Origin of the sequence: Kitasatospora sp. NPDC051705, assembly GCF_044453265.1 — a bacterium.
In the GTDB taxonomy this organism is placed as follows: domain Bacteria; phylum Actinomycetota; class Actinomycetes; order Streptomycetales; family Streptomycetaceae; genus Kitasatospora.
On the sequence record NZ_JBITCO010000039.1, the window covers coordinates 5656 to 62920 of the forward strand.

At 73.4% G+C, this 57265-nt stretch carries 46 protein-coding genes; 28 read left to right on the top strand and 18 right to left on the bottom strand.

Going from position 1 to position 57265, the window contains the following annotated elements; all coding sequences use genetic code 11:
• Positions 1-123: 123 nt before the first annotated feature.
• Complete coding sequence (locus ACIA8Q_RS31480; protein ID WP_396318104.1) at positions 124-990, bottom strand: FG-GAP repeat domain-containing protein; 867 nt, start codon at positions 988-990, stop codon at positions 124-126.
• Between the two features lie 272 nt (positions 991-1262).
• Here ACIA8Q_RS31480 and ACIA8Q_RS31485 point away from each other — a divergent pair, with 272 nt between their 5' ends.
• Genes ACIA8Q_RS31485 through ACIA8Q_RS31500 form a run of 4 tightly spaced genes read left to right on the top strand, consistent with a single transcriptional unit; the run spans position 1263 to position 4648 of the window.
• Positions 1263-2147, top strand: coding sequence for a 3-hydroxyacyl-CoA dehydrogenase family protein (locus ACIA8Q_RS31485; protein WP_396318105.1), 885 nt, complete (start codon positions 1263-1265; stop codon positions 2145-2147).
• Between the two features lie 2 nt (positions 2148-2149).
• Positions 2150-2446, top strand: coding sequence for an acyl carrier protein (locus ACIA8Q_RS31490; protein WP_396318129.1), 297 nt, complete (start codon positions 2150-2152; stop codon positions 2444-2446).
• A complete protein-coding gene (locus ACIA8Q_RS31495; protein ID WP_396318130.1) occupies positions 2439-3548 on the top strand; it encodes an acyl-CoA dehydrogenase family protein in 1110 nt (369 codons plus the stop codon). The genes ACIA8Q_RS31490 and ACIA8Q_RS31495 overlap by 8 nt, the downstream gene beginning before the upstream one ends.
• Before the next feature lie 14 nt (positions 3549-3562).
• Positions 3563-4648, top strand: a complete 1086-nt coding sequence (locus ACIA8Q_RS31500) for an HAD-IIIC family phosphatase (protein WP_396318106.1) — start codon at positions 3563-3565, stop codon at positions 4646-4648.
• A gap of 140 nt (positions 4649-4788) precedes the next feature.
• On the opposite strand, the gene ACIA8Q_RS31505 is transcribed toward ACIA8Q_RS31500, so the two are convergent.
• On the bottom strand, positions 4789-5361 hold the full coding sequence (locus ACIA8Q_RS31505; protein ID WP_396318107.1) for a MarR family winged helix-turn-helix transcriptional regulator: 573 nt from the start codon (positions 5359-5361) through the stop codon (positions 4789-4791).
• Between the two features lie 114 nt (positions 5362-5475).
• Between ACIA8Q_RS31505 and ACIA8Q_RS31510 the strand changes: the two genes are divergently transcribed.
• The 3 genes from ACIA8Q_RS31510 (at position 5476) to ACIA8Q_RS31520 (ending at position 11270) form a co-directional block, all read left to right on the top strand.
• A complete protein-coding gene (locus ACIA8Q_RS31510) occupies positions 5476-6936 on the top strand; it encodes an MFS transporter (protein WP_396318108.1) in 1461 nt (486 codons plus the stop codon).
• A gap of 290 nt (positions 6937-7226) precedes the next feature.
• Positions 7227-8048, top strand: a complete 822-nt coding sequence (locus ACIA8Q_RS31515; protein WP_396318109.1) for a collagen binding domain-containing protein — start codon at positions 7227-7229, stop codon at positions 8046-8048.
• A gap of 354 nt (positions 8049-8402) precedes the next feature.
• A complete protein-coding gene (locus ACIA8Q_RS31520) occupies positions 8403-11270 on the top strand; it encodes an AAA family ATPase (RefSeq protein ID WP_396318110.1) in 2868 nt (955 codons plus the stop codon).
• 471 nt (positions 11271-11741) lie between these two features.
• Here ACIA8Q_RS31520 and ACIA8Q_RS31525 read toward each other — a convergent pair whose 3' ends face one another.
• On the bottom strand, positions 11742-12629 hold the full coding sequence (locus ACIA8Q_RS31525; RefSeq protein WP_360209858.1) for an NAD(P)-binding domain-containing protein: 888 nt from the start codon (positions 12627-12629) through the stop codon (positions 11742-11744).
• A 52-nt stretch (positions 12630-12681) separates the two neighbouring features.
• Here ACIA8Q_RS31525 and ACIA8Q_RS31530 point away from each other — a divergent pair, with 52 nt between their 5' ends.
• Positions 12682-13050 (top strand): helix-turn-helix domain-containing protein, encoded by a 369-nt coding sequence (locus ACIA8Q_RS31530; protein WP_360209856.1) that lies wholly within the window; start codon positions 12682-12684, stop codon positions 13048-13050.
• 780 nt (positions 13051-13830) lie between these two features.
• Here the strand turns inward: ACIA8Q_RS31530 and ACIA8Q_RS31535 are convergent.
• On the bottom strand, positions 13831-15072 hold the full coding sequence (locus tag ACIA8Q_RS31535; RefSeq protein ID WP_360209854.1) for an Ig-like domain-containing protein: 1242 nt from the start codon (positions 15070-15072) through the stop codon (positions 13831-13833).
• Positions 15073-15400: 328 nt separating this feature from the next.
• Between ACIA8Q_RS31535 and ACIA8Q_RS31540 the strand changes: the two genes are divergently transcribed.
• The gene (locus ACIA8Q_RS31540; protein WP_396318111.1) at positions 15401-16675 is read left to right on the top strand and encodes a helix-turn-helix domain-containing protein; all 1275 of its coding nucleotides are present in this window, start codon (positions 15401-15403) and stop codon (positions 16673-16675) included.
• 24 nt (positions 16676-16699) lie between these two features.
• Here ACIA8Q_RS31540 and ACIA8Q_RS31545 read toward each other — a convergent pair whose 3' ends face one another.
• On the bottom strand, positions 16700-17191 hold the full coding sequence (locus ACIA8Q_RS31545) for a DUF1269 domain-containing protein (protein WP_360209850.1): 492 nt from the start codon (positions 17189-17191) through the stop codon (positions 16700-16702).
• 233 nt (positions 17192-17424) lie between these two features.
• Here ACIA8Q_RS31545 and ACIA8Q_RS31550 point away from each other — a divergent pair, with 233 nt between their 5' ends.
• The 3 genes from ACIA8Q_RS31550 to ACIA8Q_RS31560 all read left to right on the top strand — a co-directional run bounded on the left by ACIA8Q_RS31550 (position 17425) and on the right by ACIA8Q_RS31560 (position 23138).
• On the top strand, positions 17425-18372 hold the full coding sequence (locus ACIA8Q_RS31550; RefSeq protein WP_360209848.1) for a polyphosphate kinase 2 family protein: 948 nt from the start codon (positions 17425-17427) through the stop codon (positions 18370-18372).
• A gap of 51 nt (positions 18373-18423) precedes the next feature.
• On the top strand, positions 18424-21180 hold the full coding sequence (locus tag ACIA8Q_RS31555; protein ID WP_396318112.1) for a cation-translocating P-type ATPase: 2757 nt from the start codon (positions 18424-18426) through the stop codon (positions 21178-21180).
• Positions 21181-21302: 122 nt separating this feature from the next.
• Positions 21303-23138 carry a SulP family inorganic anion transporter gene (locus ACIA8Q_RS31560; protein ID WP_396318113.1) on the top strand — a complete coding sequence of 612 codons (1836 nt, stop codon included), beginning with the start codon at positions 21303-21305 and terminating at the stop codon, positions 23136-23138.
• Positions 23139-23145: 7 nt separating this feature from the next.
• Here the strand turns inward: ACIA8Q_RS31560 and ACIA8Q_RS31565 are convergent, their stop codons facing one another.
• Positions 23146-24054: an MBL fold metallo-hydrolase gene (locus ACIA8Q_RS31565; protein ID WP_360209842.1), complete on the bottom strand. Its 909-nt coding sequence runs from the start codon at positions 24052-24054 to the stop codon at positions 23146-23148.
• Positions 24055-24124: 70 nt separating this feature from the next.
• Positions 24125-25438, bottom strand: coding sequence for an MFS transporter (locus ACIA8Q_RS31570; RefSeq protein ID WP_396318114.1), 1314 nt, complete (start codon positions 25436-25438; stop codon positions 24125-24127).
• Between the two features lie 201 nt (positions 25439-25639).
• Here ACIA8Q_RS31570 and ACIA8Q_RS31575 point away from each other — a divergent pair, with 201 nt between their 5' ends.
• Complete coding sequence (locus ACIA8Q_RS31575; protein ID WP_396318131.1) at positions 25640-26191, top strand: TetR/AcrR family transcriptional regulator; 552 nt, start codon at positions 25640-25642, stop codon at positions 26189-26191.
• On the opposite strand, the gene ACIA8Q_RS31580 is transcribed toward ACIA8Q_RS31575, so the two are convergent.
• The 3 genes from ACIA8Q_RS31580 to ACIA8Q_RS31590 form a co-directional block, all read right to left on the bottom strand.
• Positions 26188-26940 carry a hypothetical protein gene (locus ACIA8Q_RS31580; protein WP_396318115.1) on the bottom strand — a complete coding sequence of 251 codons (753 nt, stop codon included), beginning with the start codon at positions 26938-26940 and terminating at the stop codon, positions 26188-26190. The two genes, ACIA8Q_RS31575 and ACIA8Q_RS31580, sit on opposite strands and share 4 nt — an antisense overlap.
• Positions 26937-28226, bottom strand: coding sequence for a 2-isopropylmalate synthase (locus ACIA8Q_RS31585; RefSeq protein ID WP_396318116.1), 1290 nt, complete (start codon positions 28224-28226; stop codon positions 26937-26939). Before ACIA8Q_RS31585 ends, ACIA8Q_RS31580 begins: the two co-directional genes overlap by 4 nt.
• 214 nt (positions 28227-28440) lie before the next feature.
• On the bottom strand, positions 28441-29631 hold the full coding sequence (locus ACIA8Q_RS31590; RefSeq protein WP_396318117.1) for an agmatine/peptidylarginine deiminase: 1191 nt from the start codon (positions 29629-29631) through the stop codon (positions 28441-28443).
• A 239-nt stretch (positions 29632-29870) separates the two neighbouring features.
• On the opposite strand from ACIA8Q_RS31590, the gene tatA reads away from it, so the two are divergent.
• Complete coding sequence (tatA, locus tag ACIA8Q_RS31595; protein WP_396318118.1) at positions 29871-30179, top strand: Sec-independent protein translocase subunit TatA; 309 nt, start codon at positions 29871-29873, stop codon at positions 30177-30179.
• A gap of 178 nt (positions 30180-30357) precedes the next feature.
• On the opposite strand, the gene ACIA8Q_RS31600 is transcribed toward tatA, so the two are convergent.
• Positions 30358-32127, bottom strand: a complete 1770-nt coding sequence (locus ACIA8Q_RS31600) for a protein kinase (RefSeq protein WP_396318119.1) — start codon at positions 32125-32127, stop codon at positions 30358-30360.
• Between the two features lie 171 nt (positions 32128-32298).
• On the bottom strand, positions 32299-32871 hold the full coding sequence (locus ACIA8Q_RS31605; protein WP_360209826.1) for a TetR/AcrR family transcriptional regulator: 573 nt from the start codon (positions 32869-32871) through the stop codon (positions 32299-32301).
• A 261-nt stretch (positions 32872-33132) separates the two neighbouring features.
• On the opposite strand from ACIA8Q_RS31605, the gene ACIA8Q_RS31610 reads away from it, so the two are divergent.
• The 8 genes from ACIA8Q_RS31610 (at position 33133) to ACIA8Q_RS31645 (ending at position 42203) form a co-directional block, all read left to right on the top strand.
• A complete protein-coding gene (locus ACIA8Q_RS31610) occupies positions 33133-34350 on the top strand; it encodes an agmatine deiminase family protein (RefSeq protein WP_360209824.1) in 1218 nt (405 codons plus the stop codon).
• 154 nt (positions 34351-34504) lie between these two features.
• Entirely contained in the window at positions 34505-35509 is a 1005-nt protein-coding gene (locus ACIA8Q_RS31615) for an agmatine deiminase family protein (RefSeq protein WP_360209822.1), read from the top strand.
• Between the two features lie 34 nt (positions 35510-35543).
• Positions 35544-37211 carry an ABC transporter substrate-binding protein gene (locus ACIA8Q_RS31620; RefSeq protein ID WP_360209820.1) on the top strand — a complete coding sequence of 556 codons (1668 nt, stop codon included), beginning with the start codon at positions 35544-35546 and terminating at the stop codon, positions 37209-37211.
• A complete protein-coding gene (locus ACIA8Q_RS31625; RefSeq protein WP_360209818.1) occupies positions 37208-38167 on the top strand; it encodes an ABC transporter permease in 960 nt (319 codons plus the stop codon). Before ACIA8Q_RS31620 ends, ACIA8Q_RS31625 begins: the two co-directional genes overlap by 4 nt.
• The gene (locus ACIA8Q_RS31630; protein WP_360209816.1) at positions 38164-39018 is read left to right on the top strand and encodes an ABC transporter permease; all 855 of its coding nucleotides are present in this window, start codon (positions 38164-38166) and stop codon (positions 39016-39018) included. The genes ACIA8Q_RS31625 and ACIA8Q_RS31630 overlap by 4 nt, the downstream gene beginning before the upstream one ends.
• A complete protein-coding gene (locus ACIA8Q_RS31635; protein ID WP_360209814.1) occupies positions 39015-39992 on the top strand; it encodes an ABC transporter ATP-binding protein in 978 nt (325 codons plus the stop codon). The genes ACIA8Q_RS31630 and ACIA8Q_RS31635 overlap by 4 nt, the downstream gene beginning before the upstream one ends.
• Positions 39985-40821, top strand: a complete 837-nt coding sequence (locus ACIA8Q_RS31640) for an ABC transporter ATP-binding protein (protein WP_396318120.1) — start codon at positions 39985-39987, stop codon at positions 40819-40821. The genes ACIA8Q_RS31635 and ACIA8Q_RS31640 overlap by 8 nt, the downstream gene beginning before the upstream one ends.
• Positions 40822-41021: 200 nt before the next feature.
• Complete coding sequence (locus ACIA8Q_RS31645) at positions 41022-42203, top strand: agmatine deiminase family protein (RefSeq protein ID WP_387906498.1); 1182 nt, start codon at positions 41022-41024, stop codon at positions 42201-42203.
• Positions 42204-42241: 38 nt separating this feature from the next.
• Here the strand turns inward: ACIA8Q_RS31645 and ACIA8Q_RS31650 are convergent, their stop codons facing one another.
• Positions 42242-42880, bottom strand: coding sequence for a TetR/AcrR family transcriptional regulator (locus ACIA8Q_RS31650; RefSeq protein WP_396318121.1), 639 nt, complete (start codon positions 42878-42880; stop codon positions 42242-42244).
• A 241-nt stretch (positions 42881-43121) separates the two neighbouring features.
• Between ACIA8Q_RS31650 and ACIA8Q_RS31655 the strand changes: the two genes are divergently transcribed.
• Positions 43122-44303 (top strand): agmatine/peptidylarginine deiminase, encoded by a 1182-nt coding sequence (locus ACIA8Q_RS31655; RefSeq protein ID WP_396318122.1) that lies wholly within the window; start codon positions 43122-43124, stop codon positions 44301-44303.
• A gap of 85 nt (positions 44304-44388) precedes the next feature.
• On the opposite strand, the gene ACIA8Q_RS31660 is transcribed toward ACIA8Q_RS31655, so the two are convergent.
• The 3 genes from ACIA8Q_RS31660 to ACIA8Q_RS31670 all read right to left on the bottom strand — a co-directional run bounded on the left by ACIA8Q_RS31660 (position 44389) and on the right by ACIA8Q_RS31670 (position 47569).
• The gene (locus ACIA8Q_RS31660; protein WP_396318123.1) at positions 44389-45543 is read right to left on the bottom strand and encodes an agmatine/peptidylarginine deiminase; all 1155 of its coding nucleotides are present in this window, start codon (positions 45541-45543) and stop codon (positions 44389-44391) included.
• A 156-nt stretch (positions 45544-45699) separates the two neighbouring features.
• On the bottom strand, positions 45700-46737 hold the full coding sequence (locus ACIA8Q_RS31665) for an agmatine/peptidylarginine deiminase (RefSeq protein WP_396318124.1): 1038 nt from the start codon (positions 46735-46737) through the stop codon (positions 45700-45702).
• Between the two features lie 253 nt (positions 46738-46990).
• On the bottom strand, positions 46991-47569 hold the full coding sequence (locus ACIA8Q_RS31670) for a TetR/AcrR family transcriptional regulator (RefSeq protein WP_396318125.1): 579 nt from the start codon (positions 47567-47569) through the stop codon (positions 46991-46993).
• A gap of 340 nt (positions 47570-47909) precedes the next feature.
• On the opposite strand from ACIA8Q_RS31670, the gene cseB reads away from it, so the two are divergent.
• From cseB to ACIA8Q_RS31690, 4 genes are all read left to right on the top strand, one after another.
• A complete protein-coding gene (cseB, locus tag ACIA8Q_RS31675) occupies positions 47910-48602 on the top strand; it encodes a two-component system response regulator CseB (RefSeq protein WP_396318126.1) in 693 nt (230 codons plus the stop codon).
• A 3-nt stretch (positions 48603-48605) separates the two neighbouring features.
• Positions 48606-50006 (top strand): sensor histidine kinase, encoded by a 1401-nt coding sequence (locus ACIA8Q_RS31680; protein ID WP_396318127.1) that lies wholly within the window; start codon positions 48606-48608, stop codon positions 50004-50006.
• A gap of 217 nt (positions 50007-50223) precedes the next feature.
• Complete coding sequence (locus ACIA8Q_RS31685) at positions 50224-50976, top strand: ABC transporter ATP-binding protein (protein WP_387906610.1); 753 nt, start codon at positions 50224-50226, stop codon at positions 50974-50976.
• A 63-nt stretch (positions 50977-51039) separates the two neighbouring features.
• Positions 51040-53643 (top strand): FtsX-like permease family protein, encoded by a 2604-nt coding sequence (locus tag ACIA8Q_RS31690; RefSeq protein ID WP_396318128.1) that lies wholly within the window; start codon positions 51040-51042, stop codon positions 53641-53643.
• Between the two features lie 227 nt (positions 53644-53870).
• Here ACIA8Q_RS31690 and ACIA8Q_RS31695 read toward each other — a convergent pair whose 3' ends face one another.
• Positions 53871-54074: a hypothetical protein gene (locus ACIA8Q_RS31695; RefSeq protein ID WP_360209792.1), complete on the bottom strand. Its 204-nt coding sequence runs from the start codon at positions 54072-54074 to the stop codon at positions 53871-53873.
• 106 nt (positions 54075-54180) lie between these two features.
• Between ACIA8Q_RS31695 and ACIA8Q_RS31700 the strand changes: the two genes are divergently transcribed.
• Positions 54181-54723, top strand: coding sequence for a helix-turn-helix domain-containing protein (locus tag ACIA8Q_RS31700; RefSeq protein WP_360209790.1), 543 nt, complete (start codon positions 54181-54183; stop codon positions 54721-54723).
• A gap of 31 nt (positions 54724-54754) precedes the next feature.
• On the opposite strand, the gene helR is transcribed toward ACIA8Q_RS31700, so the two are convergent.
• A complete protein-coding gene (gene helR / locus ACIA8Q_RS31705) occupies positions 54755-56920 on the bottom strand; it encodes an RNA polymerase recycling motor ATPase HelR (RefSeq protein ID WP_360209788.1) in 2166 nt (721 codons plus the stop codon).
• Positions 56921-57265: the final 345 nt, after the last annotated feature.

A 57265-nucleotide genomic window follows, 5' to 3' on the forward strand; every position in this document is an offset into this window, starting at 1 on the left:
ACCGGGTGGGGGGGGTCCTCTACACATCCGAGCTCGGCATAATTATCTGATTATATTACTCTACCCGGCCCCGGGGGGGCGGGGGGGGGGCCCCCCCCGCCCCCGCCCCACGAGCGGGACGGGTCAGCTGACGATGTCGAAGTCGACCCATCCGGTGGCGACCGTGACCGGGGGGAGGAAGGTCGCGCCGGGGTTCTCCGGGTCGAAGGTGCCGCTGTGCCGGTGCACCATCAGCGTTCCGTCCTGGTGCAGGGCCAGCAGGTCCGGGCGGCCGTCGCCGGTGATGTCGGTGATGTCGATCACGGACACGTCGTTCCACCCCGCGCCGAGCCGGTGCCAGGCACCGTGGCCGAGCGGCTCGGCGGACGCGCCCTTGCCGCCCGCGTAGACCTCGTAGCAGGAGAGCGTGCCGTCGGAGTGCCGCACCAGCAGGTCCGGTTCCCCGCTGCCGGTGATGTCGGCGAGGCCCACCGGCAGGTCGGTCTCCGCGATGACGGCGAAGTCCTGCGGGGGCGCGAAAGTCTCGCCGCCGTCGACCTTGCCGCTGTGCAGGATCCGGTGGATCTCCCCGGTGCCCTGCACACGTCCGATGATGTCGACCGTCCTGGTGCCGGTGAGGTCGCCCAGGGCGATGGTGTCGTAGGTGCGCTCCGGGGGCTTCCCACCGACGTGGATGGGCTCGCCCAGGGTGTCGAGGCCGTTGAGTCCGCCCTGGTTGAGGAAGATCAGGCAGCGGTCGTCATTGCTGATGCAGACGATGTCGGCGGTTCCGTCTCCGGTCAGGTCACCGGCGCACAGCCACAGGTGTGAGCCGAAGCCGGTGCCGATCAGCACCGGAGCGCCGTACGTCTCCATGCCCTTGAACTCTCCGCCGTGCGGAAAGACGAACAGCTCTCCCGTCCCGGCGTTCCGGACGAGGAGGTCCTGCCGTCCGTCGCCGTTGAAGGAACCGGACCTGAATACGGCCGGAACGAAGCTCAGTGTGCCCATTCTTAATTCCCCGGGGAATGCGGAGCCGACTCGGTGTTTTCGGAATCGAACGTAACCAGCGGCGCTGCCGGGGTGAACCCCAGGAAGTGCCCGCTGCCTGGCCCCTGCCCGACATCTGGGGCTGTCGCCGGCCGATCCCCTAGGACCCCAGGCCGAGTAGGGGTTGCTCCCACGCTGGGCCCCGAACAGGATTGCAGCGCACATTCCCATTCACACTGCGGTGTCTCGCCCGCGCGGTTCCACGGGAATCGCGTGCGACGAAAGGACGGCACATGGAAAGGCCCGGGGATCCGGTGACCGACGACCGAGAGCCGCACCGGCTCGCGGTACTCGGGGCCGGCGTCATGGGGACGAACATCACGACGCTGGCACTCGGCCACGGGGTGCCGGTGACCCTGATCGACGTCGATCAGGCCAGGCTCGGCGAGGCGTCCGAGCTGATCGCCCGACAGCTGCGAATGGCCCGGCTGATGAACGCTCTGCCGGAGGGTGTGGAGACCGGCGAGCTGCGCACCGGGGCCGCCGTCGAGGACGTCGTCGACGCGACCGCCGTGATCGAGGCCGTGACCGAGGACGCCGGCATCAAGGCCGAGGTGCTGGCCAAGGTCTCCGCAGTGGTCCGCCCGGGCACCCTGATCGTCTCCAACACCTCGTCGATCCCGATCGACGAGCTGGCCGCGTCGGTTCCGGACCCGGGACGCCTCGTCGGCGTCCACTTCATGAACCCGACGTACCTGATCCCGACGGTCGAGGTCATCCGCGGCCCGCGTACCGCGGACTCCGCGATGGCGGCGGTCACCGCCTTGCTGACGGCCGTCGAACGGCGGCCGATCGAGGTGAACGACGGGCCGGGCTTCGTCACCAGCCGCATCCTGCACCGGATGATCAACGACGCGGTCCGGGTCGTCGAGGAGGGCCGGGCGAGCGCGGAGTCGGTCGACGCCCTGATGCAGGGCTGTCTGGGGCACCGGACCGGGCCGCTGCGGACGGCCGATCTGATCGGCCTGGACAATCTCGCGGATTCGCTGCGGGTGTTGCACGAACGCACAGGTGATGAGGGGTTCCGCCCCGCGGAGCTGCTGGTGTGCATGGTTTCCGAAGGCAAGCTCGGCCGCAAGAACGGCCGGGGTTTCTACGAGTACGGGGAGGCGTCGTGACGATCGCGGCCGATGGTAAGTCCGAGCTGGGAGCGCAGCCGCAGGGCGGTGTCGAGCACCAGGTGCTGGAGTTCCTGCTGACCCGCACCAAGACCGCGTGGAAGGCGGACCAGGACCTGTTCGCGTCCGGGACGGTGTCCTCGCTCTTTGCGATGGAACTGGTGGTCCTCCTGGAGAAGGAGTTCGGCGTCACCATTGGCGGGGCGGACCTGCGGCTGGACAACTTCCGTACAGTGAACAACATGGTCGCCTTGGTGGCTCGGCTGCACGAGGAGAAGGCCGGGGCGCGTGGTGAGTGACCGTCTCGCTGAGGCCTGCGCCCTGGCGACTGCGGCCGTCGGCGACCAGGCCGACGACTGGGACCGCGCGGGTGTGATCCCGGTCGATCTGGTGCGCGAGCTCGGCACCAAGGGGCTGCTCTGCGCCCAAGTCCCGAACGAGTACGGTGGCCTGGGCTTCAGCAGCCTGGACAACGGCGAGTTCACCGCTCACGTGGGCAGCCTGTGCTCCTCTTTGCGCAGCCTGATGACCTCGCAGGGGATGGCGGCCTGGACGCTGCAGCGCCTCGGCGGACGGGAGCACCGAAAGGCCTTCCTGCCGAGGCTGACCAGCGGTGAGCTGGCGGCGGTGGCGTTCAGCGAGCCGGACGCCGGCAGCGACTTGTCGGCGATGACCACCACCATCACCCCCAGCGGCGACTCCATCGTGATCGACGGGCGGAAGACGTGGATCACCGCTGCGGCCTACGCGGATCTGCTGGTGGTGTTCGGGCAGCACCCCGATGGGGCCGCCGCGGTGGTCGTTCCCGCCGACGCCCCGGGGGTGCGGATCGAACGCGTGCCCGACCCGCTCGGCTGCCGCGCGGCCGGCCACGCCGAGGTGGTGCTGGACTCGGTCCGTGTCCCGGCCGACCACATGCTGCCGAGCGCGGGCCAGCCCGTCGCGCTGCTGGTTACCTCCGCCCTGGCGTACGGCCGGATGTCCGTGGCGTGGGGCTGCACCGGGATTCTGCGGGCATGCCTTGCGGCCACGGCCCGTCACGCGCGCACCCGCCGGCAGTTCGGCCGTCCGATCGCCGAGCACCAGCTGGTGATGCGTCACCTTGCCGAACTGGTCGTCGCCGAGCAGACCGCGGCCCGGGCGTGCGAGCACGCCAGCCGCTGCTGGGACGAGGGCTCGCCGGACGTGGTGATGGCGACCGTGCTGGCGAAGCACGTCGGCGCGACCAATGCGACCAGGGGAGCGGCCGAGGCCGTTCAGGTGCTGGCCTCCGCCGGGGCGCGGGACGGCGGCGTGGTCGCCCGGGCATACCGCGACGCGAAGCTGATGGAGATCATCGAGGGCAGCAGCGAGATCTGCCAACTGATGCTAGCCCAAGGCGCGTTGGCGACCTGGGGATGAGGAAGGACGGGATCGTGTCGGAACAGCACTCCGAGCCTGCGGCTCTGGTGAAGTGCCTGGTCTGGGACCTGGACAACACGCTCTGGCAGGGCACGCTCTCCGAGGACGAGGAGGTCGTCCTGCCGGAGTCCGTGCGGGAGGTCATCCTCGCGCTGGACGCCCGGGGCATCCTCCAGGCAGTGGCCAGCAAGAACGACCACGACCACGCGTGGGGCAGGCTGGAGAAGCTGGGCATCAGCGAGTACTTCGTCCTGCCGCACATCGGCTGGGGTCCGAAGTCCGAGTCGGTGCGGTCGATCGCGGACCAGCTCAACTTCGCTCCCAGGACGATCGCGTTCATCGACGACCAGCCCGCCGAGCGGGCCGAGGTCGCCTACCACCTTCCGGACGTGCGGTGTTACTCCGCCGACCAGGTGGAGGCGCTGCCGACGCTGCCCGAGTTCAGCCCGGTGGTTTCGACGGTGGACTCGCGCCGACGGCGCCAGATGTACCAGGCCGGCTTCCGCCGCGAGGCGGAGCGGGCCGAATTCACCGGCCCGGACGAGGACTTCCTCCGCTCGCTGGACCTGGTCATGACCATCGGGCGAGCCACCGACGAGGAGCTGACGCGGGTGGAGGAACTCACCCTGCGGACCAGCCAGATGAACGCGACCGGGGTGCACTACCCGGACGCGGCGCTGCGGGCCCTGATGTCCGACCCGCAGCACGAGGTCCTGGTCGTCGCGATGGCCGACCGCTTCGGCCCGCACGGCGCGGTCGGGGTGCTGCTGCTGGAGAAGCGGCCGGAGGTGTGGCACCTCAAGCTCCTCGCCACCTCCTGCCGGGTGGTCTCGTTCGGGGCGGGTGCCGCGATCCTGCGCTGGCTGATCGACCAGGCGGCATCGGCCGGGGTCCACCTGGCGGCGGACTTCCGCGCCACCGACCGGAACCGGATGATGGAGGTGGCGTACCGGTTCGCCGGCTTCACCGACCAGGCGTGCGCCTGCACGGCGGGCCTGCCCGCCGCGACCGGCGACGACATCCAGCGCCTGCACCTGGAACCAGCCCCGCAGGAGCCGCCGACCACGCTGCGGTTGTCGGCTCCGGCCCTCGCCGGCTGAGCACCGGCCCCCGGACGGCCGGACGCCGGCCACCACGCGGCCGCCGGGCCGTGGAACACACACCCCCGATGTGTTCCGCGCCCCGGCGGCCATTCCGTCGTCCGGCCCTCCTCCTGGCCAACCCACCCCGGTGCGGTCACTCAGGCCACGCCTGCCCGGTCGGGGCGGTCCACCCCTCCCTGACGGGCCGTACGGCCCGAGGTCTCGGCCGCAGGGGCGGCGGCCGAGGCCTCCGGTCCGTGGGCGCGCTCCTGCTCCAGGAAGGAGAGGAAGTCGTCGACCATGCGGCTGCCCAGGCGGACGAGGTCCCGCTGGTCCTGCTCGGGCCACGACGCGAACGCTTGCGACAGCCAGCTGAACACGACCGCCCGGTACCGGGTGCTGAGTTCGGCGCCCCGGGGCGTGAGCCCGATGAGCCGGGCGCGCCGGTCCTGCGGATCCACGACCCGCTCCACCAGGCCCTTGCGCTCCAGGCGCTGGACGTGGCGGGTGACGTGCGGGCCCTCGACCCGCATCTCGGCGGCGATCTCGCCGATCCGGCGCGGCTCGCCGGCGGACTGGAGGACGCCGAGAACCTGGAGAGCGGGCCGTTCCAGGGACACCTCCGCGAGCTGGGTCGCCCGCTCGTGCAGCCAGCCGCTGTTCAGGGCCGAGCCCAGCTGGGCGAGCTTGGGCGCGAGGGCGAACAGGCCTTCCACATCGTCGTCGCTCATGGCTCTTGCGTCCTTCCAGATAGATACCTAAGGTAGGTAATGAACTCGCAGGGGCCGCGCACTGCTCGCGGACTGCCTACCTCAGTTAGCTACTTTATCGAAAGGAGATCCGACATGTCTCGAACCACTCAACTGTCCACCGTGCCGAACTCGTCCCCGGCCGAAGGCTCGCCACCCCAGCGGCGGCAGGGGCTGGTCGTCCTCGCGCTGTCCATCGCCGCGTCCACTGCGTCGATCCAGCAGAGCGCGGTCATCCCGCTCCTCCCGCGGCTGCAGGAGTCCCTGCATGCGACCGTTACCTCCGTCGCTTGGGCCCTGACGGTGAGTCTGCTCTGCGGCGCAATCGCCACGCCGCTCTTCGGCCGGTTCGGCGACATGTACGGCCGGCGGAAGATGCTTCTGCTGACCCTCGGCTTACTGGTCGCCGGTTCGGCGGTCGGCGCTCTGTCGACCTCAATCGTCACCCTCATGATCGCCCGCGTGCTCCAGGGCATCTCGGCGGCGACCGTACCGCTGTCCATCGGAGCCGTCCGGGACCTGTTGCCACGCGAGAAGATGGCCACCGGGATCGGCATCCTCAGCGCCACCATGGGCATCGGCGTCGGCCTCGGAATGATCATCAGCGGTCTGATCGCCCAGTACACCAGTGGCTACCGACTGGTCTTCTGGATCATCGCGGGCCTCGCGGTCGTGGCTACCCTGCTCGTCGCCCTGGCCGTCCACGACGTCACCCCGCCGCCCGGCGGCCAGCCCGATGTCCCGGGCGCCGTTCTTCTCGGCGGCACCCTGGTGTGCATCCTGCTCGCTGTGAGCCAGGGCCGCTCGTGGGGCTGGACCTCCGGTGGGGTCGTAGGACTCCTGGTCGGTGCGGTGGTGCTCGGCGTGGCCTGGGTCATGGTCGAGCGACGGTCCGCCAGCCCGCTGGTCGACGTCGGCATGCTGACCCACCGCGGCACCATCGGGGCCAGCCTGGCCTCGTTCATGCTCGGCTTTGCGCTCTACGCAGGCTTCACGCTGCTCCCCAGCTTCGTCCAGACGCCGTCGAAGGCGGGCTACGGGTTCGGCGCCTCCGTCCTGATGGCCGGTGTCTACCTCTTGCCGACAACGCTGCTTCTGCTCGTCATCTCCTTGTACGCTGGCCAGCTGGTGCGTCGCACCTCGGCTGCCGCGATGGTCGCGACCGGTTCGGCGGTGGCCATGCTGTCCAATCTCTGGCTGATCATGCGCCATGGCCACCCGTACGACATCTACGTGGCCACCTCCCTGCTCGGTGTCGGCGTCGGCCTGTCCTTCTCCGCCCTCGGGACGATGGCCGTGGAGCACGTGGACCCGAACAAGACTGCCGTAGCCAGCGCAGTGAACAGCCTCGTCCGGCTGGTTGGTGGCGGGGTGGCCGCCGCCCTCACCTCTGCGATCCTGAGCTCGGACACCATTAAGGGCACCAAGGTTCCGAGCGTTCACGCCTACCAGGTCAGCTTCACCATCGCCGCGGTCTCGGTCGGCCTCGCGGCGCTTTGCGCCGGCTACTTCGGCTGGATGAACAAGCGGACGGTGGCACCGATCGCCGAGGAATAGCCACCAGTGCCCGGCTCCGGCCGGCGAACCGCCACCGAAGTCATCCAACGGGCCGTGGGGACACACGGCCCGTTGCCGGATGCGCGGGGCCGGGTGTGCCTGTTCGTGAGGTTGCCGAGGTCGTACAGAAAGGGATCAGGGCCATGTGGGGGCGGATTGCAGATTTTGCAGGTCGGGCCGTTGCCCGCGGGGCCGCGAGGGCGGGAGGCGGCTCATGGCGTGCGTCAGCGATTCCGTTCCTCCTGCGCCTTCGCGGGCTATGCGTTAGCGCACTGGGGTTCGCTGCCGCCTTGCCGTACAGCCGTCGACCGTCGGCCGACGGCCGCAGCTCGATCGACGGGGTCATCACCGGCGTCCACGGTACCCCGCTTGCAGAAGCCATGCTGACGGTGGTGGATCGCACTGGCCGGGAGCTGGCCAGGTCCAGGTCCGGGAGGCACGGCGGCTGTCGGCTCCCGGTGCCCGGCCCCGGGGACTACCTCGTGGTGGCCGCCGCTCCGGGCCACCAGCCGCGCGCACTGTCGGTAACTGTGGTCGAACGGCGCACCGAGCTTTCGCTCTGCCTGACCACGTCGTCGAGCATCGCCGGCATCGTGCAGGACGACACGCTGTGCATGCCATTGGCCGACGCCCTGGTCTTGCTCGTTGACGCCAGTGGTTCGGTGGTCGGCTCCCGGATGACCTCGGCGGATGGCGCGTACAGCTTGCCCAGTGTGCGGCCGGCCTCGTACACGTTGGCGGTGGCGCATCACCAGCACACGCCGGTGGCACGAGAGGTGATGGTCACCGCGGAGTGCCAGCCGACTGCGGTGGATGTGGCCCTGAGCTATCGGTTGTTGCAACTGGACGGTACGGCACGGGACCGGCACGGCGTCCCAGTGGTCGGCGCGCGAGTCACACTCACGGATCGCGGCCTGATCGCGCGCGAGGTGCACACTGACGCCGCCGGGCGTTACCACTTCCAGTCGCTCCCCATCGGACAGTACCGCCTGAGCGCTGTCGGTCCTCTGAGTGAGTGGGTCGAGCTCGAAGTGACGCTCCACAGGGATCGACACCGACTGGACCTGTGGCTCGATGGCCCCCAAGATCAGTTAGGGTATGAACCTTCTTGACAGGTTCGCGGTAGCGGTCTTGGATGGACGGGGCCGATCTGGTGGCCTGCCTCGCGCGAGGGTGATTCAGATTTGAAGATTTCGAAAAGGTTCGGCGAGAGTTGATCAGGGGGGACCTGGTGATGACAGCTACCGCTAGGCCTTCTGGCCGGGGCTACTCCGCGACGACCCTGGAACCAGCCCGAAGACTCGTGAACTTCATTCGACCTTGAATCGCCCATTCCGGAATGTAGACCAGTTTGACAAAGTTTCAGACGATTCATGCGGTGGTGCCTCGCCGGGAATCTCGTCCGGTTCGGGTGATAATCTGATCCAGTAGACACGTGGCGTTGAACCTCGGGGGGAGTTCATACGATGGAGTTACTGGAGCGCAAGACAGAGATTTCCGCCATTGATGGATGTCTTTCGCGCTGCCGACAAGGGAGCGGTCGGATTCTCTTGATCGAGGGGCTCGCCGCCACAGGGAGATCGGAGCTGCTGCGCGCCGCCGTCGCGAAGGCGCGGCAGGCCGAGTTCACGCTGCTGACCGCGTCCGCCTCGCGGCTGGCCCGGGACGTTCCACTCGGAGTTGTTCGGCAGCTGCTGGGAAGCGCGCCGCGTGCTGCGGAGCTGCACGTCCGCAGCCTCAGCCAGCGGATTAAGCAGCTCCAGGCTACTGTAACGAGAGGGCCGGGCGACGACGCCGGGCTGCTGGCGGACTTCATCGATCTGATGATGGAGCTGACCGAACGGGCGCCGCTACTGCTCGTGGTGGACGACCTGCACGAGGCCGACGGACTTTCTCTGCAGTATCTGCTGCACCTGGCCCCGAGAATCCAGTACAAGCCGGCACTGCTCGTGTTGAGTCAGCTTTCAGCCGCCTTGCCGGAGGACCAATTCTTCCAGACCGAACTCAAACGGCAGCCGCACTGCCAATTGGTACGGATTCGGCCGCTTTCCCGGTCCGGGGTGGCCAGGCTGCTGGCAACTCGGCTGCCGGCCGAGGATGCCATGCGATTTGCTCCCGATTTTCACGAGCTCAGCGGCGGAAACCCGCTGTTGGTCCGGGCTCTGCTGGAAGACAGTCACGCGGCGGCCGTCCCGCCGAGAGAGATGTCGGGATGGACCGGGGCATGCGTAGTGGGCGAGGAATACCGTCAGGCCGTGATTGCCTGCCTGCAGCGCGGAGAACCCATGGCGGCAGCTGTCGCCCGCACCCTCGCTGTTCTCCAGGAATCGCAATCTGAGTACTTGGCAGCCGAACTGCTCGGTATAGAAGAGGATTTGCTGGGTCGCTTGAAGTTCGTCCTGGCCCAAAGCGGCCTGCTGAGCGTGAACGGCTTTCGACACCCGGCCACTCAGTCGACCGTGGCGGCGCTTCTGCCTGCAGAGGACGCTGCGGCGCTCCACCACCGGATCGCAGGCCTCCTCTACTCGAACGGGAAGGCGCCGGGCAAGATCGCGCGACACCTGCTCGCGGCCGGCCGTACGGACACCCCTTGGGCCGTTGGTGTCCTTCAGGAGGCGGCCGAGCACGCCTTGCAGGAAGACGACACTGAACTGGCCAAGAAATACCTGGAGTTCGCCAGCCTGTGCAGTGTCGATGAGGAACAGCGCAAGGCCATCGCGCTGGCCCTCGCCCGGGCGGACTGGCGGCGTGACCCGGCCAGTGCGCTGCAGCACCTCACGGAACTCACCGAGGCCCTGCAGGAGGACGCACTAGATCTCGGCCAGGCACTGCACGTCGTCCGAGCGCTCATCCGGCACGGGCTCCTCAACGGAGCGGGCGCGGCGCTGGAGCGGCTCGCCCGGCTGGCCAGCGACGAGTGCGATCCAATTGTCTTGGAGGACTACCTCGCCTTCCGAGCTTGGCTGTCGTGTACCTACCCGACCCTGGCGAGCCGGGTTCCTGCGCCATCGCCCAGTACGGCCCCCGAACTCTGGCGCCCGGCGTTCAGCGCGACGAATCCCTTGGCTACGGCCTCGACGCTGCTCGACGCCGTGCTATCCGGCGCATCCTCGAAGGACGAGATTGACGAGGTCGAACAGGCCCTGCGACCGCTTCAGTTGAATGATGCGACGCTCGAACCACTGGGCACCGCGCTCACCGCACTGCTGTACGTGGACCGGGTCGAGGAAGCGGGCGCCTGGTGCGCGGAACTGCTGGCCAAAGCGGCCAAGCGGGGCATCCCGACGTGGGAAGCGGTGCTGGCCTCTTTGATGGCCGAGGTGTCGCTCCGGCAGGGGGCACTCCCGCCCGCGGAGAAGTTCGCACGATCGGCCCTCGCCCTGGTATCCGCCAGAAGCTGGGGTCTGGCGATCGGATCGCCAATGGCCTCTCTGCTGAGCGCTGTCCTGGGGCGCGGGGACTTCCGAACGGCTAACTCTCTCGTCAACGAAGCAGTGCCGGAGGCCATGCACGATACCCGGGCGGGGCTCCAGTACCGGCAGGCCGTGGGCCAGTTCTTCCTTGAGACTCGGCGCCCGCACGCGGCCCTGCGGGAGTTCACAATCTGCGGTGCACAGATGCGCGAGTGGAACCTGGACCATCCACTGTTCGTCGCCTGGCGCAACGGAGCAGCCCAGGCACTGATCGAACTAGGGCGCCTGGATGAGGCTCGCGAGCTCTTGGAGGAGCAGTTGGAACTGCTCAAGCCTGAGTATCGGCGCGTTCGCGGGCAGACGCTCCGGATTCTCGCGGAGGCGAGCTCCCGTGCTGACCGCGAGGAGTTGCTCTCACTGGCCGTCGAGCATCTGGAAGGGGCGCCGGACAACCTCGAGTTGGCCAAAGCGGTGATCGCGCTGAGCCAGGCTTGTGCGGACGCCGGCAACCGCGACCGTGCAGAAGCGCTGTCCGAGCAGGCGCTGCGGCTGGCGCGCGCCTGCGGCGCCCAGCCGCTCGTGGACCGCCTGGCGCCCGCTCAATCACCGACAGCCGGAGCCAAGCGGGTCGGATCCGCAGGATTCGCGGCCCCCACGCAGGGCGCTGTCGGCGTCGACAGTCTGACCGAGGCGGAACGTCGCGTCGCCGCCCTTGTTGTCGAGGGACAGAGTAACCATGAGGTATCGGAACAGCTGTTCGTCACCGTGAGCACGGTGGAACAGCACTTGACCAACACCTACCGAAAGCTGAAAGTTCGCGGGCGAAGCCAGCTGCGCACCATCTACCGGGATGCTCTGGCATCCGAACGACATGCTGGACGCTCCCTGGAAGCGAGCCTGAATGCGGGCACCATTGTGTGATCGAGCAATGGACATCAGGCCGGCGGGAAGGCAGAGTGCCACGCATCGATGAGGGGGAGGTCATTGCGGGCGTTCGCGTAGCAGGTCGGGGTCGAGCGCAAGTCAGTCGACTGCTTGCGGTGCCAGGGCGGGGAGCGGAAGAGGCACTCTGAGGACGCCGATCGGGGCTACCATAGGGGTGTGAGGCAAATCACTCTAGAACTCCCCCTTGCTGGCCGCCTCTCACGCGCCTCTCACGGACTGAGCGTCATGAGGCGTCATCAGGCGTCATGCGTCGTGGACGAGGTAGGCCCTGACCTGCGGGATTCGGACTGCTGAACACCAGTCGGACAGTCTTTCGACCGCTGGGGGTCAAGGGGTCGCAGGTTCAAATCCTGTCGTCCCGACAGTATGTCGGAAGGCCGTTGGCTGGGAGGAATCCCAGGTCAACGGCCTTTTTGTTGATGGTTCGGCAGGGGGTCGGTGTCGGGTTCAGTGGCGGCTGAGGACCTCGGCGAGGCGGCTTACTCCGTCCTCGCCGTGGCCGAGGGCGATGGTTCGGCGGAGCAGGCCTTCGGCTGCGCGCATCACGCCGGACTCGATGCCGTGCGACTCGGCGGTGTGCACGACGTGGGCCATGGTGGAGACTCCGGAGGTGAGCGGGTTGATCGCGCCCGAGTAGCTGCCGCTGTCGAAGTCCTCGGCGAACTCGGCGAAGAGCGGGGGCAGGATCGCGCCGATCCCCTGGGCGAACGGCGCCAGCTCGCGGCCGCTGATCCCCTCCGCCTTGGCCAGCGCGAGCGCGTGCACGTACCCGGCCATCGCCGTCCAGAAGACGTCAAGCAGCGCGATGTCGAAGCCGGCCGCCCGGCCGATCTCCTCGCCGAGGTGGGTGCGGGTGCCGCCGAGTGCCGCCAGTACCGGCGCGTGCCGCTCGTAGAGGTCGGCCGGCCCGCTGAGGATGATGACCGCCTCCGGAGTGCCGATGCTCGGGGCCGGCGTCATGATGGCGCCGTCCAGGTACTCGACGCCGTGCTCCGCGGCCCAGGCGGCCGTGGACCGGGCCCGGTCCGGCGCGTCGGCGGTCAGGTTGACGAGGGCCCGGCCCTTGAGTGCGGCCTCGACCTCGTCGCGGTGCAGCACGGCGTCCGAGGCGTCGTGGTTCACCACGCAGATGACGGTCAGCTCGCTCGCGGCCACGGCCTCCTCCGCCGTGGCCGCGCTCACCGCGCCCCGGGCGACCAGCGCGGTGTCCCGGCCCGGGGTGCGGTTCCAGACCGTGGTTCGGGCACCGGCGTCCACGAAGGCACCGGCCAGGGCGCGTCCCATCGGCCCGAGGCCGAGCACGGTGACGGTGGGCCGGGTGTGGTTGGTAGGCATGATTCGTCTCCTGTAGACATGGTGGTGGACAACGACCACCCGGGGGTGAGGGATGACGCGCAGTCAGGCCGCGGACCCGAACGTGTGCGGAGTGACCGCCGTGATCGCCGTGATCGACGGCAAGTGGAAGACGTCCCTGCTCTGGCTGCTGGAGGCCGGCCCGTGGCGCCCCGCCGAACTCCGCCGACGGCTGCCGGGTCTCAGCGAGAAGGTCCTGACCCAGGCGCTGCGCGAGATGGAGTCCGACGGCCTGGTGCACCGCGAGGTGTGCGACGTCCTTCCGCTGAAGACGGTCTATTCCCTGACCGACTTCGGCCGCCGCCTCTCCGTCGCCCTCGGTCCAGTCTCCGACCTGGGGCACGAGCGCCTCGACCGCATGGCGGCGGGGCGCGCCGGGCAGGTCGGGTCAGCGATCTCCTGACTCGCTGTCATCTCCCTTCTCGCTTCTGGGCACCAGTCTCGCCGCACCGCGCGTCGGTGCCCAGTACGCACAAAAAGGTGGCTACTCGGTACGGGCCCGCCGACAGGAGAGGCGGGCCCACATCTCTCCCGATCCGGGGGCGTCGCGGCCTTCGCGGCCTTCGCCCGGACTGTGGTGCGCTGCTGTGGCCGGGGCGTCCCGACTGAGCCGCGGGTCCTGACGAACGCGGCCGGCGCCGTCACTCCGACGACCCCGGGTTCCTCCGTGTCGTTCGCCGGGGAGGAGCGCAGGGCGCACCTGGGTGGGCTCGAGCGCCTCCGGCTGCCCTGGGGTGCCGGCAGCGCGTCGACGTTTCCACGGCGCGGTCGATCCCGCCCTTCGTGTCCGCGCGCAGCGGCAGGTGGCGGGTCGTCGGGGCGATTCGCGGCCACCGGCCCGCGCGGTGTACGTCGAGCGGCTTCGACTCCAGGCGGTGGTACCAGCCCCGCTGCCGACTCCGCATTGCTGGGTGGGATGCCGCGGCAAGTCGGCCAGCCGCTCGCCTCCGGCGATCTGGGCCTCGGCGACCCGATCGTCTCGGACACATCGGAGCGCGACGGGAGGCCGGCCGAGGCGGGGCGAAGCAGCGCACCCGGGGGGTGGGGGCGAGGACGTCGACGTCCGAGCCGACGGGCGGCGCGGTGCGGGCCGGCGGCTGAGTGCCGGTCCGGGCCGTGGGTGGGGCCTTCCGGTGGCCCGCCGCCGGGTGGGGCGGCGCGGCGGCGGGGCGGGTGTCGGGGGTTACCAGGTGGTCCAGGGGAGGTTCCAGCCGCCCAGGCCGTTGTCGGGGGCGACGGGCTTCTCCTTGGTGTTCACGATCTTGACGACGTCGCCGATCAGGGAGTCGTTGAAGAGCGCCCCCGCGGGGGAGGTGTCGCTGCCGCCCTCGGTGTCCTTGAGGGCGATGCAGCCGTGGCTGGTGTTGGCCTTGCCGAACGGGTCGCCCTTGTACCAGTAGTTGCCGTGGAGGTAGGTGCCGCTCCTGGTCAGGCGCATCGCGTGCGGGACGGCGGGGATGTCGTACTCGCTGCCGAGGCCGACGGTCTGGGAGTTCATGTGGGTGACCTTCTCCTTCGACATGATCACCATGGTGCCGCCCCAGGACGGGTGCTTGTCGTCGCCGAGGGTGGCGGGCACGGTGGTGGTCCTGCCGTCCCGGACGATCGTCAGCTGGTGCGTGCTGGCGTCGGCGGTGGAGACCTGGGAGCGGCCGATGGTGAACGGCTCGTCCTTGTCCACGTCGCCGTAGACGCCGGGGGAGACCTCGACGCTCTTCAGCCGGTAGTGGATGGTGACCTTGGTGCCGGGCTTCCAGTAGTCGGCCGGGCGGAAGTCCAGCCGGTCGTCGCCGAACCAGTGGCCCTTCACCTCGGTGCCGTTGTCGGTCTCGAAGGTGATGCCGTTGGCGACGGCCTCCTTGTTGACGATCTTCGAGCTGAAGTCGACCTTGACGATCATGCCGACGCCGTAGGTGAAGCCGTCGGCGATGTTGTCGTTGGTGGAGACCTTCTTACCGGGCGTCAGCGTGGTGAAGGCGGTGGTGGTGGCGGCCACCAGGCCGTCGGCGTCCTTGGCCTGGGCGTTCACAGTGTAGGCCGTGCCGGGTGCGAGTGCGGCGGCGGGCTTCCAACCGGTGCCGTCCGGGGCGATCGCGCCCTGGACGGGCTTGCCGTCCTTGTCGGTCACGTCGACGGTGGTGAGCTTGCCGTTCGAGACGGACACCTGGAGCGCGTTCGGGGCGGCGCCCTGGGTGCCGTCCTTCGGCTCGACCGCCAGCACCGCGGCCGACGTCTTCGGCGCGGCTGCGGCCGCGGAGGCGGACGCGGCCGTGGGAGCCGGGTCGGCCGCCGTGCCGCTCTTGCCCTGGTCGTCCCCGCAGGCCGCGGTCATCAGCAGGACCCCGCCCATCGTCAGCGCCACCGCGCCGCGGTGGAGACGGTCGGTGGTGCGTATGGCGGCCCGGGCCGCCCGAACAGTGCTCACAGTTGCTCCCTCTCGGTGTTCGTCGCCAGCTTGTCCGCCGCTCCGTCCCGGCCACAACGGCCGACGGTCGATCAGGGACGCTGGGACGCCCACACCTGCTGTGACCTGGGAAGACGTAAACTTCCGGGGACGCGTCAGCGGGACGGCGGAACCGCGGGACGGCGTCCCGCGTGCTGTCAGCGGAAGCTCACGCCGAGAACTCCCGGCCGTCGGGGGCGGGGCGGGGCAGCCGTGGGACGGCGCCGAGCCCGCCGGCCGACGGCGGCCGGGTGCGGGGCACGGTCACCGCGGGCGTCACCAGCGAACAGGGCCGAAGGGAAGCGGGACGTTGAGGGAGACGGAGGAGGTCGCGCAGCTGCTGCAGGAGCTGAAGAGCCGGTCGGGGCTCAGCTACGGCGGGCTGGCGAAGCGGCTGCACCTGAGCACGTCGGCCCTGCACCGCTACTGCAACGGCGATGTCATGCCGACGGAGTTCGCGCCGCTGGACCACCTCTCGCGGGTGTGCGGGGCCACGCCGCAGGAGCGCGTCGAGCTGTACCGGCTGTGGCTCGTCGTCCGTGCGACGCGGGGGACCAGGACGACCTCCGCCCCGGGGGCGTTCCCGGGCCGGGAGGAGTCCCCGGAGACCCTGGCGGCCCGGGAGCCGGCAGAGTCCCCGGCACCGGCGGAGGCTTCGGAGCCGGAGCCGGAGCCGGAGCCGGAGCCGGCAGCGGCCCCGGAGCCCGCGGCCCCCGCGGTGCCGCCGGCCCGGCGGCGCGCCCGCCGGCGGGGCGTCCTCGCTGTGGTGACGGTCATCGCGGTGCTGCTCGCCGTGGGGGCCGTCGCCATCGGTCTGCGGAGCCGTCCGGACGGCAGCACCGACCCCGCTCGCGCCGCCGACGTGAGGCCGCTCGCGGGGCCCCCGTCGGTGGCAGCGTCCACCGCGCCGCCGTTGTCCGTCGCCAGGGCGGGGGCCGGGGCGGGGCCGTCAGGCGCGACCGGGGGGACGGACCCGAGCACCAGCGCCCCGATCACCGTCGCCGTCCACCCGTCCGGCTGGAACACCGGGTGCGACCAGTACGTGGTCGACCGCCCGCCGTCCGAGGTCCCGCGGCCGCCCGCGGTTGCCGACGTGCCGGGCTGGGTCTCCCGGGTCGGCGCGGTGCCGGGCCGCTCCCAGTCGGTCAAGCTCACCATCCAGGGCACGAGCCTGGACACCGTACTGCTGACGGGCCTCAACGTCCGGGTCACCCGTGTCGCTGCGCCCCTCGCCTGGAACGCCTACTCCATGGGCGAGGGCTGTCCCAGTGGAGTGGGCGCCAACTCCTACGCCGTCGATCTGGACGCGGCGCGCCCCGTGCCGGTCGTGGCCAAGGGCAGCGGCGGCCTGCCGGTCAGGGTGACGGAGAGCGACCAGGTGGTCATCGAGGTCACCGCCGAGACCACCGTCCACGACGTCAGCTGGTACCTGGAGCTGGAGTGGGCCAGTGCCAACCGGAAGGGGATGGTGCCCGTGGACCTCGGCCAGGGCACCCCGTTCCGCACCAGCCCGGTGAAGGGCCGGCCGCTGTACGTCCACCCGGCCGACGGGCACGCCTGGGAGCCGGCACCGCCCCCGCGGTGAGGGCGGGGGCGGGGGGTGCGGGGGCTATTCGCCCTCGGTGAAGGCCTCGCGGAGGCGGGCCTCCTGCTCGGCGGAGAGGTTGGTCTGCAGGAGGACGGCGTGCTGGCCGGCGAAGGCGGAGTGGACGCGGTCGAGGACGGCGTCGGAGGTGAGGGCGAAGAGGGCGGAGCTGCCGGGGGTCACCTCGTCGCGGAGCTTCTTGATGAAGTCCTCGTCGATGCCGAGGTGGGCGAGGTGGCCGCCGAGGGCTCCGCCGGCGGCGCCGACGGCCGCGCCGAGGAGGGGGACGAAGAAGATCATTCCCAGGAGGAAGCCCCAGAAGGCGCCGCCCACGGCGCCCATGCCGGTCATGTCGCTCAGGTGGCGGGTGCGGGGCTTGCGGGCTCCGACGGGCCAGCTGACCACGGCTCCGTCCTGGACCTTGATGAGCTCCTGGCGCTGCAGGTCCTTCAGGGTGTTGAGGGCTTCGTCGGCTCCGGTGGCGGTGGGGAACCGCCAGACCGTCAGGGTCGCCATGGTGGTCTCCGATCGGTGGGGGAGAGGGAGGGGGAGGGGAGGACAGGCCCATCGTCGGGGCCGGGCCCGGGGGCCGCCACGCGCGGGGCCCGGACGGGGGACGGCCGCGCCCCGGACGGGCGGCTCCGGATTGACGGGCGGGCCGGGGGAGCACAGCGTGGCAGGTGCTGGCGTGCTGGCGTGCTGGCGTGCTGGCGTGCCGGCGCGGTGGAGCGGAGAGGACGGTGCCGGTGATGTCGGACGGTCGGACGGCCAAACGCATCGCGAAGTTCGTCGAGCCGCTGCGGGTGGAGCCCGGGTCGCGGGTGGACCTCGCGGAGGACTTCGACCCCCGGTTCAAGGCGGGCCTGAAGAAGCGCGACGGCGCGGAGCTGCTGCGCACCGGGGTGTCGCTGCTGTCGGAGTACCAGGCGCGGCTGGCGGCCCAGGACACCTACGGGGTGCTGTTCTGCCTGCAGGCGATCGACGCCGGCGGGAAGGACGGGACGATCCGGCACGTGATGAGCGGGGTGAACCCGCAGGGCGTCCGGGTGAGCAGCTTCAAGGTGCCGTCCGCGGAGGAGCTCGACCACGACTACCTGTGGCGGTACGCGCGGCGGCTGCCCTCGCGCGGGGAGATCGGGATCTTCAACCGGTCGCACTACGAGGAGGTCCTCGTGGTGCGGGTCCATCCGGAGAACCTCGACCGGCAGAAGCTCCCGGAGGAGGCGAAGGGCCGGAAGGTCTGGCACCGCCGCTACCGGGAGATCAACGACTGGGAGCGCTACCTGACCGACAACGGGATCAGGGTGGTGAAGGTCTTCCTGAACCTGTCCGAGGAGGAGCAGCGCACCCGCTTCCTGAAGCGGATCGACCTCCCGGAGAAGAACTGGAAGTTCTCCGCGGCCGACATCCGCGAGCGCGAGCGGTGGGACGACTACCAGGAGGCGTTCTCCGACATGCTGTCGGCCACGAGCACGCCGTGGGCGCCGTGGTACGTCGTGCCGGCGGACCGCAAGTGGTTCGCGCGGATCTGTGCGGCGGCCGTGCTCGCCCACACCCTGATCGGGATCGATCCGCAGTACCCCACGGTCGACGCGCAGGCCAGGAAGGAGCTCCTGGCGGCCAGGCGGCAGCTGGAGCGGGAGGCTCCCCGGGGTGCCGCGCGCGATCCGTACACGGCGGAGCACCGGAAGGGCTGACACCGCCGGGCGCGTCCGCCCGCGCGGGCGCCCGGACCCTGAGGAGTGGAGATGGCGGAGCAGGCCGACCCGTCCGGAGCGCCAACGGGGGCGTCCCCGACGCCCTGGTACGCGCGCCCGCCGGCGGAGGTCGCCGCCGCGCTGGGGGTGGACCCGGCGACCGGGCTCACCGCGGCGCGGGCGGCCGAACTGCTCGCCGCGCACGGGCCGAACGCCCTGCCGGAGGAGAAGGCGCGGCCGGGCTGGCTGCGCTTCCTCGACCAGTACCGCAGCTACATGCAGATCATCCTGGTGGCGGCGGCGGTGGTGTCGATGGCGATCGGGGAGTGGGCCACCGCGATCCTGCTGGTCGTGCTGACCCTGTTCAACGCGGTGGTCGGGCTGCGGCAGGAGGGCAAGGCCGAGAGCGCGATGAACGCGCTGAAGTCGATGATGCGGGCGACCGCGCGGGTGCGGCGGGACGGGACGGAGGCGGAGGTCCCGGCCGAACGGCTGGTCGTGGGCGACGTGATGCTCGTCTCGGCGGGCGACGAGGTCCCGGCGGACGGGCGGATCGTCGAGGCCAGCGCGCTGCAGATCGACGAGTCGGCGCTGACCGGCGAGAGCGTCCCCGCGGTGAAGGACGCCGGCACGCTGGCGGCGGGCCCGCTCGGCCCGGGCGACCGGACCAACACGGCGTTCATGAACACCCCGGTCACGCACGGCAGCGGACTGCTCGTCATCACCGGGACCGGCGTGGACACCGAGCTGGGCAAGATCTCCGGGATGCTGTCGGCCACCGAGAAGGAGCAGTCGCCGCTGACCCGGGAGCTCAACACCCTGACGCTCTGGATCGCGGCGGCGGCCGGCCTGACCATGATCGTGATGTTCGCCCTCGGCCGCAGCCGCGACCAGGCCTGGGACGCGCTCTTCGTCAGCGCGGTCTCGCTGGCCATCGCGGCCATCCCGGAGGCGCTGCCCACCGTCAGCCAGGTGATCCTCTCCGTGGGCAGCCTCAACCTGGCCAAGCGGCACGCGATCGTGAAGGAGCTGCCGTCCGTCGAGACGCTCGGCTTCACGTCGGCGATCAACTCCGACAAGACCGGCACCCTGACGATGAACCAGATGACGGTCGTCGAGGTGCTCAGCCCCACCGACCGCTACACCGTCTCCGGGACGGGCTACCGCCTCGACGGGAGGGTCCACCACGCCGCCGGGTCCGCGGCGGGCATCGAGGACGCCATCCTGCCCTACCTGGTCGCCAACGACGCCAAGCTGGTGGGCGGCGAGGTCGTCGGGGACCCGACCGAGGGCGCCCTGCTCGTCCTCGCGCACAAGGCCGGGCTGGACATCGAGGCCAGCCGGGAGCGCTTCCCCCGGCTCGCCACCCTGCCGTTCGACCCCGGCTACAAGCTGATGGCCACCTTCAACGAGGCGGAGGACGCGGACGGCCGCCCGGTGGTGCGGTGCTTCGTCAAGGGCGCTGCGCCCGCGGTGACGGCCCGGGCCGGCACCGCCCTCGCGGACGGCCGGGTCGTGCCCTGGGACGGCGACCTCGGCGCCCGCGCCCTGGCGCAGACCGAGCGGATGGGCGGCGAGGGGCTGCGGGTGATGGCCGGGGCCGTCCGGGACCTGGACCCGGCGGACTTCGACCCGGACGGCGACCTGCTGGCGCTCGTCGTCGACCTGCGGATGACCAGTCTGGTGGGCATGGTCGACCCGCCGCGCGAGGAGTCGCGGGCCGCGGTCGCCGACGCGCAGGCCGCCCACATCCGGGTCCGGATGGTGACGGGTGACGACGTCACCACCGGGGCGGCCATCGCCCGCCAGCTCGGCATCGAGGGCGAGGCCGTGCTCGGCGCCGACTTCGCCGCGCTGCCGGAGCACGAGCGGCTGGCGCGGATCGACGACATCGGGGTGGTCGGCCGGGTCGCGCCGGAGCACAAGGTGCTGCTCGCGGCCACGCTCAAGAAGAAGGGCGACGTGGTCGCGATGACGGGCGACGGCGTCAACGACGCGCCCGCCATCAAGGCCGCCGACATCGGCATCGCCATGGGCAGCGGCACCGACGTGGCGAAGAACGCGAGCCGCATGGTCCTCGCCGACGACAACTTCGCCACCATCGTCTACGCGGTGGGGGAGGGGCGGAAGCTCTACGACAACCTCACCAAGTACATCCGGTTCGTCCTGGTGCTGCTGGTGACGTTCGTGCTGACCTTCCTCGGCGCGGCGGTCCTGAACATCGCGGCGGGCGAGCCGTTCACCCCGGCGCAGGTGCTGTGGGTGCACTTCGTGGTCAACGCCCCGTTCGGCTTCGCGCTGGGCTTCGACCGGGAGAGCCCCGGACTGATGCGGCGCACCCCGCGTCCGCGCGGCGAGTCGGTGCTGACCGGGCCCGTCGTGGTCACCGTCGGTCTCGCCGGGCTGGCCGTCACCGTCGCCCTGCTGCTGCTGATCAAGCTGGGCGAGGCGCACTACGGCAGCGTCGCGGTCGGCAACTCGATCGCGTTCACCGCCTTCGCGCTCTGCCTGATCGTCGCGGCCTACGAGTGCCGCAGTGAGCGCGGTTCGGTGCTGACGGTCGCCACCTTCGACAGCCGGCAGATGAACCTGGCGGCCCTGGCGGAGTTCGTGCTGGCGGTGCTGGTCACCCAGATGGACGCGTTCCGCCGGATCCTCGGGACCACCGACATCGACGTCCGGCAGTTCGGGTGGGCGCTGCTGGCCGCGGTCGCGCTCCTGCTGCTGTGGGAGCTGGGCAAGCTGCCGGCCCGCCGACGGGCTCCCGCCGGGGCCGGGGCCGGGGCGGGGGCCGAGCCCGGTCCGTGAGCGGGGGTGGCCGGTGGGCGGGCGGTGGTGGCGGGTCCGTGAGCGGTGGTGGTGGGTCCGCGGGCGGCGGCGGTCCGGGACCGCAGGGTGGTGCTCGGGGGCCTGGTGACGGAAGGAGAGCGATGGCTGCGGGCGGTCCCGGCGGAGGGTGGCGCCGGGTGGTGCCGGCCCTGCCGGGGCTCGCGGTGCTCCGCCGCTACCGGCGGGACTGGCTGCGGGGCGACCTGCTGGCCGGCGTCACGGTGGTCGCCTACCTGGTGCCGCAGGTCATGGCGTACGCGAGCGTCGCGGGCCTGCCGCCCGTCACCGGGCTGTGGGCCATCCTGCCGGCGATCGTGCTGTACGCACTGGTCGGGTCGTCCCGGCTGTTGTCGGTCGGGCCGGAGTCGACCACGGCGCTGATGACCGCCACCGTGGTCGGGCCGCTGGCCGGCGGGGACCCGGCCCGCTACGCCGTCCTGGCGGCGGGTCTCGCCGTGGTGGTCGGCGTGCTGTGCGTGCTGGCGTGGCTGGCCAGGCTCGGCTTCGTCGCCGACCTGCTCTCGCGACCGGTGCTGATCGGCTACCTCACGGGCGTGGCGCTGATCATGATCGTGGACCAGCTGTCCAAGCTGACCGGCGTCGACGTGCGCGGCGAGGGGTTCTTCCCGCAGCTGGCGTCGTTCCTGGGCGACCTCACCGAGGCCAACCTGCCGACCGTCGCCTTCAGCGCCGCCACCCTGCTCTTCCTCCTCCTGGTGGCCCGCCTCCGCCCCGGGCTGCCCGGCCCGCTGCTGGCGGTCGTGCTCGGCACGGCCGTCTCCGCGGCGTTCTCGCTCGAGGAGCACGGCCTCGCGGTGATCGGCGGCATCCCGGCGGGGCTGCCCGCCCCCCGGCTGCCGGACCTGGGCGACCTGTCCCGGCTCGCCCTGCCCGCGCTGGGCATCCTGCTGGTCGGCTACACCGACTTCATCCTGACCGCGCGCGCCTTCGACGGGCCCGACGGGGAGCGGCGGCTGGACGCCAACCAGGAACTGCTGGGCCTCGGCGCGGCCAACCTCGGCGCCGGCTTCTTCCAGGGCTTCCCGGTGAGCAGCAGCGCCAGCCGCACCGCGCTGGCCCAGTCGGCGGGAGCGCGGAGCCAGCTGTACGCGCTGACGGCCGGTGTCGGGGTGGTCGCCGTCCTGCTGTTCCTCGGCCCGCTGCTGCACGACACCCCGGACGCCGTGCTGGGCGCCCTGGTGGTCTTCGCCGCGCTCCGGATGATCGACGTCGCGGGGTTCCGGAGGCTGGCCTCCTTCCGGCGCCGCGAACTGCTGCTGGCCGTCGGCTGCACGGCGGGCGTGCTGACCCTGGACATCCTCTACGGCGTGCTGGTGGCGGTGGGGCTGTCGGTGGTCGAGCTGCTCAGCAGGGTCGCCCGGCCGCACGACGCCGTGCTCGGCCTGGTGCCGGGCGTGGCCGGGATGCACGACGTCGACGACTACCCCGCGGCGCGGACCCTCCCCGGGCTGGTGGTGTACCGCTACGACTCCCCGCTGTTCTTCGCCAACGCGGAGGACTTCCGGCGCCGCGCGCTGGCGGCCCTGGCCGAACAGCCGGGGCCGGTGCGGTGGTTCGTGCTCAACACCGAGGCGAACGTCGAGGTGGACATCACCGGACTGGACTCGGTGGACGCCCTGCGGGTCGAACTGGCCTCCCGCGGGGTGGTGTTCGCCCTGGCCCGGGTGAAGCAGGACCTGCGGGACGAGCTCGACGCGTACGGGCTGAGCGCGTCCGTCGGCGCCGACCGGATCTTCCCCACGCTGCCGACGGCGGTGGCCGCCTACCGCTCCTGGGCGCGGGGTGGCGGGACGGACGGTGCTCCGGACGGCGACGGGCCGGGCGACGGGCCGGGCGACGGGGCGGACGATGCGTGGGGTGACGGGCCGGCCGATGGGCCGGGCGACGGGGCGCCGGGTGGGCCGTCGCCCTCGTGACCGGAGGTCAGGCCGTGCGGGCGGGGACCGCGTCGAGGCGGTAGCCGTCGGCGTGGGGGACGACGTGGCCGGCGGTCGGCGGGGCGAAGTGGGTGCCGAGGACGAGGGCGCCGGTGCCGGCGAGGGAGGCCAGGAGGGCGCGGCGGGTGGCCTCGGACTGCCGGGGGTCGATGTCGACGCAGGCGCCGACGGCGGGGTGGGCGAACTGGACGGGGTGGTGGACGCAGTCCCCGGTGATCAGCGCCGTCGCGCCGCGGCTGGTCAGTTCGACCGCGACGTGGCCCGGGGTGTGGCCCGGCGTGGGGAGCAGGCGCAGGCCGGGGAGGACCTCGGTGCCGCCCTCGGCGACGTCGACCGGGTCGAGCAGTCCGGCCCGCTCGACCGGGAGCACGGAGTCCTCGAACATCTGCCGGCGGGCCTCCTCCATGGGGTGGGCGGCCCAGAACTCGCGTTCGGTGCGGCTGGTGACGTAGCGGGCGTTGGGGAAGGTGGGGACCCACTGGCCGTCGACCAGGCGGGTGTTCCAGCCGACGTGGTCGGCGTGCAGGTGGGTGAGGATCACCAGGTCGACGGTGTCGGGGGCGAAGCCGGCGGCGGTGAGGCGCTCGAGGAAGTCGGTCCGCAGGTCGTGCCAGGCCGGGTTGGCGCGCTCCTTGCCGTTGCCGATGCCGGTGTCGACGAGGACGCGCAGCCCGTCGACGACGAAGGCGAAGGTGTGGCTGTCGATGTGCAGGGTGCCGTCGGCGCCGGCGAAGTGGGGGTGCAGCCAGTCCTGGGCGGTCACCAGCTCGGGGGTGGCGTCGGGCAGCAGCCACTGTCCGGTGGCGGGCGGCAGGGGGATCTCGTCGACGCGGTGGACGGTGAGGTCGCCGACGGTCCAGGTGGGGGCGGTGGTGGTGGCGGGCGTGGTCGGCATGGTTCGTCGGTCCTTCGGTTGCTCGGGCGGTTCGGTCGGTCGGGGTTCGGTTCGGCTGGTTCGGGTCGCTTCAGCGGAGGCGGTCGGGGGCCGGCGCGGCGGCGGGGTGGGCCGGGGCGGCCCGGCGCCGGGACACGGCGAGTGCGCCAAGGGCGGCGAGGGCGAGCAGGGCGGCGGCGATGCCGTAGGCGTGCGCGGTGGCCCCGAGCCCGTACGACCGGGTGGCGGCGCCCGCGGCGATGGCGGGCAGGCTCATGGCGAGGTAGCTGAGGACGTAGTAGGCGGCCAGGGTCGCGGCGCGGTCCGGCACGTCGAGGGATCCGAGGAGGAGGCGCAGCGCCCCCTGGGAGACGGCGCCGAAGGCCGCGCCGGCGAGGGCCGCGCCGGCGTGGACGGCGGGGAGCCCGGCGCCGTGCATCCCGAGCAGGGTCAGGGCGGTGGCGGGCGGGACGGCCAGGCAGCCGCCGACCGTGGCGGTGAGGGGCGAACTGCGGCGCAGCGCCCACACGGTGAGCGCGGCGGTGGCACTGACGGTGAAGAAGACCAGGCCGCGGGCCGACTGCGGGGCGTCGGGGGCGACCAGCCGGACGAGCGCCGGGCCGAGCGAGGAGTAGAAGCCTCCCAGGGCCCACACCGCGACGACTCCGGTGCCGACGGCCAGCAGCGTGCGGCGGGCGGTGGGCGGGAGGGCGAGCCGTGGGCTCAGGGAGCGCAGGGCGCCCGGGCGGCGGCGCGCCGTCTCGGTGGTGAAGGCGACCGCGACGGCCTGGGCGGTGAAGACGGCCGCGAGCAGGGCGTAGACGGTGACGGTGGGGGCGGGCGCGAACCGGACGAGCAGGGTGGCGGCGAGGACGCCGGCGGCCATGCCGGCGACCGGGGCGATGCTGTTGGTCAGCGCGGAGCGGCCCGGGTGCCGGGGGTGTTCCAGGTCGAGGAGGGCCGCCCCCGCGGCGCCGGTGGCCGTGCCGGTGGCCAGCCCCTGGAGGACCCGGGCGGCGAGCAGGGTGCCCGCGCCGTCCGCGGAGGCCAGCAGCAGCATGGCGGCGGCCTCGACGACCAGGGCGGCTGCCAGGACGGGGCGCCGTCCGAGGTGGTCGGAGAGCGCTCCGGTGGTGAGCAGTGCTGCCAGCAGGGCCAGTGCGTAGGCGCTGAAGACCGCGGTGACGGCGAGCGGGGAGAGGCCCCACTGCTCCTGGTAGAGGGGGTAGAGCGGGGTCGGGGCGCTGGAGGCGGCCAGCAGGGTGGCCAGTGCCGAGGCGTCGAGGGCGAAGGACGCCGCACGCCGGCCGGGGCGGGTGTGGTCGGGGCGGGCACGGTCGGGGCGGCGGGGGCAGCCGGCCCGGAGGGAGGGGAGTGCGGGGGCGTGGGGCGTCGCGCTGGGCATGGGGCTCCTTCCCGCTAAAGCGACTCGTTTGCGTTAAGGACACCGTAGGGGTGGGTGGGCGGCTAACGCAATCCCTTAGCTTTTGTGGTCGCAGTGCGCGTCGAGGCCGCGGCGAGGGTGGTCCGGCGCGGCCAGGGGTGGCCCGAGTGCCAGCTAAACGCAAGGAATGTGCTTTAAGCTGGTGGCATGAGTCCTCGGCAGATGGTGCGCCCGGGCGGGCGCAGCGCCCGGGTCCAGGCGGCGGTGCACGAGGCCGTGCGCGACCTCCTCGCGGAGGTGGACCGGGACGCCCTGACCGTGCCGCTGGTCGCCCAGCGCGCCGGAGTCACCCCGTCGACGATCTACCGCCGCTGGGGCGACCTGCAGGAGCTGCTGTCGGACGTCGCGGTGGAACGGCTGCGGCCCGACACGGCGCCGGACGACCACGGCGACCTGAGCACCGACCTCACCGCCTGGGCCGAGCAGTTCCTCGACGAGATGTCGTCCCCCTCCGGCCGCGCCTACATCCGCGACGCCCTGCTCGGCGACCCGGACGGCAGCAACGCCGGTCAGTGCTCGGCCTACGCGGCCGAGCACATCGGCGTCGTCCTCGCCCGGGCGGGCGCCCGCGGTGAGGACGTCCCCGACGTGGAGACCGCCATGGACCGCGTCGTCGCCCCGATGATGTACCGCATCCTGTTCCGGCCGACCGGGCTCGACGCGGCGTACGCGCGGCGGCTGGTGGCCGAACTCCTCGGCGGGGCCAGGTCCTAGGGGCAGCCGGACGGGCGCAGCCCCGGGTAGCGGGCGCGGACGTGGTCGAGGTAGTCGGCCGGGGGCGGGTGGCGGCGGTCCTGGGCGCCGTGGCGGTGCAGGTCGACGCGGCCGTCCGGGTGGAGCCGGAGGGTGGTGGTGGCCGCCCGGGGTGGCTGCCCGGAGCCGTGCCCGGAGGCGGGGCCGGAGCCGTCGCCGGGGTCGGTGAGCGAGGCGGCGCCGAGGACGGGGACGGCGGGTGGGAACATCGCGACGGCGTCGGCGGCCGTCGCCGCGGGCGGGCGCCCGGTGCGGTTGGCGCTGCTCACGTACAGCACCGGGTGGCCGGCGAGCAGCGGCAGCAGCGGGGCCCAGCGCGCACCGAAGAGCATGGTCCAGCCGTCGCGGGTGGCCGGGGAGAGCCAGCCGGGCGGGCGGGCGCCGGGGCGCAGTGGGGCCAGCAGGGTCACGCGCTCCTCGGTGAGCAGCCGGTGCGCCGCGGCGGCGAGGCCGGCGCCGAGGTCGAGGGCGGCGCCCAACGCGGCGAGCGTGTCGGGGTGGTGGGCCCAGAGGGCGACGGCCTGGCCGGCCGGGCGGTCCTTGGCCTCGTTGACGGCCTCCGGGTCGGTGCCGGCGACGACGTAGGTCAGCGGGGCCGGGTTCGGCAGCACGACGGCCGTGCCGCGTCGCAGGGCCGCGTCCGCGGCGTCGGCGTCGACGCTGCCCCGGTCCGCGGGCCCCGGGTCCGTGGCCGTCCGGCCGGCGGTCATGCGGAGGCCCCGGCCGGGGAGGTGCGGGCGTCGTCGGGGGCCTCGGAGGCGTGGACGGTGCCGGTGGCGCGCAGGCCGTCGAGGTAGGCGGCGAACGCCGTGTCCTCGACGACCGCCCGGCCGGTGCGGTAGGCCTGCCGCTTCGTCCACGCCGTCGCGGCCGCGGCCTGGTCCGGGTCGAGCTCGTGGCCGAGCCGGGCGGCGACCGCCCGGACGACCCGGGTGCTGGCCAGGTGGGTGAGCACCACCCGCGGGGCGATCCCGAGCAGCCGCTCGGGGTCGAACGGCTGGAACAGCTCGGGGTGGACGAAGGGCGTACCGGTGGAGATCGTGCCGACCCCGCTGCCCACCACGGGGGTGGTCACCGTCAGCGGGACGCCGGTCTCGTCGGCGACCAGCCGGGCGATCCGCGGCAGTGCGGTGAGGTCGGGGGCGGTCCACCAGGCGGGAGCCCCGGTGGCCAGCAGGTCGGCGGCCCGCGCCGGATCGTGGCCCAGCAGGAACAGCAGCTGCTCGGTGGCGGCCATGCCGCTGCGCTCGGCGAGGCCGAGCCAGGAGGAGGACACCACCCGGACACCGGACCGGAGTGCCTCCAGGGTGTTGGCGAGGCCGAGGCCGAGGTCGTTGTGCAGGTGGGAGGCCAGGACCACCTCCGGGCCGGCCGCGGCCTGCACGCGGGTGAACAACGCGGCCGCCTCGAAGGGGAGTTGGACGCCCACGGTGTCCGCCAGCACGATGGTGCCGGCCCCGGCGGCGGTCAGTGCGGCGGCGTGGGCGGCCATCAGGCCGTGGTCGGCGCGGGAGGCGTCCGCCAGGCAGACGTCGACGGCGACCCGCTCGTCCAGGGCGCGGGCGTCCCCGACCAGGGCCGCCGCCGACTCCAGGGCCGTGCGGGCCGGTCGGTGGGTCATGGTGCGGGCCATCGCCTCGGAGGCGGGCACCACCACCATGATCCGGGCACGGGCGGTGCCCCGGACCGAGGCGACCGCCTGCCGCACGTCGGCCGCCCGGCCGCGGCACACCGCGGCGACGCTGACCGCGCCCTCGGCCTCGACGGCCACCCGCCGCACCGCCTCGAACTCCTCGGCGCACACCGCGGGGAAGCCGGCCGCGAACACCACGTGCCGCGGGCCGTCGGCGCCGAAGATCCGCCCCTGCTCGCGGGCCAGCCGCACCCGGAACGCCGGCGACATCAGGGTCTTGGCCTGCGCGCCGTCCCGTGCCGACTCCTCCCAGAGCACCACCCGCCCCGCCCGTGCGGACTCCCGGACGACGTCCTGTTCCATCGCGACCCCCCCATCGCGCCGGCCGGTAGGGCGGCCGACGCGTCGGCCCTCCACCCGTGGAGGGCGACCGGCTCCGGACTCTAGGCGGCACCCGGGTGTGCGCGGCGGAGAGTCGGCGGATTCGGCCCCGGGAGCGACGGAAACCGCCGTTCCCCTTGCCGGGCGGGGTGTTGCGGTGGCATGGGCCGGCGCCCCACCCCGCAGCGGTGCCCGGTCAGCCGGCGGGCTGGTCGTGGGTGGAGCAGTGGATGCCGCCGCCGCCCGAGGCGATGGCGTCGATCTGGAGCGGCACGATCTCGCGGCCGGGGAAGTGGTCGCGGAAGACCTCCTGGGCGTGGTCGTCGGCCCGGGGGTCGCCGAACAGGGGCAGGTAGACGCCCTTGTTGCCGATGTAGAAGTTCATGTACGAGGAGACGAAGGCGTCGCCGCGGCCGGTGATCTTGTCCGGGTCGGGCTGGCCGATCTCGATGACCTTCAGCTTCTTGCCGGTGGCGTCGGTCGCCTCGGCCAGGACGGACCTGGCCTGGTCGGCGGAGCGGGACCAGACGTCGGCGGGGGTGCCGGGGAAGGCCCGGTCGAGGAAGACGACGCCGGGTGCGGCGAAGCGGGCCAGGCAGTCGACGTGGGCGTCGGTGATGTCCTTGCCCTTGACGCCGGCGAGCCAGATCACCTTGGTGACGCCCAGCGCCTGCTTGAGCTCGGCCTCGACCTGGTCGCGGTTCATGCCCGGGTTGCGGTTGTCGTTGACGACGGAGCTCTCGGTGACCATCAGGGTGCCCAGGCCGTCGGTCTCGAAGGAGCCGCCCTCGGCGACCAGCCTGGTCTCGACGCGCTCGATCCCGTAGGCGTCGAGCACCGCCCGGGCGAGGCGGCCGTCGTTGGTGTGCTCCTGCTTGCCGCCCCAGCCGCTGAAGTTGAAGTCGACGCCCTTGACCTTGCCGCCCTCCTCCACGAAGACCGGCACGGTGTCCCGGGCCCACAGGTCGTCGACCGGGGTGGCGTGCAGTTCGACGCCGGCTCCGCAGGCGTTGCGGGCCGAGGCCTCCTGCCCGGGGCGGACGAGCAGGATCAGCGGTTCGCGTTCGGCGACGGCCCGGGCCACCTCGGCGATGTCCTTGCGGACGGACGCGAGCTGGTCGCCCCAGACGTTCCCGGAGGCGGGCCAGGCCATGAACGTCCGTTCGTGCTTCTCCCACTCGCCGCCGAGCCGGCGCCCGCGCGCCGGGGCGGGTGCCGGGGGTTCGGCCGACGGGGTGTCGGCGGGCCGGTCGGCGGTGCCGGAGGACGGTGCGGCCGGATCGGCCGGATCGTCGAGGGCTGCGCAGGCGGTCGCGCCGAGGGCGAGCACGCCGGCTCCGGCGAGGGAGCGCAGCACCGTGCGGCGGGCGAGCGGGGAGAGGGGCACGCTGTCCTCCGGTGGGGCTGGGGGGTGGTTCGGGTGCGGTGCGGTGCGCGGGCCGGGGTGGTGGCCCGGGCGGCGCCCGGCGGTGCCGGACACGGATGGTCGGCGGCACCGGACTGAACTGTCGCATTGACTGAAAAATCAGTCAAGCTTACGGTTGGCGTCACCCCAACCACCCCGAGACGACCGGCCGCCGAGCGGGCGGCCCGGTCGCGGACGACGAAAGGCCGGGTGAGGCAGCCGTGCTTCGCAATGCTCTGGAGCCCTGGCACCTCCTGGTGCTGGTGGCGGTCGTGGTGCTGCTCTTCGGCTCCCGCAAGCTGCCCGACATGGCCCGCGGACTGGGCAAGTCGATGCGCATCCTGAAGGCCGAGACGGCGGCGATGCGGGAGGAGGAGAAGCCCGCCGCCGATGCGGCGGCAGCCGGCGCTGCCCCGGCCGCTGCCGCCCCGGTCGCCGGTGCGGCGGCCGGTGGCACCGCAGCCGGTGGCACCGCGGCCGGCGGCACGGTGGCCGGCGGTCCGGGCGAGCCGGTGCGGCGGCAGCCCTGACCGGTGCCCCTGCCGGGGGCCGGCCGTGCGCGGTGGCGGCGCCCCGGGGAGAGCCGTCGTCCGCCACCCCCGGGTGGCGGGCGGCGGCTCTCGGCCGTCGCGGGCCCGGCCACCGCGGTTCGGCCACGGCGGTTCGGCCGACCGCGGGTTCGGCCACCGCGCCTCGCCCGTGGCGGGCTCAGCCGTTGCGGCGGTAGCGGTCCAGGGAGACCCGGACCGGCCCGTCCGCGCCCGCGGTGGACAGCACCCGGACGATGGCGAGGTCCCGGCCGTCGGCCGAGCGGAGGCAGAAGGCCCCGCGCGGCCCGACCGCGCTGAACGGCAGCCGTGCGGACGGATGGCTGCCGAGCCCCTTGAGGCAGTCGGCCACGGTGAGTCCGGCGTCCCGGCCGATGAAGGATTCGGCGTTCTCCGGGTAGAGGAACTCGCTCTCGTTGCGGCTGACGTACCAGGTGGCGCTGTCGGCCGGGACCACGGTGCCGGTGGAGAGGTCGAACTCGTAGCCGGAGTCCGTCGAGGCGAGTTCGACCGCGCGGTAGACGGGGGCGAAGTCCGCGGTGGGCACCGCCGAGGGGGAGGCGGTCGGCGGGGCGGAGGCCGTGCGGGAGGGCGTCGCGGGCGCGCTGGGTGCGCCGGGTGCGGTCGACGCCGCGCCCGGCGCCCGGCCGCCCGGGGTGGCGGTGTCGGCCACCGGGTTCTCGGCGGGTGCCGCCTCCACCGGGTCCGGGTCGTCGAGCAGGAACACCGTGGCCGCGGCGCCGACGAGCAGGGCGACGGCGGCGGTCAGGGCCGTCCGGCCGAGGGCCCGGCTCCGGTCGTCCTTCCCGTGGGAGCCCCGGTGCGGTGCGGGCGCGGGCGCCGCGGCACCGGCGGCGGGGGAGACCGCTGCGGGGGCGGCGGCGAGCACGGTGGGCGTCGGGACCGGGGTGGCGCCGCCGTCCGGGGCGGTGGGGGCGAGCTGCGTCGCGGCCGTGGCCCACTCGGGCCGGGCCACCACGGCGGTGCGGGCCTCGGCGGGCACCTGCGGCAGGTCGGCGTGCCGGGTGAGCTGGCCGGCCAGCGGGTGCGGCAGCCAGTCCTCGCCGAACCTCAGGTGCCCGCCCACGGCCGGGTGGCCCTGGGCGGCGGCGATCACCTCGGCGGTGCTGGGGCGGTCCTCGGGCTGCTTGGCGAGGCAGCGCCGGAGGAGTTCGTGCAGGTCGGCGGGGACCCGGCTGAGGTCGGGGTCCTCGTGGACGGCCCGGTAGAGCGTCGCCGGGTCCGGTCCGTCGCCGAAGGGCGGGGTGCCGCCGGCGACGTGGACGGCCAGGGCGCCGAGGGCGTAGACGTCGGTGGCGGGGGTGGCGGGCCGGCCGGTGGCCTGCTCGGGGGCCATGTAGGCGGGCGAGCCGATGCGCAGTCCGGTGCCGGTGAGGGCGGCGGCGTCGGCCGCGCGGGCGATCCCGAAGTCGATCACCCGGGGGCCGTCGGAGGCGATCAGCACGTTGCCGGGCTTGAGGTCGCGGTGCACCACGCCGGTGGCGTGGATGGCCTGCAGGGCCTCGGCGATGCCGGCCATCAGCAGCAGGACGGTCCGTTCCGGGAGGGGGCCGAAGCGCTGGACGACCTGCTGGAGCGAGGGGCCGGGCACGTAGGTGGTGGCCAGCCAGGGTGTGGCGGCCTCCACGCCGGCGTCGACGACCTGCGCGGTGAACAGTCCGTGGATGAGCCGGGCGCTGGCCACCTCCTGGGCGAACCGGGCCCGGAACTCCGGGTCCTCGGCCAGCTCGGGGCGCACCACCTTGAGCGCCACCGGCCGCCCGCCCGGGGTGTAGGAGAGGTAGACCCGGCCCATGCCGCCGGCGCCGAGCCGGGCGTACAGCCGGTAGCCGCCGACCTCGCGCGGGTCGTCGGCGGTCAGCTCCTGGAAGGCCGGCGGCAGGGCGAAGGGGGGTCGGTCAGCGGACATGCGGGCTGCCTCTCTCGGCGGACAGGGACGGGACGCCGGGCCCGGACGGGGCCCGGGGGCGGCCACACCGCGGTTCGGCACAGACGGCACGGCGAAGTTTAGAGGTAGCGTCAGTCCGGCCCGTCGCAGCCCCCTCCGGAACGGTTCCGGCAGTGATCCACGAGACGCGCCCTAGCAGCGCGCCAGCTCCGCGTCGATGGCGTCGCGCAGGAGCAGCCGGGCGTGGTCGAGGGGCAGCGAGCCGCTGAGCCAGCGCACGCTGAGGCCCTCGATGAGGGCCGTGAGCCGTTCCGCGGCGGCCGCGTGGGCGGGGGCGGTGCCGGTGGGGTTGGCGCGGGCGAGGAGTTCGGCGATGTCGTGGACCCAGGTGTGGGTGGTCCTCGCCAGGTCGTCCCGCAGCTCCGTCTCGAAGACGGCGGTGGCCCGCAGTTCGCCCCAGGCGGTGCTGTTCTCCCTGACCTCGGCGGTGTCCTGGAGTTCCAGGAGCAGGACCCGTTCCAGGTCGGCGCGCGGGGTCGAGCCCTGCTCGGAGGGGTCCGGCTCGGCGGTGTAGTGGTCGGCGCGGTCGCTGATGAACTCCAGCGTCTCGCGCAGGATGCCCGCCCGGTCGGTGAAGTGGTAGTAGATCAGCGAGGTGGACACCCCGGCCTCGGTCGCCAGCTCGCCCATGCGCAGCCCGCGTACGCCACGGCGGGCGATCACCCGGGTGGCGGCTTTGAGTATCCCTGTCCGACGGTCCGACATGGGCGCACACTCTACCCGGCTCGGGGTCGGTTTGCCGAGGTCTCCTGATGGTAATTTCAGGATCGATCGCCGACGACGTGTGCGAAGAGTCGCCAGGTGGTGGCGGTGGGGAGGCCCTCCGGGGCGGTGTCGCGGGGTGATCGATTCCGGGGTGATGGGAGTGGATGCCGGGTTTCTGCGGCCGAAAGGGTTGACTGAATTTTCAGTGCGGTGAAGGATGCGGGGCAACCCCCACCTCCCACCACCTCCAGGGAGCGCTCCTTGCACACCCCCACACCCTCCCGCCGCAGCCTGCTCCGCATCGGCGCGACCGCGCTGCCGCTGCTCGCCCTCGGCACGGTCGCCCCGGCCGTGGCCCGGGCCGCCACCGCCTCGCCGGCCGACCCGGCGGGCCCGGCCGCCGCCCCCGGCGCCGCGCCCGCGGCCGTGCCCGGGACGCTCAGGCTGCGGATGCCGGCCGAGAGCGACCGCCACGACCGCACGTTCATGGCCTGGCCGGCCCTGTCGTCGATCTGGGGCCGCCAGCTCTCCGCGGTGCGCGACGACATCGCCCGGGTCGCCTACGAGATCTCCCGCTACGAGCCGGTCGTCGTGGTCGCCCGCCCCGGCCAGGCCGCCGACGCGCGGTACCGGTGCGGCGGCGGGGCGTACTACCGCATCACCGTCGTCGAGATCCCCAACGACGACCTGTGGATCCGCGACTTCGGCCCGACCTTCCTCGTCGCCCCGGGCGCGATCGCCGGGCTGGACACCAACTTCAACGGCTGGGGCAAAGCCGGCACCCCGTACTACCAGCCCTTCGCCGAGGACGCCGCCGTGGCGGCGAGCCTGCTCGGCCAGTACGGCGTCGACCGCGTCCAGGCCCCCTTCGTCGGCGAGGGCGGTGCCCTGGAGACCGACGGCCAGGGCACCCTGCTGGCCACCGTCAGCTCGCTGGTGAACCCCAACCGCAACCCCGGCATGTCCCAGGCCCAGGTCGAACAGGCCCTGAAGAGCTCGCTCGGGATGGACAAGGTCATCTGGCTCGCCGGTCTGGCCGGCCAGGACATCACCGACGACCACATCGACTGCCTGGCCCGCTTCACCTCGCCCGGCCGGGTCGTCCTCGACAAGCCCGGCCCGGGCACCTCCCGGGTCTGGATCGACGTCTACGAGCAGGCCCGCCAGGCGCTGCGCGGCGCCACCGACGCCCAGGGCCGCGCCCTGACCGTCGTCGAGCTCCCCGGGCCGGACCGCGCCCTGATCCGCGGGCGCGGCAAGGACTTCCTGTCCAGCTACACCAACTTCTACGTCGCCAACGGGGCCGTGTTCGTCCCGCAGTTCGGCGACACCGCCGCCGACGCCACGGCCTACGCCGTGCTGCAGGCCGAGTTCCCCGACCGCGACGTCGTCCAGGTCAACATCGACACCATCGCGTCCGGCGGCGGCGGCATCCACTGCGCCACCCAGTCCCAGCCCGCGGTACCGCCGGCCCGCTGACCACCCCGGCGGCCCGCCCCCCCCCCCCACGGAGGCGGGCCGCCGGGGCCCGGGCCGCGCGGGCCGCCCCCGTCCGGGCGCCCGCCCGGCCGCACCACCCGCCCGGCCGCACGACCGACCGCACCAGTGCCCGACCGACCAGAAGAGGTTCCCCATGACGTTCCGAATGCCCGCCGAGTGGACCGAGCACGAGGGCTGCCTGATGGCCTGGCCCGTCCGGCAGGACCTCTGGGGCGACACCCTCGACGAGGTGAAGCAGGAGTACGCGGCCGTCGCCCGCGCCATCGCCGAGTTCGAGCCGGTCACCATGGCGGCGCCGCCCGGCCACGGCGACGAAGCGCGCTCGCTGTGCGGCGGGGGCGTCACGGTGGTGGAACTGCCGATGGACGACTCGTGGTTCCGCGACTCCGCGCCGATCTTCGTCCTGGACCCGGAGGGCCGCCGGGCCGGCGTGGACTTCCGCTTCAACGCCTGGGGCCGCAAGCACCACCCGTGGGACGCCGACGACCGGATCAGCGCCCTGCTGCTGGACCACCTCGGCGTCCCGGCGATCCGCTCGGAGATGATCCTCGAGGGCGGTGCGATCACCGTCGACGGCGAGGGCACGCTGATCACCACCGAGCAGTGCCTGCTCCACCCCAACCGCAACCCGGACATGAGCCGGGAGGAGATCGAGGCCGAGCTGAAGGCCCGCCTCGGCGTCACCAAGGTGGTCTGGCTGCCGTACGGCGGCCTGCTGGACACCGAGACCGACGGCCACGTCGACGGGGTGTGCGCCTTCGTCGCCCCCGGCAAGGTGATCGTGCAGCTCCCGGCCGACCCGGCGCACCCGGACCACGCGCGGATGCGGGCCAACCGCGCCGTGCTGGAGCACTCCACCGACGCCCAGGGCCGGCCCTTCGAGATCGTCGACGTGCCGCAGGCCGCCTTCGTCGAGGTCGACGGCCAGCGCGTCGAGGTCGGCTACCTGAACTTCTACCTGGCCAACGGCGGTGTGGTCGTGCCGGTCGCCGGCCACCCCGAGGACGACGGCGCCCTGGCGGTGCTCGCGGCCGCGTACCCCGACCGCAAGGTCGTCGGCGTGCGCGCCCGGGTGATCGCCTACGGCGGCGGGGGCGTCCACTGCATCACCCAGCAGATCCCGGCCGCCCGGGCCTGACACCCGCCCCCGCACGGAACGGAACACCACCCTCATGACACCCGTACCCGCGAGCCCGGCCGGCGCGCCCGTGAGACGCCCGGCCGCCCGCCGGCGCCGCACCGTCGCCACGGTCGCCCTGTCCTCCCTCGCCCTGGTCGCGGCCTGCTCGGGCCCGCCGCGCGGCGGCTCAGACCAGTCCGCCGTCCAGCTCTCCACCGCGGCCCCGGAGGCGAAGGGCGAACTCGAGTCCTTCACCTGGGCCACCTACGCCGAGCCGCCCACGCTCGACTACCTACAGGCCTTCGACTACCCGCAGAACACCATCCTCTCCAACGTCTGCGAGAGCCTGATGCGCTGGACGCCCCAGCTCACCACGGCCCCCGGCCTGGCGGAGAAGGCGTCCAACCCCGACCCCACCACCTGGGTCTACGACCTGCGCGCCGGGGTGCACTTCCACGACGGCACGGTGATGACCGCCGACGACGTCGTGTACAGCCTCGGCCGGCAGATCAACCCGGACAACGCGGCGGCCTGGGCCTCGGTGTTCCAGAACGTGGACTCCCTCACCAAGACCGGGCCGCTGCAGGTCACCGTCAAGCTCAAGCAGCCCGACTCCCAGTTCCCGCAGTACATGGCGACGGCCGCCGGCGTGGTCGCGTCCAAGGCCGGGATCGAGGCCGCGGGCAAGGACTACGGCACCGCGGGCGGCCTGGACTGCACCGGCCCGTTCAAGCTCGGCACCTGGAACAAGGGCCAGTCGATCGAGCTGCAGCGCTTCGACGACTACTGGGGCACCAAGGCCAAGTCCAAGAAGGCCGTGTTCAGCTTCCTCACCGACCCGTCGGCCCGCACCAACGCGATGCTCACCGGCGACGTCGACGGCGGCTACCTGATCCCCACCGAGAGCTACGACCGGCTCAAGAAGAGCGGCGCGGGGACGCTCTACTTCGGCGAGGGCCTGAGCACCGTCAACCTCAACGTCACCAGCATGGCCGGCCCGCTCGGCGACGTCCGGGTGCGCCGGGCGCTCTCCCTCGCCCTCGACCGCTCCGGCTTCGTCCGGACCGGCCTGGCCGGCGCGGGCACCGTCACCGGCTCCCTCACCACCCGGGCGGCCTGGGCCGGCGCCCCGGAGGACGTGCGCCGGAGCGCCTTCGAGAACCTCACGCCCACCGCGCAGGACATCGACAAGGCCAAGGCGCTCGTCCAGGAGGCCGGCGCCAAGGGCAGGACGCTGACCGTCGCGACCAGCAGCATCGGCCAGGACGTCTCGCTGCTCGCCACCGCCGTCCAGGCCGCGGGCGCGAAGATCGGCCTCGACGTCCAGCTGAAGACGATCGCGCCGAACGCCTTCACCTCGCTGTTCACCGACCCCAAGGCGCGCGAGGGCCTGGACATGTTCCCGGAGACGTACTACGAGTCCGTCACCGACCCGCTCGACCTGCTCACCAACTTCAAGACCGGCGCCTACCAGAACTACTCCGGGTTCAGCGACAAGGCCTACGACGACCTCGTCGACCAGGCCTCCGCGGAGTACGACCCGGCCAAGCGCGCCGCCATCGAGGCCAAGCTCCAGCAGACGGCCTCCGAGCAGCTGCTGTGGATCCCGGTCGCCGAGTGGCCGACCACCGTCTTCATGAACAAGCGGATCACCGGCGCCCCGACCACCATCTCGTACATGTACTACCCGTGGGCGGCCGACGTGGGGGCCGCACGGTGAACTTCCTGAGATTCGCCGTCCGGCGGCTGGTCGAGATGGCCGTCACCCTGCTCGGCGCCTCGTTCGTGGTCTTCGGAGCGATGTACCTGGCGCCGGGCAGTCCGGCGAGTTTCCTCCTGTCGGGTCGGTCGGCCTCGCCGGCCGCCCTGCAGGCGCTCAACGCCCAGTACCACCTCGACGACCCCTTCCTGGTCCGCTACCTGCGCTGGCTCGGGCAGATCGTGCAGGGCGACTTCGGACGCTCCATCACCTACCGCACCGACGTCTCCGCGCTGCTCGCCGACCGGCTGCCCGCGACCCTGCTGCTGGTGGCCATGGCGCTGGTGGTGGTCCTGCTCATCGGCCTGGCGCTCGGTTGGATCGGCGCCGTCCGCGGCGGCCGGACCGACGCCACGATCCTGGTCACCACCACCCTCGCGGTGGGCACGCCGTCCTTCGTCGCGGCCGTCCTGCTGCAGGGCCTGTTCGCGGTGAAGCTGGGCTGGTTCCCGACCAGCGGTGCGGGTGACGGCCTCGGCGACATGCTCTGGCACCTCACGCTGCCCGCCGTCGCCCTGGCCCTCTACCTGATCGGCATGCTCGCCCGGGTCACCCGCTCGGCGATGCTGGACGCGCTGGAGGGCGAGCACGTCACCGTCGCCCGCAGCCGCGGCGTGCCGGAGCGCGAGGTGATCCGCCGGCACGTGTTCCGCAACTCGCTGGGCACCGTGCTCACCACCGGCGGCCTGATCGTCTCCACCCTGCTGGTCTGCACCATCCTGGTGGAGTCCGCGTTCAGCATCGGCGGCATCGGCCAGCTCCTCGAACTGTCCACCAGCACCAAGGACTTCCCGACCGTCCAGGCCATCTCCCTGATCATCGTCGTCCTGTTCATGGTCGTGAACCTGGTCGTCGACCTGCTCCACCCGCTGGTCGATCCCCGGGTCACCCTCGGTTCGAGGAGGTCCGACGCATGAGTGTCGTGCTCACCCGCCGGCCCGGCCTCGCCCGCGTCAAGGCCGCCCGCGCCCCGCTCTACCTGTTCTGCCTCGGCTTCGTCGTGCTGGTGGTGGCGGCGGCCCTGCTCGCGTCCTGGCTGTCGCCGTACGACCCGAACGAGGTCGACCTGTCCGGTGCCCTCGCCGGGCCCTCCGCCGACCACCTGCTCGGCGTCGACGCCGCCGGCCGCGACACCCTCTCGCGGCTGCTGCTCGGCGCCCGGACCTCACTGCTCGGCCCGCTCGGCGTGGTCGTGTTCTCGACCGTCGCCGGAATCGTGGTCGGCCTGGCCGCCGGCTGGCGGGGCGGCTGGCTCGACTCGGTGCTGTCCCGCAGCACCGAGCTGGTCTTCGCCTTCCCCGGCATGCTGCTCGCCATCCTGATCGTCTCGGTCTACGGGGAGGGCCTGCTCGCGCCGGTCACCGCCCTCGCGATCGCCTACCTGCCCTACGTCTCCCGCCTCACCCGCTCGCTGGTGCTGGCCGAGCGGACGCGCCCCTACGTCGCCGCGTACCAGGTCCAGGGGCACTCCGCCCTGCAGATCTGCCTGCGGCACGTCCTGCCGAACATCGCGCCGACCGTCCTCGCCCAGTCCACCATCAACTTCGGATACGCCCTCATGGATCTGGCCGGCCTCTCCTTCCTCGGACTCGGCGTCCCCGCACTCACCCCCGACTGGGGCCGCATGGTCTTCGACGGCCAGACCGCCATCCAGCACGGCTACCCGCTCTCCGCGGTCCTGCCCTGCGCCGTCATCGTGCTGACCGTCGTCGCCTTCAACGTCGTCGGCGAGCGCTGGGCCGACCAGGTCGCCCGGAGGACCGCGTGAACGCACTCGACATCCAGGGGCTGCGGCTGCGGCTGCCCGGCACCGCCCGCCCCGTCCTCGACGGCGTCGACCTCACCGTCGCCCCCGGCGAGACCGTCGCGCTCGTCGGGGAGTCCGGCTCCGGCAAGACCCTCACCTCGCGCGGCGCCCTCGGCCTGCTGCCGCCCGGGGCGGACCCGGAGGGCCGGATCCTCGTCGACGGCGAGGACGTCCTCACCATGGACGCCGACCGGCTGCGCACCCTGCGCACCGGCAAGGCCGCCATGGTCTTCCAGGACCCGCGCGCGGCGGTCAACCCGCTGCGGCGCATCGGGGACTTCCTCACCGAGAGCGTCACCCTCACCGGGGTGCTGAGCAGGGCGGACGCCGACCGGCGCGCCGTCGAGCTGCTCGACGCCGTCGGCCTCGGGCCGGACCTGCTGCGCCGCTACCCCGGCCAGCTGTCCGGCGGCATGCTGCAGCGCGTCATGATCGCCGCCGCGCTGATGGGCGACCCGGTCCTGCTGCTCGCCGACGAGCCCACCACCGCGCTCGACGTCACCAGCCAGGCCGAGGTCATCGCGCTCCTGGACGGGCTGCGCGAACGCTTCGGCACCGGCCTGCTGTTCGTCACCCACGACCTCGGCCTCGCCGCCGCGATCAGCGACCGGGTCTACGTGATGTACGCCGGCCGGATCGTCGAGACCGGCCCGGCCGAGCGCCTGTTCGACCATCCCCGCCACCCCTACACGGCCGCCCTGCTGGCCTCCACCCCCCGGCTGGACAACCCCTCCGGCAGGCTCGCCGCGATCGACGGTCAACCACCGGACCTGCGGCAGGAGTTGACCGGCTGCCCGTTCGCCGCCCGCTGCCCGCTCGCCACCGACCTGTGCCGCGAGCAGGCCCCGCCGGCGCGGCCCGTCCCGGGGGAGCCCGGGCACCTGGCCGCCTGCCACCACAGCGACCTCCTCGAAGGGAGCGCCAGCCGTGCCTGAGCCCGGAAGCACCCCGCACGACCCGGACCGGACGCCCCCGCCCGCGCTGGAGGTCACCGGGCTGCGCCGCACCTTCGGCACCGTACGGGCCGTCGACGACGTGTCCTTCACCCTCGCGGCCGGCGGATCGCTCGGCATCGTCGGCGAGTCCGGCTCCGGCAAGACCACCACCGCCCGCATCGTCGTCGGCCTCGAACAGGCCGACGAGGGGCGGGTCGCGGTCCGCGGCCGGGCCCGGACCGGCCCGGTCCGGGGACGGGCGGCGCGGCTGGCCCGCGCCCGCGAGGTCCAGATGGTCTTCCAGGACCCGTACCTCTCCCTGGACCCGCGCACCAGCGTCGAGGCCGTGCTGCGGGAGACCCTGCGCCTGCACTTCCCCGGCACCGACCACGGGGCCCGGATCACCGAGCTCCTCGACCAGGTCGGCCTCGGCACGCGCGCGGCGGACGCGCTGCCGCGCCAGCTCTCCGGCGGGCAGCGCCAACGCGTCGCCATCGCCCGGGCGCTGGCCGTCCAGCCGGCCGTCATGGTCCTGGACGAGGCGGTCGCCGCGCTCGACGTCTCCGTCCAGGCCCAGGTCCTCAACCTGCTCGCCGACATCCGCGAGCAGACCGGCATCGGCTACCTGTTCATCACCCACGACCTCGGGGTCGTCCGCTGCGTCACGGACGAGGTGATCGTGATGCGGCACGGGCGGATCGTCGAGGCCGGGCGCACCGCGGAGGTCCTCGACGACCCGCAGCACGGTTACACCCGGCTGCTGCTGGAGTCCGTGCCCCGGCCCGGCTGGGATCCCGACCGGATCGCCGCCGCGCGCCGGGCGCTGTAGGCCGCCGCGGTCCGGCAGGTGGTGGGGCCTGCCGGACCGCGGTACCAGGGGTGCGGGCCGGTGCGGGCCGCCCGGAGCCGGGCCGGCACCCGTCCGGCCGGGTTCACCCCGATGGCCGATGCCTGTCGGGCCGGGACCGGGCCGCCCGTTCCGTAGCGTGCGGGTCCGGACCCCAGGCACCTACCGGAACGAGGCCCCCCATGGCTCACCCCCGGCCGTCCCGCCGCACGCTGCTGCGCTCCGGGGCCGCGCTCGCCGCGCTGGCCCTGACCGACGGCTGCTCCTCCGGCGGCGGCGACGAACCGTCCGCCCCGAGCGGCACCGCCACGGCCCCGGCCCCGACGGACACCCCGTCCGCCGCGGCCCGGGCGATGCCCGCCGAATCGGCCCCGCACACCCGGACCTTCATGGCCTGGCCGGCCCTGGAGGAGGTGTGGGGCGACCAACTCCCCGGCGTCCGCGAGGACATCGCCGGGCTGGCCCGGACCATCGCCGGCTTCGAGCCCGTCGTGCTGCTGGCCCGGCCCGACCAGGCGGACCAGGCCCGGCAGGCCTGCGGCTCCAGCGTCGAGGTGCTCGAGCTGATGGTCGACGACCTCTGGGCCCGGGACACCGGCCCGACCTTCGTCACCGGCCCGCAGGGGCTCGCCGGGGTCGACTTCAACTTCAACGGCTGGGGGAACAAGCAGACCCACGCCGACGACAGCCAGGTCGCCCGCAACCTGCTGGAGCACTACGGCGTCACCCGCGTCCAGGCGCCCGTCACCGGCGAGGGCGGCGGCATCGAGGTGGACGGCGACGGCACGCTGATGGCCACCGAGAGCTCCTGGGTCAACGACAACCGCAACCCCGGCAAGTCCCGCGACCAGATCGAGGCGGCCTTCAAGGACCTGCTCGGGGTCCGGAAGGTGCTGTGGTTCAAGGGGGTCGCCGGCCAGGACATCACCGACTGCCACGTCGACGCGCTCGCCCGCTTCGCCGAACCCGGCACCGTCGTCCTCCACCGCCCGGCCGCGAACACCCCGCCGGACATCTGGAGCATGGCCTCCGACCAGGCGCTCCAGGTCCTGAAGTCCGCCACCGACGCCGGCGGGCGCACGCTCAGGGTGGTCGAGATCCCGGAGCCCGACTTCGACCTGATCCAGGGGTCGGGCAAGAACTTCCTCGCCACCTACATCAACTACTACGTCTGCAACGGGGGCGTCATCGTGCCGCGCTTCGGGGACCAGGCGGCCGACGACCGGGCGGCGGGCATCATCGGCGACCTCCACCCGGGGCGGAAGGTCACCCCCGTCACCATCGACCACATCGCCGGTGGCGGGGGCGGCATCCACTGCGCCACCCAGCAGCAGCCCGCCGTCCCCGGGGCGAGCCCGTCCTAGGGTTTTGTCTGTCGGGGCCTGTCCGACGAGGGGCCCGGTCAGACGGTGGCGGACAGCGAGGCCATCAGGGTGCGCAGCACCTGCGCGGCGTCCACGGTGCCGTCGAGCGAGCCGATGGCGGCGATCCCGTCCACGGCCGCGGCGAAGGCCTCGCCGAGCGGGACGGGGTCGGCGGCGGAGCCGCGCTCGTCGACCAGCACCCCGAAGAGGCGGACGAAGCAGGACCGCCACCGCGCGTACTCGGCCTCCAGGCTGACCCTGACCCGTTCGTCGTTCAGGGCGAGCCAGTGCAGGGCGGCGTGCAGCCGCGCGAGGTCCGGGCTCTCCGGCCGCGTCAGCAGGGTCAGCACCCGCTCCGCCCGCTCGGCGTAGCCGCCCGGGCCGTCCACCGCCCGTTCGAGGGGGGCGATCCACTCGGGCCGGATGTCCGCGACCACCGCGACGATCAGGTCGGTGCGGTCCGCGAAGTGGTAGTGGCACATCCCGTGCGAGACCTCGCACAGCGCGGCCACGTTGCGGGTGGTGAAGCGGCCGGCGCCGGCGCCGGCGAGGAGGGTCCGGGCCGCCGCGATCAGCCGGGCCCGGGTCTGCTCGCCCTTGGCGGAGGAGCGCGTCCGGCCGTTGCCGGCCGGTGTCGCGGAGGGAGCCGGGGCCGTGCCTGTCGCCTGCGTCGCCATGGCGGCAACTGTAGCCAGGACCGGGGCGCGGCGGCAGGGAGACGGCCGTGGTCGTGGGGCCGCCGGGGCGGTCCGGACGGTCCGCGGGCGTTCCCCTGGCGGCTTCCGGGCGGCCCGGGGCGGGCGCGGTCGGGGGAAGTCGGGGGCGGATGCCTGCGCAAACTATTGACCGAGCGCTTGGTCAGTTCTACCTTTCCGGTCAACTGCGGTGCATGCAGCCGGCATTGACATGGAGGCAGAGATGAACGACCAGCTCAGATCCGAGCAGGCGGCCACGGCGGGCGTCGGCCGACGCGGATTCCTCGCGGCCGCGGGACTGGCCGCGGCCGGGGCCGCGCTGACCGTCGCCACCGGCGGCCCGGCCTCGGCCGGGCAGCGGCGCGGCACGGCGACTGACGGGCGGACGCTCACCGCCACCGGCCTCGTCGTGCCGATCGACACCGCCCGGCACGCCCGCACCTGGATGGCCTGGCCGGACAGCAGCACCATCTGGCGCAGCAAGCTCGCCGGCGTGCAGTCGAACATCGCGCTCATCGCGAAGACCATCGCGAAGTACGAGCCGGTCACCATGCTCGCCAACCCCGCCAGCGTCTCCAAGGCGCGCTCGATGTGCGGCACGGCCGTCACGGTCATCGGCGACATCCCGGTCGACGACTGCTGGATGCGCGACACCGGCCCGGTCTTCCGCACCGACGGCGCGGGCGGGTTCGACGCGGTCGGCTTCAACTTCAACGGCTGGGGCAACCGGCAGACGCACGCCAACGACGCACTGGTCGCCCGCCGCGTCGCCGCCTACCTCGGCGTCCCGTTCACCGCCGCCGGGCTCGTCACCGAGGGCGGCGCCGTCGAGACCGACGCGGCCGGCACCCTGATGGCGACCAGGAGCAGCATCCTCAACGGCAACCGCAACCCCGGCATGTCGCAGGCCCAGGTCGAGGCGGCCCTGTGCACCGCCTACGGGGCCACCAAGGTGATCTGGTTCCCCGGCATCGCCGGCCAGGACATCACCGACGACCACGTGGACGCCACCTCCCGGTTCGTCGGCGGCGGCACGGCCGTGGTGCAGGCGCCGCTGGCCGGTGACACCGACGTCTGGTCCAACGACGAGCGCCAGCAGTACCAGATCCTGTCCGCCGCCACCGGCGGGCAGGGCACCCCGATCTCCGTCAGCCGGATCCAGGGCCCCGACTACAACCTGATCCGCTCGACCAACCCGTCCTTCGTCGGCTCCTACGCCAACTACTACCTCTGCAACGGCGCGGTGATCTCCGCCCAGTTCGGCGACACCAAGGCCGACGCGGCCGCCCGGACCACGCTCGCCCGGCTCTTCCCCGGCCGGACGGTCGAACAGCTCAACATCGACAACCTCGGCGCCGGGGGCGGCGGCATCCACTGCGTCACCCAGCAGCAGCCCGTTCCCTAGCGGGTGCCGTGCGGCGGGGCGGGCGCCGGCCCGCCCCTCCGCACCGGGCCCGGTGCGGAGGGGCGGCCGGGCGGTCCGTGGCGGGTCAGCCGAGGGAGGGGATGTCGTGGGTCGCGCAGTGGATGCCGCCACCGCCGGCGGCTATCGCGTCGATCTTCACGGGGACGATCTCGCGGGTGGGGAAGTACTGCTTGAGGATCTGCTGGGCGCGGTCGTCGGCCCGGGCGTCGCCGAACTTCGGCAGGTAGACGCCCTTGTCGCCGATGTAGAAGTTCATGTACGAGGAGACGAAGGCGTCGCCGCGGCCGGTGATCTTGTCCGGGTCGGGCTGCTGGAGCTCGACGACCTCCAGCTTCCGGCCGCGCGCGTCGGTGGCGGTCTTGAACACCGAGCGCGCCTGGTCGGCGGAGCGGGACCAGACGTCGGCCGGGGTCCCGGGGAAGGCCTGGTCGAGCAGGACGACGCCGGGTGCGGCGAAGCGGGTCAGGCAGTCGACGTGGGCGTCGGTGATGTCCTTGCCCTTGACGCCGGCGAGCCAGATCACCTTGGTGACGCCGAGGACCCGCTTGAGTTCGGCCTCGACCTGGTCGCGGCTCATGCCGGGGTTGCGGTTGTCGTTGACGACGGAGCTCTCGGTGACCATCAGGGTGCCCAGGCCGTCGGTCTCGAAGGAGCCGCCCTCGGCGACCAGCGTGGTCTCGACGCGCTCCACGCCGTACTTCGCCAGCACCGCCCGGGCGACCTTGGCGTCGTTGCCGCGCTGCTGCTTGCCGCCCCAGCCGTTGAAGTTGAAGTCGACGCCCTTGACCTTGCCGCCCTCCTCGACGAACACCGGCAGGGTGTCCCGGGCCCACAGGTCGTCCACCGCGATCGGCACCACCTCGACGGCCGAGCCGCACGCCTTCTGCGCGGCGTCCTTCTGCTCGGGGCGGGCCATCATGACCACGGGCTCGCGGGCCGAGATGGCCTGGGCCAGCCCGGCGACGTCCCGTCGCACGTCCGGGAGCTGGTCGCCCCAGACCGTCTCGGAGGCCGGCCAGGACATCACCGTGCGCAGGTGCTTGTCCCACTCGGCGCCGAAGCGGCGGGGGCCGGAGCCGGTGCCGCCGGACTGCGTCGGCAGCGCGGTCGCCTCCGGGTCGAGGCCGTCGAGGTCGTTGCAGGCGGTGAGGCCGAAGGCGAGGACACCGGCGCCGGCGAGGGAGCGCACCAGGGTGCGGCGGGACAGGTCGGTGGGCATGCGGGATCTCCAGACGGGGTCGTGAGGGTTTCGGGAGAGGTGCCACGGGCGGGGCGCCCGGCGGTGCGGTTCCGTGCGGTTCCGAGCCGCGCGATTCCGAGCCGCGCGGTTCCGCGTGGTGCGGTTCCGCGTGGTGCGGTGCGGGCCGGACGGGCCCTACGGCAGCGGCTCGTGCATGGTCGAGCAGTGGATGCCGCCGCCGCCGGCCATCAGGCGGTCCACGTCGAGCTGGACGACGTGACGGCCGGGGAAGGCAGCGGCGAGCGCCTCCTTCGCGGCCGCGTCCTTGTACGCGTCGCCGAACTGGGCGGTGACGACCCCGCCGTTGACGACGTGGAAGTTGAGGTAGGAGTAGACGAACTTGGAACTGCGGGAGCGCACGGTGTCCGGGCCGTGCACGGGGATGACCTGCAGCCGGCGGCCGCGGGCGTCGGTGGCGGCGGACAGGATCGCGAACTGCTCGCGGGCGTCCCGCGCCCAGGCGTCGTTGCGGTCCGCCGGCGGCAGCTGGACCATCACGACGCCGGGCCGGATGAACCGCGAGGTGACGTCGACGTGGTCGTCGGTGATGTCCTGGCCCTTGATCCCGGGCAGCCAGATCATCTCGTCCGCGCCGTAGGCGTCCAGGACGGCGTCCTCGATCTCGTCCCGGCTCATGCCGCGGTTGCGGTTCTTGTTGACCAGGCTGCTCTCGGTGGCCATGACGGTGCCGTCGCCGTCGGTCTCGATCGCCCCGCCCTCGCCGACGAAGTCCGCGTAGGAGTGGCGCAGGCCGCGGCGGGCGGCCAGGCGCTCGGCGACCAGGGCGTCGTCGTCGTGGATCTGCTTGTTCCCCCAGCCGTTGAAGTTGAGGACCACCGCGTCCAGCCCGCCGCGGCCGTCCCGGCGGAACACCGGGGCGATGTCGCGCATCCACAGGTCGTCGGTGGGGATGGCGGTCGTCACCTCGACCGACGGCCCGCACCAGGAGCGGGCCTTGTCCGCGGTGTAGTCGTCGGGGGCGCACATGACCACCGGCTCGAACTGGGCGATCGTCCGGGCGATCAGGGCGATGTCCTCCTGGATCCGGCCCAGGCGCAGCCCCCACACGCCCCGGCGGGAGGGCCAGGACATCCAGGTCCGCGCGTGCGGGACGTCGTCCGCGGGCACCCAGGAGTAGGTTCCGGTGGAGCGGTCATCGCGGTGGTGGGTCATGAGGGTCTCCAGATCGTGCGACGGTGCCGGGAGGGGGCGGGCCACCAGGTCCACTGTTCGCGCCGCGACGCACCGGCGCACCAGGTGGCACGGTCCGGTGGCTGCACCCCGCCCGCGGTCCCACACTCGCATTGACTGAAAAGTCAGTCAAACTTATCGGCACACCTTGACCCGATCAGCGGTGAAGGGGCACGGAGCGTGACGAATCGGACGGGGGCGGCCGGCCCGGAGCGGGCCCGCCCGCCCCACCCGGTCAGGAGCCGAGACCCGCCAGCTCGGTCTCGACGGCCTCGGACATCAGCGTGCGGGCGTGCGCCAGCGGCAGGCTGCCGCTGAGCCAGCGCATGCTCACGCCCTCCAGCAGCGCGGTCAGCCGCTCGGCCGCACCGGCCAGCGCGACCGCCGAGGACATCGGCCGCACCTCGCCGATCAGCTCGGCGATCTCCTGCACCCAGACCCGGGTGGCCCGCGCCAGATCCTCGCGCAGCGTCTCGTCGAACACCGCACTGGCCCTCAGTTCGCCCCAGGCGGTGCTGTTCTCCCGCACCTCGGCGCTGTCCTGGAGCTCCAGCAGCAGCGTCTGGTCCAGCTCCTCGCGCGGCGTCAGCGGGGGCGCGTCCGCGGGCCGGTCGGTGGTGTACCGCTCCGCCCGGTCGTTGATGAACTCCAGGGTCTGCCGGAGGATCCCCGTGCGGTCCTTGAAGTGGTAGTAGATCAGCGCGGTGGAAACCCCCGCCTCGGCGGCGAGCTCCTCGACCCGCAGGCCGCGCACCCCGCGTCGCGCGATCACCCGCGCCGCTGCTTCCAAGATCGACGTTTTACGACTGGCCACGGCCGCCACCTTACCGGGACGCCCCCGCCGGCCTCCGGGCACCGCCTGACCCGTCCGTCAGCGACCGGCCAGACGCGCGGGCGCGTTTGTATCCGTCGGGTATCGGCGGGGGCTCGGCCGGCCGTCGGTCCGCCGCCGCTCCAGGGGGCTCGGCCGTCGCGGCGGAGGCCGCGAGAGGTGGCCCGACCTGGGAGTTCGCGGCGGCGGGGTGGGCCGGGCCGCCCCTTCGGCCCGGCGGCGGGGGGCCGGGAGCTGTCGTAGGGTTTCCGGACGGGCGCCCGGTGACGCCGCCGGACCCGTCCCGCACCCCACTCCACCACGCCCCGAGGAGCCGCCCGCCGTGTCCCCGCCCCCCGTCCGCGTGCTGCTGGTGGAGGACGACGAGCTGATGCGGAGGTCGTTCACCGTCGCGCTGGAACGCTACGGGTACCGGATGCGGGCCGCGGCCGACGGGCTGACCGGCCTGGAGCTCTTCCGGGAGGAGGAGTTCGACCTGCTCGTCCTCGACGTGATGCTGCCCGGGCTGGACGGGATCGGGCTCTGCCGCCGGATCCGGGAGACCAGCCTGGTGCCCGTGCTGATGATGTCCGCGCGCGGGGACGGACTCGACGTCGTCGCCGGCCTGGAGGCGGGCGCGGACGACTACGTGGTCAAGCCCGTGGACACCTACGTCCTGGTGGCCCGGATCCGCTCGCTGCTCCGGCGGGCGACGTACGCGCCGCTCCCGGGGCGCGGTCCCGACACCGGGGACGTGCTGGTCTTCGGCGACCTCACCGTCGACACCGCCGGCATGGTCGTCACCGTCGCGGGCAGCCCCGTCGCGCTGACCCCGACCGAGCTCAAACTGCTGCTGGAGTTCGCCGCCCACCCCGGCGTCGTGCTGGAACGGCACACCCTGCTGCGCGAGGTCTGGGAGTACGGCTGGGACGGCGACAGCCGCGTGGTGGACCTCTGCGTGCAGCGGCTGCGCCGGAAGCTGGGCCGGGACCGGATCGAGACGGTCCGCGGGTTCGGCTACAAGCTCCGGCGCTGAGCGGTGCGCCCGTTCTCCCGGCTGCGGCCGGCCCGCACCTCGCTGCGCTGGAAGATCGCCGCCCTGGCCGCGGCCACGGCCTGCCTGGTCGTCGCGGCCGTGGGCGTGCTGGTGCACCTGTGGACGGCGCACGACGTCCGCGACCGGGCCGGGGCACAGGCCTTCAACGCCGTGTACTCGGCCGTCGACGTCTACCGGCGCACCGGCACCCTCGCGGACGGCGCCGAACTCGACCCCGACGCACTGCCCGCCGCCCTGCGCCACCCCGCCGACGACGCCCGGCACACCGCCTACGACGGGCGCGTCGAGGGCAACCTGGGGCCGAGCGTCTGGGCTGCCCAGCGGACCGCCGGGCCCGGCAGCCCGGTGCTGGCCGTCCGGGTCAACCTGAGCCCGGAGCTGCACGACCTGCGCCGGCTCGACGTGACGATGGCCCTCGCCTCGCTGCTCGCCCTCGCGGCGGCCGCGCCACTGGCGGTCTACGGGGCCGGCCTGGTCGCCCGCCGGCTGCAGCGGGTCTCCGAGACGGCCGGCCGGATCTCCGCCGGGGACCTCGACGCCCGGACCGGGCCCACCGCGGGCCGGGACGAGGTGGCCGAGATCGCCGCCACCGTCGACCGGATGGCCGACGACCTCGGCCGGCGGCTGCGCACCGAACGACGGTTCACCGCCGACGTGGCGCACGAACTGCGCACCCCGGTCGGCGGTCTGCTGGCCGCCGTCGACCTGCTGCCGCCCGGCGAGACCGAGGACCTGCTCCGGGCCCGGGTCCGCGACCTGCGCGCCCTGGTCGAGGACCTCCTGGAGATCTCCCGCCTGGACGCCGGCGCGGAGCGGCCCGTCCGGGCCCGGGTGCCGCTCGGGGCGGTCGTCACCGAGGCCGTGCAGCGCACCGGGCTCGGGGGCACCGAGGTCGTCGTCCCCGGCGCTTCGCCGCGCGCGGGGGCGGGGGCAGGGGCGGGGCAGATGGACGCAGAGGCCGTGGCGGCCCCGGACACCGAGGGCACCGCGGACGACGTGGAGACCGCGGGCACCGTGGACGACGTGGAGACCGCGGGCACCGTGGACGACGTGGAGACCGCGGGCACCGTGGAGACCGACCCGCGCCGGCTGGAGCGGATCGTCGGCAACCTGGTGGTCAACGCCCACCGGCACGGGGCCGGCCCGGTGCGGGTCACCGTCGAGGGCCGGACGGTCGTCGTGCGCGACCACGGCCCCGGCTTCCCGCCCGACCTGTTGCGGCACGGCCCCCGCCGCTTCCACACCGGCTCCGCCGAGCGCGGCCCGGGCCACGGCCTGGGACTGACCATCGCCCTCGGGCAGGCCCGGCTGCTCGGGGCCGACCTGCGGCTGGACAACGCCCCGGACGGCGGCGCCGTCGCCACCCTGCGGCTGCCCGGCTGACCCCGGAAGCGCACCGCCGGCCGCGGTGACCGAGGCGCACCGCCGGGCCCGGTGACCCGCCCGCGCGCAGCCGGGCGACGGAACCGATACGGAGTGGAGCGCGCGGTGATACACCGCGGCCGGGGCCCCCGATACACGCCCCGGACACCCTCGACGTGCACCCTTCCGCACCGACGAGGAGCCCGCCGTGACCGCCGACCCCCTTGCCCGCCACGCCCTGCTCACCACACCCGGGATCGCGGCCGCCACCACCGACCTGACCAGGGTCTACGGCGCCGGCGACACCCGGGTCACCGCCCTGGACCGGGTCAGCGTGGCCTTCCGGGAGGCCGAGTTCACCGCGATCATGGGACCCTCCGGCTGCGGCAAGTCGACCCTGATGCACTGCGCCGCCGGCCTGGACACCCCCAGCTCCGGTTCCGTGCGGATCGGCACCACCGAGCTGGGCACGCTGGGCGACCAGCAGCTGACCCGGCTGCGCCGGGACCGGATCGGCTTCGTCTTCCAGGCGTTCAACCTGCTGCCGACACTCACCGCGCTGGAGAACATCACGCTGCCGCTGACCATCGCCGGGCGCCGGCCGGACCGGCAGTGGCTGGACCGCGTGGTCGCCATGGTCGGGCTCGCCGGCCGCCTCCACCACCGGCCCGCGCAGCTGTCCGGCGGCCAGCAGCAGCGCGTCGCGGTCGCCCGGGCGCTGACCTCCCGGCCCGCGATCGTCTTCGCCGACGAGCCCACCGGCAACCTCGACTCGCACGCCGGCGCCGAGGTGCTCGGCTTCCTGCACGCCTCGGTGCGCGAGCTGGGACAGACGGTGGTCATGGTCACCCACGACCCGGTCGCCGCCGGCTACGCGGACCGCGTGGTGTTCCTCTCCGACGGCCGCCTGGTCGACGAGATGACGCGGCCCACCCCGGAGCGGGTCCTCGGGGTCATGAAGGGCTTCGACGCCCGCTCCCGCACCAGCTGACGCGTCGCCGGCCGACGCCCGCGCCCACCCGCCCCCGTCCTCCACTCCTCCCGAAAGCCGCCCATGCTGAGAACAGCCCTGCGCAACGTCCTGGCGCACAAGGCCCGTCTGGCCATGACCGTCCTCGCGGTCTGCCTCGGCGTCGCCTTCGTCTGCGGCACCCTCGTCTTCGCGGACTCGACCGCCGCCGCCCACCGCGCCGCCGCCTCCAGGAACTTCGCGGACACCGCCGTCACCGTCACCGCGCGGGCGGACCCCACCGCGGGCCCGGCGGACCGGCGCGAGGACGTGCTCACCGACGCGCTCGCGCGGACCCTGGCCCAGCTGCCCGGCGTCGCCGCCGTCCGGCCCTCCGTCGACGGCGCCGCCGTGCTGAACGCCGCGGACGGCAGCCCGCTGAGGGTCCGGCCCGGGGCGAACCTGGCCGCGGCCTACGTCCCCGCCACGGGTGGGAAGGACGGCGGGACGGCCGGCCGGGACGCCCGCTACCCCCTGGTCGAGGGCCGCGCCCCCGCCGGCGGTGACGAGATCGCCGTGGACGTGGGCACCGCCGCCGCCGGCCGGTTGCACCTGGGCGACCGGGTCACGCTGGCCACCGACGGGCCGGCCATGACCAAGCGGCTCGTCGGCCTCGTCACCACCGCCGACACCCGGGTCACCGCCCGCGGCACCCTCGTCCTGTTCGACCGGGCGACCGCCCAGGAGCTGTTCGCCGCCCCGGAGCACTACACCGCGATCGACCTGTCCGCCGTGCCCGGCACCGCTCAGGCCGAACTCGCCCGGCGGGTCGCCGAGGTGCTCCCCGCGGAGCGGGCCGAGGCCGTCACCGGCGCGGCCCTGGCCGTTCAGCAGGCCGCCTACGTGGGCGTGCTGACCCGCGGGTACGAGAAGACGCCGATGGTCTTCGCCGGGGTCGCGCTGTTCATCGGTTCGTTCCTGGTCGTCAACACCTTCACCATGCTCGTCACCCGGCGCAGCCGCGAGATCGCGCTGCTGCGGGCGATCGGCGCCTCCCGCCGTCAGGTCGTCCGGACCGTCCTGGCGGAGGCACTGCTGGTCGGCCTCGCCGCCTCGGCGGCCGGGTTCGCGCTGGGCCTCGGCGTCGCCACCGTGCTGCCCGGGGTCCTGGGCGGTGGGGACACGCTGCCGCACGGCCCGCTGGTGATCGGGCCGCGCCCCGTCGCGGCGGCGCTCGGCGTGGGGGTGGGCGTGACGGTGCTCGCCGCGTGGCTGCCCTCGCGCAGGGCCGCGCGGGTCGCGCCGGTCGAGGCGCTGCGCACCGTCCAGCAGCCGCCCGCCGGCCGGGCCGGCCTCCGGGCCGGGGCGGGCCTGGCCCTGCTGCTCGCCGGGGCCGGCCTGCTGGTCGCGCTCGCGGCCACCGCCGAGGACGCCTCCGAGGCGAACCTGCGCAACGCCCTGCTGGGCAGCGGCCTGCTCGTCGTCGCACTGGTCGTGCTGGCGCCGCTGCTGGTGGCCCCGGCGGTGCGCGCCATCGGCCGGCCGGCCGATGCGCTCGGCCGGCGGCTGACCGGCGGCACCGGGATCACCGGTCACCTCGCCCGGCAGAACGTGCTGCGCGACCCGCGGCGCACCGCGGCGACCGCCGCCACCCTGCTGGTCAGCACCGCACTGGTCACCGGCCTCGCCGTCGTGGGCCACTCCACCGGGCAGGCCCTCGACCGTCGGGCCGCGGCCGGGCTCGGCGCCGACTACGTGATCGGCACCGGCAGCACCACGGCCGGCATCGACCCGGACGCCGTCCGGCGGGTGGCCGGGGCGGGCGGTGTGCGGACCGCGAGCGCCGTCACCGACTCCACCCTGTTCCTCGGCGGCGGCGTCCGGGAGGTCTCCGGGGTGGACCCGGCCACGGTCGGCGAGGTGATGCGGCTGCACTTCCTCGGCGGCTCCGCGCAGGACCTCGGGCCGGGCCGCATCGCCCTCTCCGAGACCGTCGCCCGGGAGAACGGTCTGCGCACCGGCAGCCGGGTCGAGGCCCGGATCGGCCCGGGCGGGGAACCCGCCCCCTACACCGTCGTGGGCGTCTACCAGGACAATCCCACCGCCCGCGACGCGCTCGGCGCCGAAGACGAGGTGCGGCGGCACGCCTTCCGGCCGGGCTCCGTCCAGCGGATCCTGGTGCGGACGGAGGGCGGCGAGGTCTCCGCGGCGGTGGAGGACCGGCTGCGGGCCGCGGTGGGCGGCAACCCGCTGCTGACGGTGCGGGACCGGGCCGCGGTCGTCCGGGCCGCCGCGGGCACCGTGGGCGACCTGCTGACCCTGGTGAACGGGCTGCTCGTGATCGGGGTGGTGATCGCCGTGCTCGGCGTCGCGAACACGCTGGCGGTGTCCGTGGCCGAGCGCACCCGGGAGATCGGTGCGCTGCGCGCCCTGGGCATGGACCGGGCGGGTGTCCGGCGGATGATCCGGCTGGAGGCGGTGACCGTCGCGGCGTTCGGCACCGGGCTGGGCCTGGCCGGCGGGCTGTTCTGCGCCTGGGCGGTCGGGGCGCTGGCCAACGGCGCGATGGCCGGGTACGCGTTGGAGCTGCCCTGGGGCCGACTGGCCCTGACCTGCCTGCTCGCCCTGCTGGTCGGTGCCCTCGCCGCCGCCGTTCCGGCCCACCGGGCGGCCGCGCTGAGCCCGCTGGAGGCCGTGGCCGAGGCGTGAGGCCGAGGTGCGGGGCCGAGGTGCGGGGCCGAGGCGCACGGCCGTGGTGTGAGGCCGCACCCGGGCAGCCCGGCGGGACCACGGAGGTCCCGGCCGGGCTGCCCGGAACCGGGCGGCCGCGACTGGTCGGCGTCCCGGCCCGGGCGGCGGTGCAACGGTGGTTGCGGTGCGTCCCGGGTCGGGCGGCCTGGCAGCCGCAGATCTGGGTGTGGGTGTGGCGCGCCGGTTCAGGCGGAGTGCAGCGTGATCAGGCGGACGGCCGGGGCGGAGACCACCTGGACCGTGTCGACGCCCGGCAGGCGCAGCTTGGCGAAGCCGCCCTGGAAGGACACCAGTGCGTGCGGGACGGACGCGGTCGGCGTGCCGTCCGCCGTGAGCACGGCGTAGCCGGCGTTGAGTTCGACCGCTGCCTCGGCCCAGTCCTGGTCCATGACGCCCCCCGGTGTTCGGTCCCCCCGAAACGGTACCGATCGGTACCGACGGCAAGGACGGTACCGACCGGTGCCGTTTGGCGTCAAGGGTGGTTAGATCGGGGCCATGGCCGTAAACGCACGGGCGCGCCTGCTGAGCACCGCCGAGTCCCTCTTCTACGCCAACGGCATCCGCGCGGTCGGCGTGGAGCGGATCCTCTCCGAGTCCGGGGTGGGCCGGGCCTCCTTCTACCGGCACTTCTCCGGCAAGGAGGCCCTGGTGGTCGCCGTCCTGGAGGGGCGGGACGAGCGGTGGCGCGCCTGGCTCAGCGAGCGGGTCGCGGCCCACGGCGGCCACCCGCTCAACATCTTCGACGCGCTCGCCGAACGCTTCGCCGCGCAGGACTTCCGGGGCTGCGTCGCGATCAACACCATGACCGAGTTCGCGGACGCCTCCAGCCCGGCCCGCCGGATGGCCGCCCTGCACAAGACCCGGGTCATCGACCTGGTCGAGCAGCTGATGCGGGACGCGGACATCCCCGAACCCCTGGCCCGCGCCAAGCAGTTCGCGCTGCTGATGGACGGGGCCATCGTCACCGCCCTGCGCGAGGGGGCCCCGGACGCGGCCGAACGGGCCCGCGGCATCGCGCAGGCGCTGCTCGCCGCCTGACCGCGCCCCGGCCGCGCCCCCCCCCGTGCCGCTACCGCGGAGTGGTCAGGACGACGAGCTCCCTGGTCGCCCTGGTCATCGCGACGTAGCGGTCGACGGCCCCCTCGACGCCCCCGCCGAACGCCTCCGGGTCGACCAGGACCACCAGGTCGAACTCCAGGCCCTTGGACAGCTCCGGGGTCAGCGAGCGGACCCGCGGCGTCGCCCGGAAGGCCGGGTCCCCGATGACGCAGGCGGTGCCCTCCGCGTGCTCGGCGAGCCAGGCGTCGAGCACCGACTCCAGCTCCGCCGTCGACCCGTGGCGGACCGGGACGCCGTTGCTGCGGATGGACGTCGGCACGTTGGCGTCCGGCAGCGCGGCCCGGATGACCGGCTCGGCCTCCGCCATGATCTCCTCCGGCGTCCGGTAGTTCACGCTCAGCGAGGCCACCGTGACCCGCTCCAGCCCGGCCCGTTCGAGCCGTTCCCGCCAGGACTCGGTGAACCCGTGCCTGGCCTGGGCGCGGTCCCCGACGATGGTGAAGCTGCGGGAGGGGCAGCGCAGCAGCAGCATCTGCCATTGCGCGTCGGTGAGCTCCTGGGCCTCGTCCACGACGATGTGCGCGAACGGGCCGGCGAGCGGCTCCGGGTCGCCGGCGGGCACGGCGTCCTCGTCGACCAGGCTGTCCCGCAGGTCCTGCCCGCGCAGCATCGCCACCGCTCCCTCCCCGTCCTCGTCGGCCGCGAGGATGTGGTCGATGACCTGGGCCATGCGTTCGCGCTCGGCGGCGACGGCGGCCCGCCGCCGGCTCTGCCGGCGGGCGGCCTCCGGGTCGCCGAGACGCTGACGGGCCGCGTCCAGCAGGGGCAGGTCGGCGACCGTCCAGGCCTGGGCGTCCGGGCGCTGCAGCGCCCGGACCTCGTCGGCGGTGAGCCAGGGGGCGCACAGCCGCAGGTAGGCGGGGACCGTCCAGAGGTCGCCGACCAGGTCGGCCGCCTCCAGCAGCGGCCACGCCCGGTTGAGGGTGGTGACCAGGTCGCGGTCGCGCAGCAGCGACTTGTGGAACAGCTCCGGCGGGACGTCCTCCTCCTCGCCCCCCTCGGCGTGCTTGTCCAGCAGGATCGTCACCAGCTCCGCCCAGATCTGCTCGCGGGCCTCGTTGTGCGGGGTGCCCGGCTCCACGGAGTCGAACGCCTCGGCCCAGTCCCCGGCACTCAGCCACAGGTCGGACCAGTCGGTGCTGACCGTCATCCCCGCGGCGGGCGGCTCCTCGTAGACGGCGACGGCCTTCTCGACCGCCTTGACCAGCGCGGCGGACGCCTTCAGCCGGGCCACCTCCGGGTCGCTCTCCTCCACCGCCCGGGCGCCCTCGGCGACCAGGTCGCGCAGGGTGCAGGTCCGCACGCCCTCCTCGCCGAGGCTGGGGAGGACGTCGGCGACGTAGGAGAGATAGGGCTGGTGGGGGCCGACGAAGAGCACGCCGCCGCGGCGGTGGCCGAGGCGCGGGTCCGAGTACAGCAGATAGGCGGAACGGTGCAGGGCGACGACGGTCTTGCCGGTGCCCGGACCGCCGTCCACGACGAGGGCCCCGCGCGACCCCGCCCGGATCACGGCGTCCTGGTCGGCCTGGATGGTGGCGAGCACGTCCCGCATCCGGGGCGAGCGGGAGCTGCCGAGGCCGGCGATGAAGGCGGACTGGTCGTCCAGGGCGGCGTGGCCCTCCAGCCCGTCGGTCGTGAACACCTCGTCCCAGTAGTCACTGATCCGGCCGCGGGTCCAGCGGTAGCGGCGCCGGCTCGCCAGGCCCGCAGGGTTGGCGTGGGTGGCGGCGAAGAACGGCTCGGCCGCGGGGGAGCGCCAGTCGATCAGCAGACGGCGCCCCGCACTGTCGGTGAGGCCCAGCCGGCCGATGTACACCGGCTCGGGGCCGTCCGCACCGACCACGCGGCCGAGGCACAGGTCCAGGCCGAAGCGGCGCAGGGCGCGCAGCCGGGCGGTCAGCCGGTGGACCTCCGCGTCCCGGTCCATCGCGGCCCGGCCGATGCCGCCGGGCGCCTTCCGTGCGGCGTCGAGCTGCTCGGACAGCTCGGCGACGGTCTGTTCCAGGCTCTCCGTGATGGCGGCGAAGTGTCGTTCGTCGGCGGCGATCAGCGCCGGGTCGGCCTTGGCGGTGAGGTGGTCGGGCAGGTCGAAGGCGCTGGCGGTCAGGGGGTGCATGGCATCGGCTCCGTTCCGGGGTTCCGAGGTCGATCCCGGGAGACCCGGCGGTGCCGCCGGCTCCGGTCTCGGCCTGCGATTGTGCGGCAGCACGGGGGCCTTGCGGCAAGACCCCCGGTGCGCTATAGGTTGAGAGTGGCAAGGGATGGGTTCACTCCCTCGCCGTCGCGCTGGTTCTCGCGCTCCCCGCCGCCGTATCCCGGGCGGGCTTCGGGATTTGCCTCCGGCCCGCTGCGGGCCTAGTGTTCTCTAGGTTCTGTCCGGCGGATCACGGTCTGAGCCAGAGGCGGATCGAGGCCACGACGATGGTGCCGTGGAAGACGTAGGCGCGCTTGTCGTAGCGCG

Coding starts and splice junctions, on each gene's coding strand:
- ACIA8Q_RS31655 (WP_396318122.1), top strand. CDS start 43,122: ATGAACGACCAGCTCAGATCCGAGCAGGCGGCCACGGCGGGCGTCGGC.
- ACIA8Q_RS31480 (WP_396318104.1), bottom strand. CDS start 990: ATGGGCACACTGAGCTTCGTTCCGGCCGTATTCAGGTCCGGTTCCTTC.
- ACIA8Q_RS31605 (WP_360209826.1), bottom strand. CDS start 32,871: ATGTCGGACCGTCGGACAGGGATACTCAAAGCCGCCACCCGGGTGATC.
- ACIA8Q_RS31580 (WP_396318115.1), bottom strand. CDS start 26,940: ATGACCGCCGGCCGGACGGCCACGGACCCGGGGCCCGCGGACCGGGGC.
- ACIA8Q_RS31560 (WP_396318113.1), top strand. CDS start 21,303: ATGGCTGCGGGCGGTCCCGGCGGAGGGTGGCGCCGGGTGGTGCCGGCC.
- ACIA8Q_RS31485 (WP_396318105.1), top strand. CDS start 1,263: ATGGAAAGGCCCGGGGATCCGGTGACCGACGACCGAGAGCCGCACCGG.
- helR (WP_360209788.1), bottom strand. CDS start 56,920: ATGCACCCCCTGACCGCCAGCGCCTTCGACCTGCCCGACCACCTCACC.
- ACIA8Q_RS31690 (WP_396318128.1), top strand. CDS start 51,040: ATGCTGAGAACAGCCCTGCGCAACGTCCTGGCGCACAAGGCCCGTCTG.
- ACIA8Q_RS31645 (WP_387906498.1), top strand. CDS start 41,022: ATGGCTCACCCCCGGCCGTCCCGCCGCACGCTGCTGCGCTCCGGGGCC.
- ACIA8Q_RS31565 (WP_360209842.1), bottom strand. CDS start 24,054: ATGCCGACCACGCCCGCCACCACCACCGCCCCCACCTGGACCGTCGGC.
- ACIA8Q_RS31505 (WP_396318107.1), bottom strand. CDS start 5,361: ATGAGCGACGACGATGTGGAAGGCCTGTTCGCCCTCGCGCCCAAGCTC.
- ACIA8Q_RS31575 (WP_396318131.1), top strand. CDS start 25,640: ATGGTGCGCCCGGGCGGGCGCAGCGCCCGGGTCCAGGCGGCGGTGCAC.
- ACIA8Q_RS31620 (WP_360209820.1), top strand. CDS start 35,544: ATGACACCCGTACCCGCGAGCCCGGCCGGCGCGCCCGTGAGACGCCCG.
- ACIA8Q_RS31650 (WP_396318121.1), bottom strand. CDS start 42,880: ATGGCGACGCAGGCGACAGGCACGGCCCCGGCTCCCTCCGCGACACCG.
- ACIA8Q_RS31550 (WP_360209848.1), top strand. CDS start 17,425: ATGTCGGACGGTCGGACGGCCAAACGCATCGCGAAGTTCGTCGAGCCG.
- ACIA8Q_RS31630 (WP_360209816.1), top strand. CDS start 38,164: ATGAGTGTCGTGCTCACCCGCCGGCCCGGCCTCGCCCGCGTCAAGGCC.
- ACIA8Q_RS31530 (WP_360209856.1), top strand. CDS start 12,682: ATGACGCGCAGTCAGGCCGCGGACCCGAACGTGTGCGGAGTGACCGCC.
- ACIA8Q_RS31695 (WP_360209792.1), bottom strand. CDS start 54,074: ATGGACCAGGACTGGGCCGAGGCAGCGGTCGAACTCAACGCCGGCTAC.
- ACIA8Q_RS31615 (WP_360209822.1), top strand. CDS start 34,505: ATGACGTTCCGAATGCCCGCCGAGTGGACCGAGCACGAGGGCTGCCTG.
- ACIA8Q_RS31570 (WP_396318114.1), bottom strand. CDS start 25,438: ATGCCCAGCGCGACGCCCCACGCCCCCGCACTCCCCTCCCTCCGGGCC.
- ACIA8Q_RS31585 (WP_396318116.1), bottom strand. CDS start 28,226: ATGGAACAGGACGTCGTCCGGGAGTCCGCACGGGCGGGGCGGGTGGTG.
- ACIA8Q_RS31520 (WP_396318110.1), top strand. CDS start 8,403: ATGGAGTTACTGGAGCGCAAGACAGAGATTTCCGCCATTGATGGATGT.
- ACIA8Q_RS31660 (WP_396318123.1), bottom strand. CDS start 45,543: ATGCCCACCGACCTGTCCCGCCGCACCCTGGTGCGCTCCCTCGCCGGC.
- ACIA8Q_RS31600 (WP_396318119.1), bottom strand. CDS start 32,127: ATGTCCGCTGACCGACCCCCCTTCGCCCTGCCGCCGGCCTTCCAGGAG.
- ACIA8Q_RS31665 (WP_396318124.1), bottom strand. CDS start 46,737: ATGACCCACCACCGCGATGACCGCTCCACCGGAACCTACTCCTGGGTG.
- ACIA8Q_RS31525 (WP_360209858.1), bottom strand. CDS start 12,629: ATGCCTACCAACCACACCCGGCCCACCGTCACCGTGCTCGGCCTCGGG.
- ACIA8Q_RS31700 (WP_360209790.1), top strand. CDS start 54,181: ATGGCCGTAAACGCACGGGCGCGCCTGCTGAGCACCGCCGAGTCCCTC.
- ACIA8Q_RS31545 (WP_360209850.1), bottom strand. CDS start 17,191: ATGGCGACCCTGACGGTCTGGCGGTTCCCCACCGCCACCGGAGCCGAC.
- ACIA8Q_RS31555 (WP_396318112.1), top strand. CDS start 18,424: ATGGCGGAGCAGGCCGACCCGTCCGGAGCGCCAACGGGGGCGTCCCCG.
- ACIA8Q_RS31510 (WP_396318108.1), top strand. CDS start 5,476: ATGTCTCGAACCACTCAACTGTCCACCGTGCCGAACTCGTCCCCGGCC.